General features: G+C 64.7%; 55 protein-coding genes (2 of these 55 only partly in view). 19 read left to right on the forward strand and 36 right to left on the reverse strand.

Going from position 1 to position 55,976, the window contains the following annotated elements:
* From EVC45_RS16335 to EVC45_RS16345, 3 genes are all read right to left on the reverse strand, one after another.
* On the reverse strand, window positions 1–392 hold the 5' portion of the coding sequence (locus EVC45_RS16335; RefSeq protein WP_129958978.1) for an SDR family oxidoreductase. 379 nt of this gene lie to the left of the window's left edge; only the first 392 of its 771 coding nucleotides appear in the window; the start codon lies at window positions 390–392; the stop codon falls past the left edge of the window.
* 68 nt (window positions 393–460) lie between these two features.
* Window positions 461–1,315 carry an alpha/beta fold hydrolase gene (locus EVC45_RS16340; RefSeq protein ID WP_129958979.1) on the reverse strand — a complete coding sequence of 285 codons (855 nt, stop codon included), beginning with the start codon at window positions 1,313–1,315 and terminating at the stop codon, window positions 461–463.
* A gap of 98 nt (window positions 1,316–1,413) precedes the next feature.
* Entirely contained in the window at window positions 1,414–2,109 is a 696-nt protein-coding gene (locus EVC45_RS16345; RefSeq protein ID WP_129958980.1) for an alpha/beta fold hydrolase, read from the reverse strand.
* A 178-nt stretch (window positions 2,110–2,287) separates the two neighbouring features.
* Between EVC45_RS16345 and EVC45_RS16350 the strand changes: the two genes are divergently transcribed.
* Together EVC45_RS16350 and EVC45_RS16355 are read left to right on the forward strand one after the other, a co-directional pair.
* Window positions 2,288–2,911, forward strand: coding sequence for an ABATE domain-containing protein (locus tag EVC45_RS16350; RefSeq protein WP_129958981.1), 624 nt, complete (start codon window positions 2,288–2,290; stop codon window positions 2,909–2,911).
* Window positions 2,912–3,393: 482 nt separating this feature from the next.
* On the forward strand, window positions 3,394–5,553 hold the full coding sequence (locus EVC45_RS16355; protein ID WP_129958982.1) for a glycoside hydrolase family 28 protein: 2,160 nt from the start codon (window positions 3,394–3,396) through the stop codon (window positions 5,551–5,553).
* A gap of 400 nt (window positions 5,554–5,953) precedes the next feature.
* On the opposite strand, the gene EVC45_RS16360 is transcribed toward EVC45_RS16355, so the two are convergent.
* Window positions 5,954–6,169 carry a hypothetical protein gene (locus tag EVC45_RS16360; protein ID WP_129958983.1) on the reverse strand — a complete coding sequence of 72 codons (216 nt, stop codon included), beginning with the start codon at window positions 6,167–6,169 and terminating at the stop codon, window positions 5,954–5,956.
* Window positions 6,170–6,388: 219 nt separating this feature from the next.
* On the opposite strand from EVC45_RS16360, the gene EVC45_RS16365 reads away from it, so the two are divergent.
* Window positions 6,389–7,513: a class I SAM-dependent methyltransferase gene (locus tag EVC45_RS16365; protein WP_129958984.1), complete on the forward strand. Its 1,125-nt coding sequence runs from the start codon at window positions 6,389–6,391 to the stop codon at window positions 7,511–7,513.
* A gap of 15 nt (window positions 7,514–7,528) precedes the next feature.
* Here the strand turns inward: EVC45_RS16365 and EVC45_RS16370 are convergent, their stop codons facing one another.
* Window positions 7,529–8,800, reverse strand: coding sequence for a TIGR03862 family flavoprotein (locus tag EVC45_RS16370; protein ID WP_129958985.1), 1,272 nt, complete (start codon window positions 8,798–8,800; stop codon window positions 7,529–7,531).
* A 462-nt stretch (window positions 8,801–9,262) separates the two neighbouring features.
* Between EVC45_RS16370 and EVC45_RS16375 the strand changes: the two genes are divergently transcribed.
* Window positions 9,263–9,472, forward strand: a complete 210-nt coding sequence (locus EVC45_RS16375; RefSeq protein ID WP_129958986.1) for a DUF1059 domain-containing protein — start codon at window positions 9,263–9,265, stop codon at window positions 9,470–9,472.
* Window positions 9,473–9,607: 135 nt separating this feature from the next.
* Here EVC45_RS16375 and EVC45_RS16380 read toward each other — a convergent pair whose 3' ends face one another.
* Window positions 9,608–9,928 carry a DNA-binding protein gene (locus EVC45_RS16380; protein WP_129958987.1) on the reverse strand — a complete coding sequence of 107 codons (321 nt, stop codon included), beginning with the start codon at window positions 9,926–9,928 and terminating at the stop codon, window positions 9,608–9,610.
* A gap of 392 nt (window positions 9,929–10,320) precedes the next feature.
* On the opposite strand from EVC45_RS16380, the gene EVC45_RS16385 reads away from it, so the two are divergent.
* Window positions 10,321–11,163 carry an SAM-dependent methyltransferase gene (locus EVC45_RS16385; RefSeq protein ID WP_129959035.1) on the forward strand — a complete coding sequence of 281 codons (843 nt, stop codon included), beginning with the start codon at window positions 10,321–10,323 and terminating at the stop codon, window positions 11,161–11,163.
* Between the two features lie 20 nt (window positions 11,164–11,183).
* On the opposite strand, the gene EVC45_RS16390 is transcribed toward EVC45_RS16385, so the two are convergent.
* Both EVC45_RS16390 and EVC45_RS16395 read right to left on the reverse strand, forming a co-directional pair.
* Window positions 11,184–11,738, reverse strand: coding sequence for a DUF1415 domain-containing protein (locus tag EVC45_RS16390; protein ID WP_129958988.1), 555 nt, complete (start codon window positions 11,736–11,738; stop codon window positions 11,184–11,186).
* A gap of 60 nt (window positions 11,739–11,798) precedes the next feature.
* Entirely contained in the window at window positions 11,799–12,446 is a 648-nt protein-coding gene (locus tag EVC45_RS16395; RefSeq protein WP_129958989.1) for a TetR/AcrR family transcriptional regulator, read from the reverse strand.
* 153 nt (window positions 12,447–12,599) lie between these two features.
* Here EVC45_RS16395 and EVC45_RS16400 point away from each other — a divergent pair, with 153 nt between their 5' ends.
* Window positions 12,600–13,883, forward strand: coding sequence for an MFS transporter (locus tag EVC45_RS16400; protein WP_129958990.1), 1,284 nt, complete (start codon window positions 12,600–12,602; stop codon window positions 13,881–13,883).
* A 194-nt stretch (window positions 13,884–14,077) separates the two neighbouring features.
* The gene (locus tag EVC45_RS16405) at window positions 14,078–14,671 is read left to right on the forward strand and encodes a nitroreductase family protein (protein WP_211193426.1); all 594 of its coding nucleotides are present in this window, start codon (window positions 14,078–14,080) and stop codon (window positions 14,669–14,671) included.
* Window positions 14,672–14,773: 102 nt separating this feature from the next.
* Here the strand turns inward: EVC45_RS16405 and EVC45_RS16410 are convergent, their stop codons facing one another.
* On the reverse strand, window positions 14,774–16,267 hold the full coding sequence (locus tag EVC45_RS16410; protein ID WP_129958992.1) for an MFS transporter: 1,494 nt from the start codon (window positions 16,265–16,267) through the stop codon (window positions 14,774–14,776).
* Between the two features lie 189 nt (window positions 16,268–16,456).
* On the opposite strand from EVC45_RS16410, the gene EVC45_RS16415 reads away from it, so the two are divergent.
* A complete protein-coding gene (locus EVC45_RS16415; RefSeq protein WP_129958993.1) occupies window positions 16,457–17,707 on the forward strand; it encodes an Hsp70 family protein in 1,251 nt (416 codons plus the stop codon).
* 135 nt (window positions 17,708–17,842) lie between these two features.
* On the opposite strand, the gene EVC45_RS16420 is transcribed toward EVC45_RS16415, so the two are convergent.
* Window positions 17,843–18,046, reverse strand: coding sequence for a cold-shock protein (locus EVC45_RS16420; protein WP_013090665.1), 204 nt, complete (start codon window positions 18,044–18,046; stop codon window positions 17,843–17,845).
* 428 nt (window positions 18,047–18,474) lie between these two features.
* Here EVC45_RS16420 and EVC45_RS16425 point away from each other — a divergent pair, with 428 nt between their 5' ends.
* Window positions 18,475–20,070, forward strand: coding sequence for an APC family permease (locus tag EVC45_RS16425; RefSeq protein WP_129958994.1), 1,596 nt, complete (start codon window positions 18,475–18,477; stop codon window positions 20,068–20,070).
* A gap of 122 nt (window positions 20,071–20,192) precedes the next feature.
* On the opposite strand, the gene EVC45_RS16430 is transcribed toward EVC45_RS16425, so the two are convergent.
* The 7 genes from EVC45_RS16430 to EVC45_RS16460 all read right to left on the reverse strand — a co-directional run bounded on the left by EVC45_RS16430 (window position 20,193) and on the right by EVC45_RS16460 (window position 26,355).
* Complete coding sequence (locus EVC45_RS16430) at window positions 20,193–20,978, reverse strand: class III extradiol ring-cleavage dioxygenase (RefSeq protein WP_129958995.1); 786 nt, start codon at window positions 20,976–20,978, stop codon at window positions 20,193–20,195.
* A 133-nt stretch (window positions 20,979–21,111) separates the two neighbouring features.
* Complete coding sequence (locus tag EVC45_RS16435) at window positions 21,112–21,714, reverse strand: UbiX family flavin prenyltransferase (RefSeq protein ID WP_129958996.1); 603 nt, start codon at window positions 21,712–21,714, stop codon at window positions 21,112–21,114.
* A gap of 40 nt (window positions 21,715–21,754) precedes the next feature.
* The gene (gene grxD / locus EVC45_RS16440) at window positions 21,755–22,066 is read right to left on the reverse strand and encodes a Grx4 family monothiol glutaredoxin (protein ID WP_129958997.1); all 312 of its coding nucleotides are present in this window, start codon (window positions 22,064–22,066) and stop codon (window positions 21,755–21,757) included.
* 112 nt (window positions 22,067–22,178) lie between these two features.
* Window positions 22,179–23,066, reverse strand: coding sequence for a peptide chain release factor N(5)-glutamine methyltransferase (prmC, locus tag EVC45_RS16445; RefSeq protein ID WP_129958998.1), 888 nt, complete (start codon window positions 23,064–23,066; stop codon window positions 22,179–22,181).
* A 9-nt stretch (window positions 23,067–23,075) separates the two neighbouring features.
* The gene (gene prfA / locus EVC45_RS16450) at window positions 23,076–24,158 is read right to left on the reverse strand and encodes a peptide chain release factor 1 (RefSeq protein WP_129958999.1); all 1,083 of its coding nucleotides are present in this window, start codon (window positions 24,156–24,158) and stop codon (window positions 23,076–23,078) included.
* Between the two features lie 120 nt (window positions 24,159–24,278).
* Window positions 24,279–25,565: a glutamyl-tRNA reductase gene (gene hemA / locus EVC45_RS16455; RefSeq protein ID WP_129959000.1), complete on the reverse strand. Its 1,287-nt coding sequence runs from the start codon at window positions 25,563–25,565 to the stop codon at window positions 24,279–24,281.
* 79 nt (window positions 25,566–25,644) lie between these two features.
* Window positions 25,645–26,355, reverse strand: coding sequence for a response regulator transcription factor (locus EVC45_RS16460; RefSeq protein WP_129959001.1), 711 nt, complete (start codon window positions 26,353–26,355; stop codon window positions 25,645–25,647).
* A 229-nt stretch (window positions 26,356–26,584) separates the two neighbouring features.
* Here EVC45_RS16460 and EVC45_RS16465 point away from each other — a divergent pair, with 229 nt between their 5' ends.
* Genes EVC45_RS16465 through EVC45_RS16475 form a run of 3 tightly spaced genes read left to right on the forward strand, consistent with a single transcriptional unit; the run spans window position 26,585 to window position 29,362 of the window.
* The gene (locus EVC45_RS16465) at window positions 26,585–26,839 is read left to right on the forward strand and encodes a hypothetical protein (RefSeq protein ID WP_129959002.1); all 255 of its coding nucleotides are present in this window, start codon (window positions 26,585–26,587) and stop codon (window positions 26,837–26,839) included.
* Window positions 26,840–26,892: 53 nt separating this feature from the next.
* Window positions 26,893–28,707, forward strand: coding sequence for an aminopeptidase P family protein (locus EVC45_RS16470; RefSeq protein WP_129959003.1), 1,815 nt, complete (start codon window positions 26,893–26,895; stop codon window positions 28,705–28,707).
* Window positions 28,708–28,738: 31 nt separating this feature from the next.
* A complete protein-coding gene (locus tag EVC45_RS16475) occupies window positions 28,739–29,362 on the forward strand; it encodes an HAD family hydrolase (protein WP_129959004.1) in 624 nt (207 codons plus the stop codon).
* A 14-nt stretch (window positions 29,363–29,376) separates the two neighbouring features.
* Here the strand turns inward: EVC45_RS16475 and EVC45_RS16480 are convergent, their stop codons facing one another.
* From EVC45_RS16480 to ychF, 8 genes are all read right to left on the reverse strand, one after another.
* Entirely contained in the window at window positions 29,377–30,501 is a 1,125-nt protein-coding gene (locus EVC45_RS16480; RefSeq protein WP_129959005.1) for a DUF748 domain-containing protein, read from the reverse strand.
* Between the two features lie 120 nt (window positions 30,502–30,621).
* Entirely contained in the window at window positions 30,622–32,286 is a 1,665-nt protein-coding gene (gene ettA, locus EVC45_RS16485) for an energy-dependent translational throttle protein EttA (RefSeq protein WP_129959006.1), read from the reverse strand.
* A gap of 245 nt (window positions 32,287–32,531) precedes the next feature.
* Window positions 32,532–32,831 carry a DUF3761 domain-containing protein gene (locus tag EVC45_RS16490; protein ID WP_129959007.1) on the reverse strand — a complete coding sequence of 100 codons (300 nt, stop codon included), beginning with the start codon at window positions 32,829–32,831 and terminating at the stop codon, window positions 32,532–32,534.
* Between the two features lie 74 nt (window positions 32,832–32,905).
* Window positions 32,906–33,994 carry a sn-glycerol-3-phosphate import ATP-binding protein UgpC gene (locus tag EVC45_RS16495; RefSeq protein ID WP_129959008.1) on the reverse strand — a complete coding sequence of 363 codons (1,089 nt, stop codon included), beginning with the start codon at window positions 33,992–33,994 and terminating at the stop codon, window positions 32,906–32,908.
* A gap of 51 nt (window positions 33,995–34,045) precedes the next feature.
* Window positions 34,046–34,891, reverse strand: coding sequence for a sn-glycerol-3-phosphate ABC transporter permease UgpE (gene ugpE, locus EVC45_RS16500; RefSeq protein ID WP_129959009.1), 846 nt, complete (start codon window positions 34,889–34,891; stop codon window positions 34,046–34,048).
* Complete coding sequence (ugpA, locus tag EVC45_RS16505; RefSeq protein WP_129959010.1) at window positions 34,888–35,772, reverse strand: sn-glycerol-3-phosphate ABC transporter permease UgpA; 885 nt, start codon at window positions 35,770–35,772, stop codon at window positions 34,888–34,890. The genes ugpE and ugpA overlap by 4 nt, the downstream gene beginning before the upstream one ends.
* Before the next feature lie 72 nt (window positions 35,773–35,844).
* Complete coding sequence (ugpB, locus tag EVC45_RS16510; protein ID WP_129959011.1) at window positions 35,845–37,170, reverse strand: sn-glycerol-3-phosphate ABC transporter substrate-binding protein UgpB; 1,326 nt, start codon at window positions 37,168–37,170, stop codon at window positions 35,845–35,847.
* 339 nt (window positions 37,171–37,509) lie between these two features.
* Complete coding sequence (gene ychF / locus EVC45_RS16515) at window positions 37,510–38,604, reverse strand: redox-regulated ATPase YchF (RefSeq protein ID WP_129959012.1); 1,095 nt, start codon at window positions 38,602–38,604, stop codon at window positions 37,510–37,512.
* A 268-nt stretch (window positions 38,605–38,872) separates the two neighbouring features.
* Between ychF and EVC45_RS16520 the strand changes: the two genes are divergently transcribed.
* From EVC45_RS16520 to EVC45_RS16540, 5 genes are all read left to right on the forward strand, one after another.
* Entirely contained in the window at window positions 38,873–39,241 is a 369-nt protein-coding gene (locus EVC45_RS16520; protein ID WP_248295152.1) for a hypothetical protein, read from the forward strand.
* A gap of 234 nt (window positions 39,242–39,475) precedes the next feature.
* Window positions 39,476–40,648: a UbiH/UbiF family hydroxylase gene (locus EVC45_RS16525; RefSeq protein WP_129959013.1), complete on the forward strand. Its 1,173-nt coding sequence runs from the start codon at window positions 39,476–39,478 to the stop codon at window positions 40,646–40,648.
* Between the two features lie 206 nt (window positions 40,649–40,854).
* A complete protein-coding gene (locus EVC45_RS16530) occupies window positions 40,855–41,580 on the forward strand; it encodes a DsbC family protein (RefSeq protein ID WP_129959014.1) in 726 nt (241 codons plus the stop codon).
* Window positions 41,581–41,725: 145 nt separating this feature from the next.
* Window positions 41,726–43,516 carry a M61 family metallopeptidase gene (locus EVC45_RS16535; protein ID WP_129959015.1) on the forward strand — a complete coding sequence of 597 codons (1,791 nt, stop codon included), beginning with the start codon at window positions 41,726–41,728 and terminating at the stop codon, window positions 43,514–43,516.
* A gap of 192 nt (window positions 43,517–43,708) precedes the next feature.
* The gene (locus tag EVC45_RS16540; protein ID WP_129959016.1) at window positions 43,709–44,305 is read left to right on the forward strand and encodes an FMN-dependent NADH-azoreductase; all 597 of its coding nucleotides are present in this window, start codon (window positions 43,709–43,711) and stop codon (window positions 44,303–44,305) included.
* 128 nt (window positions 44,306–44,433) lie between these two features.
* On the opposite strand, the gene EVC45_RS16545 is transcribed toward EVC45_RS16540, so the two are convergent.
* The 8 genes from EVC45_RS16545 to rpe form a co-directional block, all read right to left on the reverse strand.
* Window positions 44,434–45,267, reverse strand: coding sequence for a uracil-DNA glycosylase (locus EVC45_RS16545; RefSeq protein WP_129959017.1), 834 nt, complete (start codon window positions 45,265–45,267; stop codon window positions 44,434–44,436).
* A gap of 110 nt (window positions 45,268–45,377) precedes the next feature.
* A complete protein-coding gene (locus EVC45_RS16550) occupies window positions 45,378–46,004 on the reverse strand; it encodes a CYTH domain-containing protein (protein WP_129959018.1) in 627 nt (208 codons plus the stop codon).
* A 34-nt stretch (window positions 46,005–46,038) separates the two neighbouring features.
* Entirely contained in the window at window positions 46,039–46,824 is a 786-nt protein-coding gene (gene trpC / locus EVC45_RS16555) for an indole-3-glycerol phosphate synthase TrpC (protein WP_129959019.1), read from the reverse strand.
* A gap of 18 nt (window positions 46,825–46,842) precedes the next feature.
* Entirely contained in the window at window positions 46,843–47,874 is a 1,032-nt protein-coding gene (gene trpD / locus EVC45_RS16560; protein ID WP_129959020.1) for an anthranilate phosphoribosyltransferase, read from the reverse strand.
* Between the two features lie 19 nt (window positions 47,875–47,893).
* Window positions 47,894–48,511, reverse strand: a complete 618-nt coding sequence (locus tag EVC45_RS16565) for an aminodeoxychorismate/anthranilate synthase component II (RefSeq protein ID WP_129959021.1) — start codon at window positions 48,509–48,511, stop codon at window positions 47,894–47,896.
* A 13-nt stretch (window positions 48,512–48,524) separates the two neighbouring features.
* The gene (gene trpE, locus EVC45_RS16570; protein WP_129959022.1) at window positions 48,525–50,018 is read right to left on the reverse strand and encodes an anthranilate synthase component I; all 1,494 of its coding nucleotides are present in this window, start codon (window positions 50,016–50,018) and stop codon (window positions 48,525–48,527) included.
* 376 nt (window positions 50,019–50,394) lie between these two features.
* Window positions 50,395–51,111 (reverse strand): phosphoglycolate phosphatase, encoded by a 717-nt coding sequence (locus tag EVC45_RS16575; protein WP_129959023.1) that lies wholly within the window; start codon window positions 51,109–51,111, stop codon window positions 50,395–50,397.
* 7 nt (window positions 51,112–51,118) lie between these two features.
* Window positions 51,119–51,802 (reverse strand): ribulose-phosphate 3-epimerase, encoded by a 684-nt coding sequence (gene rpe / locus EVC45_RS16580; protein ID WP_129959024.1) that lies wholly within the window; start codon window positions 51,800–51,802, stop codon window positions 51,119–51,121.
* 327 nt (window positions 51,803–52,129) lie between these two features.
* Between rpe and apaG the strand changes: the two genes are divergently transcribed.
* Window positions 52,130–52,504, forward strand: coding sequence for a Co2+/Mg2+ efflux protein ApaG (apaG, locus tag EVC45_RS16585; protein WP_129959025.1), 375 nt, complete (start codon window positions 52,130–52,132; stop codon window positions 52,502–52,504).
* A gap of 145 nt (window positions 52,505–52,649) precedes the next feature.
* Here the strand turns inward: apaG and EVC45_RS45645 are convergent, their stop codons facing one another.
* A complete protein-coding gene (locus EVC45_RS45645; RefSeq protein WP_168991488.1) occupies window positions 52,650–52,811 on the reverse strand; it encodes a hypothetical protein in 162 nt (53 codons plus the stop codon).
* Between the two features lie 28 nt (window positions 52,812–52,839).
* Between EVC45_RS45645 and EVC45_RS16590 the strand changes: the two genes are divergently transcribed.
* Window positions 52,840–53,958, forward strand: a complete 1,119-nt coding sequence (locus EVC45_RS16590) for a murein transglycosylase A (protein WP_129959026.1) — start codon at window positions 52,840–52,842, stop codon at window positions 53,956–53,958.
* A gap of 197 nt (window positions 53,959–54,155) precedes the next feature.
* On the opposite strand, the gene paaK is transcribed toward EVC45_RS16590, so the two are convergent.
* Window positions 54,156–55,460, reverse strand: coding sequence for a phenylacetate--CoA ligase PaaK (gene paaK / locus EVC45_RS16595; protein ID WP_129959027.1), 1,305 nt, complete (start codon window positions 55,458–55,460; stop codon window positions 54,156–54,158).
* A gap of 112 nt (window positions 55,461–55,572) precedes the next feature.
* Window positions 55,573–55,976, reverse strand: partial view of a hydroxyphenylacetyl-CoA thioesterase PaaI gene (gene paaI, locus EVC45_RS16600; protein WP_168991489.1) — the 3' portion only. It continues 58 nt past the right edge of the window; 404 of the gene's 462 nt are visible here — the last part of the coding sequence; the start codon falls outside the window, past its right edge; it ends in the stop codon at window positions 55,573–55,575.

Genomic DNA, 55,976 nt, shown 5'->3' on the forward strand with positions numbered 1-55,976 from the left:
CCCGCGCTTGCCTTCAACGCGGGCCACGCCGCCACCGTTAGCCGGCGCGCGCCGTGCAGCTTCAGCGCCAGTCCTTGATCCCATTGCTGATCGGTCATTTCGAGGATGTCGATCTGCGGCACCGCGCCGGCGATGTTGAGCAACGCGTCGATTTTCCCGAACGCCGCCAGAGTGCGCACGACGACTTGCCCAGCAGCATCGGGCTCCGACAGATCGACATCGACGACGAGCGCTTTCGCGCCGGCCTGCTCGACGTGAGACGCCGTCTCGTCGAGATTGGGCCGATTGCGCGCGACCAGCACGATCGAATCAAAATCCCGCGCCAATCTGATGGCGGTGGCGCGTCCGATGCCTTGGCTCGCGCCGGTCACGATAGCAACTCTGCTCGACATTTCGCTTCTCCTGAAGGATAGGGGGCTGGGCTGGCAACGGCCGTGGGTATCACCAGGCGTTCCCGGAATCAACGGCCAAGAAACTCGCGGATCGCCGCGGCGATCTCGTCCGCATGCGTTTCAAGCGCGAAGTGGCCCGTATCGAGAAACTGCACCTGCGCATCAGGCAGATCACGCCTGAACGCCTCGGCGCCAGCCGGCAGAAAGAACGGATCGTTCTTCCCCCACACGGCCAGCAGCGGCGGTCGATGGGTGCGGAAATACTCCTGAAACGCCGGGTAGAGCTCGACGTTGTGGCGATAGTCGCGGAACAGATCGAGCTGGACCTCGTCGGCGCCAGGGCGGCGCAGGTAGAAGTCGTCGAGCGAGTAGCCGTCCGGCGATACCGATGCCGTATCCGGCACGCCATGCGTGTACTGCCACACGGTTGTCTGATAGGCGAGCAGTGCGCGCAACGCTTCGCGATTGGCCGGCGACGCGTCCCGCCAGTAGGCGCGAATCGGGTTCCAGCCGTCGCTGAGCCCTTCTTCGTAGGCGTTGCCGTTCTGCGAGACGATCGCTGTGATCCGCTCGGGATGCTCGAGCGCCAGCCGGAAGCCAGTCGGCGCGCCGTAGTCGAAAACATAGACGGCAAAGTGCTCAAACCCGATCACCTCCGTAAATCGGCCGATCACTGCCGCCAGGTTGGCGAACGTGTAGGCAAAGCTCTCGCGCGCGGGCATGTCGGACTGTCCGAAGCCGGGCAGATCCGGCGCGACGATGTGAAAACGGTCGGCGAGCCGCGGGATCAGCTCGCGAAACATATGGCTGGAACTTGGAAAACCGTGCAGCAGCAGGAGCTTCGGGGCGTCCTCGCGGCCGGCGTGACGATAGAACACCTTGAAACCGTCGACGTCGGCATGGCGATAGATGATGGGGTGCATGATGACTCTCCGTGCGAAAAATGGCGTGGATGGTGGATGTGCATACGAACGCGTGATGTGGCCGCTGACATCACGCAGGTCTCACGCGATGACGAGGCTCAGCCGGCCGAGACCGCCTGCGCCGCCTCGACGATGACCTCGACGACGGCGTCGGGCGCGGTAACGCTCGGCGTGTGATCGACGTCGAAGGTGTGGATGCGTGCGCCCATGCGCTGGGCGGTCGAACGCTGGGTGTCGGGGGCGATCATCCGATCCTGCGCGGCGACCAGGAACCAGCTCGGCAGGTCTTTCCACAGTGGCCGTCCGACGGGTTCGCCGATGCACGCGGCCGCGATCGGACGCTGTATCGCAGCGAGCACGCTCGCTTCGCGCGCAGTCGCTTGATGCGCAAACGCACTGGCGAACGCGTCGCGTGGAAGCCATACCAGGCCGTCGCGATCGGGCGCGAGGGTCGGCGCTTGCGGATGCGCTTCACCGCGGTAGAACACGTCGGCCACGGTTTCGCCTTCGTCGGGCGCCAACGCCGCGACGTACACCAACGCCTTCACGTTTGCGGCACGCACGGATCCGATCACCGCGCCCGCGTACGCATGCCCGACCAGCACGACGGGTCCCTCGATTCGCGCGAGCGAGCGCTCGAGCGCGGCCGTGTCGTCGCCGAGCGACGTCAGCGGCAAGGGCGCCGCGACCGCATCGATAGGCCGGTCGGCGAGCCGCTCGATGACCCGGCTCCAACTCGACCCGTCTGCCCATGCGCCATGCACGAGTACGACGTTCACGTTGCGAAGAGACATGTTGTTGCTCCTTTGAGCGAAGAAAAGGCTCGGCTGAGGCGCCGAAATGGAATGCGGCTGTTGTTTTTTGTAACCTGATAAATGTGTTTTTACAGGTTACTAATGGCGTGTGTAACTTGTCAAGGATGATTTTGATGGTTACGATGAAGCCATGATCATCAGTTCCGTCACTTGAAAAATGGACTACCGCCAGATTCCCGCGCTGTTCGTGGCCGACGCACCGGGCCTCGATTTCCTGAACTCGGTGGCCACTCCCGTGGATGAGCAAATCGACTGGATCGTCGACGGTGCGGGCTTGCTGGACTGGCTGGAGCAGGCCGGCATGGTGCCGGCCGACGCGCTCGCTGAAATGCGAGAGCGGTTTGCATCGGCTGAGCTCGACGTCATGGCGGCTCAGGCGCGCGAGCTGCGCGAGTGGTTCAGGCGTTTCGTCAACGCGAGCAAAGGGCGGCCGCTCACGGCCGGAGACTTGGGCGAACTCGAACCATTGAACCGATTGCTCGAGCGGGACGAACGATACGGCGCACTCGTTCCAGGGGAGGACGCAGCATTCGAATTGCGCGAGCGACGCAGGTGGAAGTCGCCCGAATCGTTGCTGATGCCGATCGCGGAAGCCTTGGCGAGGCTGGTTTGCGACGAGGACTTCACGCAGGTGAAAGCGTGCGAAGGTCCGCGGTGCACGCTGCTGTTTGCCGACCACACGCGTGGACACGCGCGGCGCTGGTGCAGCATGGCGGTCTGCGGCAATCGCGCGAAAGTCGCGGCGCACCGCAAGCGGCGCAAGGACCTGCAGGACGCTTGATGCCTGTTGCCAGACCCGCCTGAGATTGCGGCGGTGTCGTGCGCGGACCGGCACGACATCAGGCTTCGGCTCACCGACGAGGTGCGTGTCTCGTTGCCGCCCATCCCACCGAAACCAGACGCCGGCATTTGGCGAGAACCCCAAACCCCGTGAAGCCAATGGCTTCGCGGGGTTTTCTTTATCGTGCGGAGCGAGTCCCTCGGTACGCCGCGCGATAGCGGCGGCACGCCATTCATTACGAAAACTTTTCGCGAAAGTTATCGTATGTCTTACATCACGTACGAGGCAAGGGAAAACACGTATACCCCGTATTTGTGGGGTGAAACGAAAATTCCGGCTACAAAATGCGACTGTTCGGCGACTTTCCTACTAACGCAAACGCCGACTATTTGTACGTCGTCTTACAAGATGACATTAAGGATATCCGCACGCGCAATTCGCGGCGTGCGTGCAACCACAAAGCAACGGGAGACGATGGTTTTATGACCAGGAACGTGGAAGATTCACAGAACGACGCGCAGCAGCAGCGTCCGCAATCGCCGGCTCGCCGCAGCTTTCTCGCGTTCGCGGGCGTCACGGCTGGCGCAGGGCTAATCGCCGGTCTGCCCGGCTGCGGCGGCTCGACCAACGCGCCTGCCGCGAGCGGCGGCACCACGGGGGCCAGCACGACGCCGCCCACCACCGCGGCGGCCGATCCGATCTGGGGCCCGAGCGGTGAAGCCACCACGATCATCAACAAGCTCGCCGGCATCACGACGTCGATGTTCCCGTCGGTCGATTTCCAGGTGACCACCTATGGCGCGAAACCGCTGCCCGCAGCGGCGCTGATCCAGTCGACCGCGTGGCCGGGCGGCCTGATTCCCTGGGTCACTGGCGGCACCGAGCAGACCGCCTATCCGAGCAACGACCTGCAGAGCACCGGTTCGAACATCATGGTGCCGTGCGACTACACGGACACCGCCTACGACGCGTGCGCCGCATTCAACGCCGCGATCCGCGCCGCGAATCAGGCGGGCGGCGGCCGCGTGGTCGTACCGGCCGGCAACTGGTATTGCGGCGGCCCGATCGTGCTGCTCAGCAACGTGAATTTCCACCTGACTTCGGGCTGCACGATCTATTTCAGCCCGAACCCCGCCGACTACGCGAAGAACGGTCCGTACCCGACGGCGAACGGCAACCTCTACTGGACGCGCTGGCAGGCCAACGACTGCCTGAACTTCGGCTCGCCGATCTACGCGTATCAGCAGAAGAACATCGCCTTGACCGCCGACGACAACACCTGCGTGCTGAACGGTCAGGCCATGACGCCGATGCAGCTGAGCACCCAGACGCCGACCTCGTGCTGGTGGACCTACAAGGGTTCGAGCAACACCTACGGCTCGACCAGTTCGACGACGACCACGCAGGCCTACGCGAACGCGAACAACGTCGCGCTGACGAGCTTGCCGGCTTCGCAGATCACGAATCCGAAGGCGAACGTGTCGTTCACGAACCAGGACGGCGTGACGACGACGCTGATGACGCTGCTGACGGCAACGGGCTGGAATCAGGACCAGAACTACCTGCCGGCGCTGTCCGAACTCGGCGTGCCGATTCTGAACCGCGTGTTCGGCAATGGCCACTACCTGCGTCCGTGCATGGTCGAGTTCATCGGCTGCACCAACGTGCTGCTGCAGAACTACCACACGCAGAACACGCCGTTCTGGCAGCACCACCCGACCGGCAGCTCGAACGTCGTGATCGACGGTGTGTTCGCCGATAGTATCGGCCCGAACAACGACGGCTTCGACCCGGATGCGTGCAACACGGTGCTCGTGCAGAACGTCCAGTTCAACACCGGCGACGACTGTATCGCGATCAAGTCGGGCAAGTGCCTCGACACCGAATACGGCCCGATGCAGAACATCGTCGTGCAGAACTGCACGATGCAAAGCGGCCACGGCGGTCTGACGATCGGCAGCGAAATGAGCGCGGGCGTGCAAAACGTCTACGCTCGCAACCTGACGATGCAGAACGAGAACTGGGCGAGCAACCCGCTCAACATCGCGCTGCGCTTCAAGACCAACATGAACCGCGGCGGCTTCATCAATAACGTGTGGATCAACGGCGTGACCCTGCCGAACGGTGTGAACCTCGCCGGCAAGTTCGGCGGCGGCGCGCTGGGCGCGGCCTATCCGGGCTCGGTCCCCGGCACGGGCACGGTCGGCACGGTCACCAATCCGTCGACGGGTCAGGGCGGCCTGATCACGTTCGACTGCGATTACAGCGCGTCGGGCGATGCGGTGCGCTGGAATCCGGCGACGATCAACAACGTCAACATCTCGAACGTGAACGCGACCGACGTGTCGGGCAGCGTCAAGTACGCGATGACGTCGGGCTACACCGCCGGCACGAACTCGTGCTTCCAGGCAATCGTGGCGCAGGGCCCGATGGCGGCCGACTACAACGGTCCGCTGCCGGTACCGACGGTCTCGCCGATCACCGGCGTGACGATCTCGAACTGCAACCTGGGTCACCCGGTTTGCGTCGGCCCGGCTGCGTCGAGCGTGGCGGGACCGATGTTCGTCGTCAACACCAACGGCATCACGCTGAACAACGTGGTGGTCGCGGGTACCACGTACAACTCGGTGCTGACCGGCTGATCGGGAGTCGGCGCCGGCGGAACCTGGTTCCGTTGGCTCTGATGTCTGAACGTTTTACCGCAGCAAGCATGCCTCGTTACGAGCGCCGTCCGATTCGACGGCGCTTTTTTTTTGTGCCTTTGGCCGCCGCCGAAAAGGGGCTCCCGATGGTGTGAGGTGAGCCACCCTCTGGTTCAAAAATCACGATATCTCTTTCACCTTATCTATCGTGGACGTTGTGGTCCACATTTGGCGTGCGTAAACTCGGCTCATCGTCATCAGCGGGTCGTGTGCGCCACGAAGGTTCGCTTTGGTATGAGGTGAGTCGTCCAATGGCTCAAAAATCACGATATCTCTTTCACCTTGTCGATCATGGACGTTTTAGTCCATGTTTGGCGTGAGTAAACTCAGCTCATCATCATCACCGATCCACGTAGCGGCGACGAATGCGCGTGATGCCAGAAGGTGAGCCGCTTGATGGCTCAAAAATCACGATATCTCTTTCACCTTGTCTATGGTGGACGTTTAGGTCTATATCTGGCGCACGTAAACTCAGCTCATTATCAACACCGAGCAATGTCACGCCGCAAATGCTCGCGATGGCATGAGGTGAGTCGTCCAATGGCTCAAAGTTCACGATATCTCTTTCACCTTGTCTATCGTGGACTTCTGGGTCTAAGACGGTCGCGCGTAAACTCAGCTCGGCACCCTCATCGAAGCGTGGCGCGCCGTGAATCCGCAGGGCGCCGGTACGGTACTATTCGGGCGTCGCCCGGGATGGCGGGCAGCCACCGGATATGCCGGTCCGCTGCCGCGGTCCACGTCGCCGGCGACGTCACATCGATTCCATTGCACCATGACCAGCCCCGCAACTCTCACCTGGCCCGAAGCCGACGGCCCGCGCACCGCGCGCTGGCGTTCCGAAGCGGCCGTGCCGCCGCCGAAGCGCGTCGTCGTCGCCGACGATCGCACCACCGCCGATTCGGCCTACCGCCTCGCTTGTGAAGGCACCGCGCTGCTGTGGCACGGCGACTTCCAGAACGCACGCCAACTGCTGCAGGCGGTCACACGCCGGCTCGAACGCAAGCCGCGCAAGCACGGAGCAACACCGCTCGACGCATTCAACCTGCATCGGCAAGCTCAGTCGCAGCGTGCGCGCACGCTCGGCATGATCCTGATTCCGCTGGATGCCGATTACGCCATTGCGCTGCGCCGCGCCCCCGACGTGCGGCAGGCCTGCATCGAAGCGTATGGACCGGCGAGCGGCGACGCGTCGGTCGTGTCGTTGCGCGAGTTGCTCGGGTTGATCGGCGCGCACGAATGGCGCAAGAAGGGTGTCGAGATTGCGGCGCTCGGCGAGCGCATCCATCCGCACTATGGCGTGTTCTCGCCGGTGCGCGGCGAGTATGTCGATCTGGTCGCGCGCACGGCGCTGCCGTCGCTGGAGCTTGCGTTCGATATCGGCACCGGCACGGGCGTGCTGGCAGCGCTGCTGGCCAAGCGGGGCGTGCGCAAGATCGTCGCGACGGATCAGGATCAGCGCGCGCTTGCGTGTGCTCGTGAAAATCTCGCGCGTCTGGGCTACGCCGGGCAGGTCGAGATCGTGCAGACCGATCTGTTTCCCGATGGCCGGGCGCCGCTCGTCGTCTGCAATCCGCCGTGGGTGCCGGCGCGGCCCGCGTCGCCGCTCGAATACGCGGTCTACGATCCGGACAGCCGCATGCTGCTCGGCTTCCTGAACGGCCTCGCGGATCATCTGACGCCAGGCGGCGAAGGCTGGCTGATCATTTCGGATTTCGCCGAGCACCTCGGGCTGCGCACGCGCGAGTGGCTGCTGGCGGCGATCGAGCACGCGGGGCTCACCGTCGTGGGACGCGAGGACATTCGTCCGCGGCATCCGAAGGCCAGCGATCAGAACGATCCGCTGCATGCCGCGCGAGCGGCCGAACTCACGTCGTTGTGGCGACTCAAGGTGCGGTGAGCGCGACTGCGCGCGTCACGCCGACGTGCCGCGCGCTTCCAGATACGCGCATACGCCCCGGCCAGCCACCAGCCCGCTGGCAAAACAGGCGGTCAGCAGATAGCCGCCGGTCGGGGCTTCCCAATCGAGCATTTCGCCCGCGCAGAATGCGCCGGGCATCCGGTCGATCATCAACTGCGCGTCCAGCGCCTCGAACGGGATGCCGCCCGCCGTGCTGATCGCTTCGTCGATCGGTCGCGCGCGCAGCAGTCGCACCGGGAGTGCCTTGATCGCGTGGGCGAGGCCGCACGCGTCGGCGAATGCTTCTTTCGACAGAATCTCGTGCAATAACGCCAGCTTGACCCCGCCGATCCCGATCCGCCCATGCAGATGACTCGCGATCGAGCGCGAACCGCGCGGCCGCGTCACTTCTTCGACGACCCGCTCGAGTGGCAAGCCCGGCGTGAGATCCAGCGCGATCGTGAGCTCGCCGTCGGCGAGAATCCGCTCGCGGATCGGCGCCGACAACGCGTAAATCAGGCTCCCTTCGAGGCCCGTTTCGGTCAAAAGTATTTCACCTTGTCGATTGTGGACTTTTCCGTCTACATCGTTGAGCGAGATCGCGACCGGCTTGATCGGCTGACCGGCGAAACGCTCGCGCAGATACGGGCTCCAGTCGGCGTCGAAGCCGCAGTTGGCCGGACGCAGAGGCGTTACCGGCACGTCGCGCGACGTCATCAGGGGCACCCACGCGGCATCGGAGCCGAGCCGCGGCCAACTGGCGCCGCCGAGCGCGAACACGACCGCGTCGCAGCTAACCGTCTGCTCACCGTCGGGCGTGTCGAAGCGCAGCGCGTACGCGGCGCCGGCTTCGGACGTCGGCGCCCAGCCGCTCCACTTGTGACGCATATGGAACTGCACGCCCGCTTCGCGCAGCCGATGCAGCCACGCGCGCAGCATCGGCGCGGCCTTCATGTCCGACGGGAACACGCGCCCCGAACTGCCGACGAACGTCTCGACGCCCAATTCGGTGAGCCACGCGCGCAGTGCGTCGGGCCCGAACGCGTCGAGCAATGGCGCGATGCGCTCGCGACGCGCGCCGTAGCGGTCGAGAAACGGCTCGAGGGCTTCCGAATGGGTGATGTTCATGCCGCCTTTGCCCGCCATCAGGAATTTGCGGCCGACCGACGGCATCGCGTCGTACACGTGGACTTGCACGCCGCGCCGGGCAAGCGTCTCGGCGGCCATCAGGCCGGCGGGGCCGCCGCCGATCACGGCGACGCGGGCGGAATCGAGCGAGGATGGCATGCGGTTCAGCGGATCAGGGGGAGAACAGGCGGTGCAACGCGGCGACCGGGGGGACGGGCGCCGCGAAGGGCGCTATTGTCACACCGCGGGCGGTGGCCGGCAAACGACGTCGAACGCTGTCGAACACTGCTGAACACTGCTGAACACTGCGCGGTGCAGGCCAGCAGGGGGATCTCCAGTTCAGCTGGCCGATGCGATCGCCGCAGACCGGAAAATACTCGATTCAGTCTTTCTCCCGGCGGTGGCGCATTGCGTTCACCGCTTGGCTCGCGCCGCACGCGACCTATACTTTCAATCATCTTCCATCGGACGCCGTTCGCGTCCTTCCGCGCGTCAATCCCCAATCACGTCACTTTCGACACAGCCGCTGCGACGCGCTTCACTGCCGCGCAGCAGCAGCCGACGCGCGCATTGCGTGTTGAATCGATGGAGGGGTCGATCGTCTGAATAAAGGAGGTTGCCATGGGCCGCAAATATATCGACTGTCGCGAGTTTCCGAGCGAAACGAACTGCACTGTCGCGCTATCCGCCGACAGCGACGGTGAACTGCTCGAAGCCGCGGTCCAGCATGCCGTCAGCGTTCACAAGCACGCGGATTCGCCAGAGCTGCGCGCGCAACTGAAGACGCTATTTCACGACGGCACGCCACCCGTGGAGGCGCCGCGCGCTTGAGACAACCGTGGAGGGGGAGTGCGGAAGGCAGCATCGCGAGCGGCATCGAGCCACCCGCGCGCGGTCGTGTTGCAGCTGTATTGTCGTGACACGAGAAACGCGATACCAGGCCATCCTGATCAACATGCCGGAGCGCTAACCCGGATAGGCTTCGTCGACCTTCAGCCCGGCGAGCTTGAAGATCACCCGTAGCGTTTGCGGCTTGATGTCGCGTCTCGACGCGAGCGTCGTCATCACGAAGTCGAGCACCTTCGCGTACTTGAGCATCGTCAGGCAGGTCTCGAGGTCGACGCTGCCGTCGCGCATGACTTCGGCGAGCCGCAGCATTTCCGTGGAGATGTCGCGTGCCATCTCCAGCTCGAGTTGCTGTTTCTCCGACCATGCCGGCGCGGCGGTAAGCTTCGCCAGCATTTCCTGGAACTTCTGGTCGACATTTCCGTTGGGTACCGTATCCATTGCCGCCTCATCTGTGATCATCCGAGCGCGCGACCGCCTGCAAAGCCGGCCGCTGCTGGTTACGTAACGTTCGGCCCGTGTGTGTTCCGGGGCCGCTCTCCCCACCTGCATCCGGTTCGCGTGTCCGGTCGCACGGCCGGACAGCCTCCTGTTTTCGGCGACATGGCTTGCACTCGCGGGATCAGCCGGCGCGCAAGCTGTTTTCAGCCATTATCGAGACACTTCCGCGCACCGCGTTTCGGCCGCGAAGTGTTCCCAGTGGATCGCCTGTCTTGCGTGATCCGTGCGGCGCGCTCGCTGGGAATGCCGCACTTTGGGTAAACTGGCAGCAACTTTTCCCTTTTTCCGTCATCTGTCGCACGTTCGCGCTGCAATTGATGGCGGCCCACATGATGTCCGGCAAAACCCACGAAATCCGTCCCAACCAGTCCGTCGAACTGCTCAAAGAGCTCCACATCCTCACGCGTGACGGAAAGATGAATCAGGACAGCCGTCGCAAGCTCAAGCAGGTCTACCACCTGTTCCAGTTCATCGAGCCGCTGCTCAAGGACCTGAAGGACCAGCAGGGGTCGCTGACGCTCGTCGACCACGGCGCGGGCAAGTCATACCTCGGTTTTATCCTGTACGACCTGTTTTTCAAGGAGTTTCAGGATGCCGCAGGTGGGGCTTCGCACATTTACGGCATCGAAACGCGCGAAGAACTGGTGACGAAGTCCGAAGAGCTGGCGGCGCGGCTCGGCTTCAAGGGGATGTCGTTCGTCAATCTGTCGGTGGCGGAGTCGATCACATCGACGCGTCTGCCCGGCGAAATCGACATCGTAACCGCGCTGCACGCGTGCAATACCGCCACCGACGACGCGATCCGTTTCGCGCTCAAAAAGCACGCGAAGTACATCGTCGTCGTGCCGTGCTGCCAGGCCGAGGTGGCCGGCGTGCTGCGGCAGAACAAGGGCCGAGACCTGAAGAACGCGTTGACGGAAATCTGGCGGCATCCTCTGCACACGCGCGAATTCGGCAGCCAGATCACGAACGTGCTGCGCTGCCTGCAGCTCGAAGCGCATGGCTATCAGGTCAGTGTCACCGAGCTGGTCGGCTGGGAACACTCGATGAAAAACGAGCTGATCATCGCGCAGTACAAGGATCTGCCGCGGCGCCGGCCGGCCGAGCGGCTCGGCGAGGTGCTCGACACGCTCGGGCTCGACGCGCTGAAGGAACGGTTTTTCGTGCCAGCCTGAGGCGCGGCACAGCGCTTTATTTAACGCTTCATCAACGCATCCCAGCCCGCGAGGCCAATGCGCCGCAGCGTTTCCTGATTGCGCTCGTAAATCTGTTCCGCGTCGGGAAAGGCCTGCACGGCCCGCTCGATGCTGTCTTCACGCAGCAGATGCAGGATCGGATAGGGCGCCCGGTTCGTGTAGTTTTCGATATCGTCGGGCTCGCTGCCCTCGAACTGGTAATGCGGATGAAAGCTCGCGATCTGGATCACGCCTTCCAGGCGCAACTGCCGGATCAACCGGTCGGCGAAGAACAGGCAGTCGTTGAAGTCGAGAAAGTCGCCGAACGCGCGCGGCAGGATCAGCAGCGTCGTGTCGATCGCGGCGGGGTCGGCCGCGACGAGCGTCTGCAGTTCGGCTTCCAGATCGGTCAGCACCGCTTCGAGCGTGTCCGCTTCGCTAATCGCGTAGCGGATCTGCCCCTTCACATGGACGGCCTTCGCGAACGGACACAGGTTCAGGCCGATCACGGCTTCCGTCAGCCAGTGACGGGTCGCGTCGATAACGGCATCGTGGGATTCGGCGGGCAACGGCATGGCGGACGGACGCGTAACGGGGAAATCCGCAATTCTAAAGGACCCAGCTGACGGACCGGCTCAGCGAGCTCGCGTCTGCCCGCAAGCGGCTGCGATCAACTGCGCGGCGACTTTCGGCGCGGCGAGAATCGGCCCGCATCCCGGCCCATAAGTCTGGCTCGCCGCATACACGCCTTCGATCAGCAGACCTAGCCCATCGGCGAGCGCTTGCGGATCGCCGGCGCTAGCCGCCGTCGACAGCTCGACGAGGCGCGCCATCAGGCGCTGCTTGTTGCGGAACACGAACTGCCGCGCCGGATGCGCGGGATCCGCAAACTCCACCGCCACGTTCACGAACGGGCAGCCGCGGTAGTGGTCGACCGAGGCGCGCACCACGAGGTCGTCGAAGTACTGCTGAAGCTGCTTCGCCGGCTCGCCCGGATGCTTCGCGAAACTCTTTTCGACGTAGCTGAAGAACTGCTCGTCCTTCTGTTCCAGATACGCCATCACCAACTCGTCCTTCGACGAAAACTGCCGGTACAGGCTCATCTTGTTCACGCCCGCGCGCTCGACCACCGCATCGACGCCGACGGTGCGCACGCCCTCGCGATAGAACAACTCGCTGGCCGCGCGCAGCAGATGCTGCTGCGCCTGCGGCCCGGCGGTCTGCGCGCTGCGCGCGCGCCGCGCGCGAGCAGCGGCGGGCTTGGGAGTTTCGCTGGCGGACATGGAAAGTCACCCGAATGAAATTGACGCCTTGACATGTTACCGACCAGTAACTAAGATCGCAACACCATTGTGACTGATCTGTCACAAGTCATTTACCGAAGTCGTAATAATGCGAACGATGCCGCCACCCGGGCAGCGTCGATGGGAGAACCGATGAACTGGGCTGCGCGACTGATAGGCGGACGTTTCCACTATGGCTGGTTGACCGTCGCCGTGGTGTTCCTGGTGTTGCTCGCGGCGGCGGGGACGCGCGCGACGCCGAGCGTGATGATGGTGCCGCTCGAGCACCAGTTCGGCTGGAGCCGCGCGACGATTTCGCTCGCGATCTCCGTGAACATCGCGCTGTACGGCTTGATGGGACCGTTCGCGGCGGCCGCGATGCAGCGCTTCGGTGTGCGTCCGACGCTGCTCGCCGCGCTCGGCACGTTGGCCGCGGGCGTGGCGCTGTCGTCGCTGATGACGCATCCGTGGCAGATGGTGCTGATCTGGGGCGTGATGGTCGGCGGATCGACGGGCGTTGCGGCGCTGTCGCTGTCGGCGACCGTGGTCACGCGCTGGTTCACGACGCGCCGCGGTCTCGTGATGGGTATCCTGACCGCCAGCTCGGCGACCGGCCAGCTGGTGTTCCTGCCGCTGCTCGCGGCGATCGCCGAGCATTACGGCTGGCGCCAGGTCGTGTGGGTCGTCGCGCTCGCGGCGGCCGTCGTGATACCGCTCGTCGCGTTTCTGCTGCCCGAGCATCCGGCCAGCATGCAGCTGCGCCCATACGGCGAACCGCACGACGCGCCGATCGCCACCACCGCCACGAAACAGAACCCGCTCGCGATCGCGTTCGGCGCGCTCGCGTCGGCGAGCAAAACGCGCGACTTCTGGCTGCTGTTCTTCAGCTTCTTTATCTGCGGGGCGAGCACCAACGGTTATGTCGGCACCCATCTGATTGCAATGTGCGGCGACTACGGGATGACCGAAGTGCAGGGCGCGTCGCTGCTCGCGGCGATGGGCGTGTTCGACCTGTTCGGCACCACGCTGTCGGGCTGGCTGTCGGACCGCTTCAATAGCCGCGTGCTGTTGTTCTGGTACTACGGGCTGCGCGGCCTGTCGCTGATGTATCTGCCGCATGCGTTCGGCATCGACTTTTTCGGACTGCCGCTGTTCGCGGTGTTCTACGGCCTCGACTGGATCGCCACCGTGCCGCCGACCGTGCGTCTCGCCACCGACGTCTACGGCAAGGAACAGGCGCCGATCGTGTTCGGCTGGGTGGTAGCAGGCCACCAGCTCGGTGCGGCGTTCGCGGCGCTCGGCGCGGGCATGCTGCGCGCGAGCCTCGGCACCTACACGGTCGCGTCGATGATTTCCGGCGGCTTGTGCCTGATCGCCGCGGTGATCGTGCTGCGCATCAACCGCCCGGCCAAGGTGCCGACGCCGCAGGCAATCTGAGGCGCCTTCGCGAACCGCGCAGATTCACGCTCCACCGATGCAACGACGCACGGCCCCGCATCGGGGCCGTGCGCGTTTTGGCAACCAGCGCGCATAGCGCCGCGCCGCAAGTTGGAGCGCGCACCGAAAGCCCGTTATGCTATGTGGCCCCGGGCAGCCGCCCGACGATCATGAATTTCCACCGAGAGAAGCGCATGGCCAACAAACCCGCCTCAACCGAAGTTGCCATTCACGAACTGATTGCAGGCCGCTGGAGCCCGCGCGCGTATTCGAGCGAGCCGGTGAGCCGCGACCAGTTGCGCGCCGTACTCGAAGCGGCGCGCTGGGCGCCGTCTTCGTATAACGCGCAGCCCTGGCGTTTCGTCGTATTCGATCGCAGCGTCGACGAAGTCGCGTTCAAGAAGGCTTTCGCCACGCTGGTGCCGTTCAATCAGGGCTGGAATGCGCCCGCGCCGGTGTTGATCGCGGTGACCGCGCATACGCTCACCAACAAGGGCGACGTGAACCGCCTCGCGTCCTACGACGCGGGCGCGGCGGCGATGTCGCTGGTGTTGCAGGCGCACGCGCTCGGCCTCGCCGCGCACCAGATGAGCGGCTTCGACGTGAACGCGTTCCGCACCACCTTCGAATTGCCGAAGGACGTCGAGCCGCTCGCGATGATCTCGCTCGGGCATTACGGCGACATCGACAAACTGGACCCGGTCCTGCGCGAACGCGAGAAGGCCCCGCGTCAGCGCGCGGCGCTCGCGGATATCGCGTACGGCGGCGGCTGGAAGAAAGCGTTCTGAGCGACGGATTCCCGGCGCTCGCCGCGTGAGTTCGCGCAAGCGAAGCTTCAGGTTGGATAGCACCAAAGCAGTCGAACACGCGCGGCATGGGCCGCGCGTTTTTTATTTGAAGCGTTCGACGTCGTCCTCACCGTCCGCCACGCTCGACAGTGGCGCCGCCACATGTTCGAGCGACTTGCGCTCCGCATCGACACCCCAGATCGCCGCGACCAGCGCCGCTGCCAGCATCAACGCGGAGCCGACCAGGTAGCCCGAAAACACCTCGCTGCGCTGATGCGTATCGATCAGCCGGCCGAAGAACGCCGGCCCGATGATGCCGCCGAGCGCGGTGCCGAACGCGTAGAAAACCGCGATCGCTAGTGCGCGGATTTCGAGCGGAAACGATTCGCTGACGGTCAGGTACGCTGAACTGGCGGCCGCCGACGCGAAGAAGAAAATCACCATCCACGCGACCGTCTGCGTGACGACGGTGAGCAGTTGCTGCTCGAACAGATAGCCGGACAGCGTCAGCAGGAGCGCCGACATCGCGTACGTCGCGGCGATCATCTTGCGTCGGCCGATCACGTCGAATAGCCGTCCGAGCACCAGCGGTCCAAGGAAATTGCCGAGCGCGAAAGGCAGCAGATACCAGCCGATATCGCCGCCCGGCACGTGATAGAAGTCGGTGAGGACCAGCGCGTAGGTGAAAAAGATCGCGTTGTAGAAGAATGCCTGCGCGGTCATCAGCGTGAGGCCGACCAGCGCGCGGCGCCGGTGCACGTTGAACAGCACATGGAACACCTCGCGCAACGGCGTATGGTCGCGCGCGCGCAGGCGCAATCGCGAGAGGGTATCGTCGGCGAGCGTGTGGCCGTCGTCGCGAAAACGCGTCTCGATCCCCTCGACGATCCTGCGCGCGTCGCGCTCTTCGCCGTGCGTAAGCAGCCAGCGCGGGCTTTCGGGCACCCACATGCGCATCGGCAGAATTGCGAGCGCGAGCACCGCGCCGATGAAGAAACACGCGCGCCAGCCCCAGTCGGAAGGCAGCAGCTGCGGATCGAGCAGCACCAGCGAGCCGGCTGCGCCGATCCCCGCGCCGACCCAGAACGTGCCGTTGATGCCGAGGTCGGTCCAGCCGCGCACGCGTGCCGGCGTGAATTCCTGGATTGTCGAGTTGATCGCCGTATATTCGCCGCCGATACCCGCGCCGGTGAGGAAGCGGAACAACATGAAGCTCATCAGGTTCCACGACAGCGCGGTCGCCGCGGTCGCGGCCAGATAGAGCGTCAGCGTGATGAAAAACAGCTTGCGGCGGCCGAGCCGGTCGGTCAGCCAGCCGAAACCGAGCGCGCCGAGCACCGCGCCCGCAATGTAGGCGCTGCCCGCGAGGCCGACGTCGGCATTCGAAAAGCGCAGCGCCGGGCTCGTTTTCAGCGCGCTCGCGACCGCGCCGGCGAGCGTCACTTCGAGCCCGTCGAGCAGCCACGTCACGCCGAGCGCGACGACGATCAGCGTATGAAAGCGGCCCCAGGGCAGGCGGTCCAGCCGCGACGGCAGATCGGTTTCGATCAGCGTGGCGCGATGGTCATCGACGGCGGTGGTGGTCGGCACGCTCATGACGCGAAGTCTCCTCGATGGCGAAAATGGGGCGGCACATCCGGTCGAGCGCAGCAAGGTCCGTTCCGCGGTACGATTTCAAACGATGTTGCGGCCGTCCGACCAGCTTCAGTTGATGCTGCCGGAGTTTTCGTGATACAAAGCCGCTCCCCTTTCTGTGCGCGCCAGCCGTGAGCGGCCATTCCTGCCATGAACTATTGCGCGATTGACTTCGGTACTTCCAATTCGGCCGTCGCGATTCCGACGGGCTCGCAGCTGAAGCTGGCGCCGGTCGAAGGCGCGTACACGACGCTGCCCACCGCGGTCTTCTTCAATACCGACGAAAACACCAGCGAATTCGGGCGCGCGGCGCTCGCGGCCTACATCGACGGTTTCGACGGCCGGCTGATGCGCTCGATGAAAAGTATTCTCGGCTCGCCGCTCGCCGAGACTACGACCGATCTCGGCGACGGCAGTGCGATCAAGTACACCGACGTGATCGCGACGTTCCTGACCCACCTGAAGCGCTCGGCCGAGGCGAGTGCCGGCGGCGCGATCGACCGGGCGGTGCTGGGCCGCCCGGTGTTCTTCGTCGATGACGACCCGCGCGCCGACCAGATGGCGCAGCAACAGCTCGAAGCCGCCGCGCGCACGGTCGGCTTGCGCGACATCCACTTTCAGTATGAACCGATCGCGGCGGCGTTCGATTACGAATCGCATCTGAGCTTCGAGGGGCTCGTGCTCGTGGCGGACATCGGCGGCGGTACGTCGGACTTTTCGCTGGTGCGAGTGGGGCCCGAACGGATGAAGCGCGTCGAACGCAAGGACGACGTGCTCGCGCACCACGGCGTGCACGTCGCGGGCACGGACTTCGATCGCCGCGTCGAACTCGTGACGATCCTGCGCGAGCTTGGCTACCAGTCGCTCGATCCGCAAGGGCGCGAAATCCCGAACCGGATTTATTTCGATCTCGCGACCTGGCATCTGATCAACACCGTCTACACGCCGAAGCGTGTCAGCGAACTCGCGCTGATGCGGCACCTGTTCACGGAGACGAAGCTCCACGACCGGCTGATGCGGGTAGTCGAGCAGCGGTTCGGCCACGCGCTCGCCGCGCACGCGGAAGAGGCGAAGATCGGCGTGGCGGCGGGGGGCGAGACCGTGATCGATCTCGAGCAGGTGGAAGAGGATTTGCGTCTCGCTTTCGACGAAGCGCAGCTCGTCAAAGCGGGCGAGGAAGAAACGCGACGCATCGTGCAGGCGGCGCGCGACACGGTGCAGGCGGCGGGTGTCGCACCGCGCGACGTCGACGCGGTCTATTTCACCGGCGGCTCGACCGGCCTCGCGTTTTTGTCGGGCGCGCTGGCCGCGGCGTTTCCGGACGCGAAAGCGGTGTTCGGCGATCGTCTCGCGAGCGTGGCGACCGGGCTTGGTATTCACGCTCGACGGGTGTTCGGATAATCGCGAATAATCGGTAGATAATCCGCCGCGAATTGCGAAGCCACAAGAATTTAATCCGCGTATTCAGATTAGCCGCCAATAATAAAAAACCCCGCCGAGGCGGGGTTTTTTTGCGTCCAGAAGGAAGCGGAGCGCTTACACCGGCTTGATGTTAGCTGCTTGCTTGCCCTTCGGGCCCGTCTTCACTTCAAACGTGACCTTCTGGTTTTCTTGCAGCGTCTTGAAGCCGTCGACGCGAATTTCCGAGAAATGCGCGAACAGATCTTCACCGCCGCCGTCCGGAGTGATGAAGCCAAAGCCCTTAGCGTCGTTGAACCACTTGACGGTACCGGTTTCCATATTACTTTTTCCTAAAGATGGTGAATAAGGCCGAAGCCCGGGGGTGCATGAAAATCAAGGAAGGGGTAATGGGACCAACCGGAGTACCGTTGATGGGCGAACTACGAAAGAACCACCTCACTCGCCACTTGAAATCCTGCCCGAACGTTATACGGCGAATTCGGACGGAGGTCAACAGTCTGGACGAAACTTTGCCGCACCGATGCAAAGATTTCTTACAAAGCTTGCGCACCTAGCTAACTTTTTGCTAGGGAGAACCCTTAGTTGAGCCGCGGTTTCCCTGCAGCAAAGTGGTGCAACCGTTAAACTACGCGCCGCGCGTCGGTTGCACCTTTTTCGCATCCGCACGCGCTTGCATGCACGTCACCCGTCCCACCGCCACGAGCGATGTCACGCGGTGCCGACATGGTTCTGATTTAGGAGAAGACGTGAAAAGTTCTATACAACGGAACATCGGGCCTTTTGCGCTGATGCTGACCGGTCTGGGCTCGATCATCGGATCGGGTTGGCTGTTCGGCGCGTGGAAGGCTGCAAAGATTGCCGGTCCGGCTGCAATTTGCGCATGGATCATCGGCGCGGTCGTGATTCTGGCGATTGCGCTGACCTACGCGGAGCTCGGCGCGATGTTTCCGGAATCTGGCGGGATGGTGCGCTATGCGCGCTACTCGCACGGCGCGCTGGTCGGTTTCATCAGCGCGTGGGCCAACTGGATCGCGATCGTGTCGGTCATCCCTATCGAGGCCGAAGCATCGATCCAATACATGAGCACCTGGCCCTATCCGTGGGCGCATGCGCTTTTCGTCGACGGGTCATTGACCACCAACGGCCTGCTGTTGTCCGCCGGGCTCGTGATCATCTACTTCCTGCTCAACTACTGGGGCGTCAAGCTGTTCGCGCGCGCCAATTCGGCGATCACGATCTTCAAGTTCCTGATCCCGGGCGCCACGATCGCCGGCCTGATGATGACCGGCGTCCACACCGAGAACTTCGGCCAGACGACCACGTTCGCGCCGTACGGCTGGTCGGCGGTGCTGACCGCTGTCTCGACGAGCGGCATCGTGTTCGCGTTCAACGGTTTCCAGAGCCCGATCAACCTGGCCGGTGAAGCGCGCAATCCAGCCAGGAGCGTGCCGTTCGCGGTGATCGGCTCGATCCTGCTCGCGCTCGTGATCTACGTGCTGCTGCAGATTGCGTACATCGGCGCCGTGAACCCGGCGGACGTGATGAAGGGCTGGAGCCATCTCAGCTTCGCTTCGCCGTTCGCGGAACTGGCGATCGCGCTGAACCTGAACTGGCTGGCGATCCTGCTGTACGTCGACGCATTCGTGAGCCCGAGCGGCACCGGTACGACCTATATGGCGACCACGACGCGGATGATCTACGCGATGGAGCGCAACAACACGATGCCGAAGATTTTTGGCCAGGTGCATCCGTTCTACGGCGTGCCGCGTCCGGCGATGTGGTTCAACCTGTTCGTGTCGTTCATCTTCCTGTTCTTCTTCCGCGGTTGGAGCTCGCTCGCGGCCGTGATCTCGGTCGCCACCGTGATCTCGTACCTGACCGGTCCGATCAGCCTGATGGCACTGCGCCGCGCGGCAACCGATCTCGAGCGCCCGCTGCACATCGTCGGCATGAAGGTGATCGCGCCGTTCGCGTTCGTCTGCGCGTCGCTGATCCTGTACTGGGCGAAGTGGCCGCTGACCGGCGAAATCATTCTGCTGATGGTCGTCGCGCTGCCGGTGTACTTCTACTTCCAGGCCAAGCAGGGCTTCGAGGGTTGGAACCGCGATCTGAAGGCCGCCTGGTGGCTGGTCGCGTATCTGCCGATCATGGCGATCCTGTCGCTGATCGGCAGCAAGGAGTTCGGCGGCTTCGGCATCCTGCCGTACGGCTGGGACATGCTCGTCGTGATCGTCTTCTCGCTGGTGTTCTACTTCTGGGGCGTGAACAGCGGCTATCGGTCGGAGTATCTGGACGAGCGGCAAGTGCACGACGAAGTGCTCGAAGGTATCGGCGCGCACTGAGCGTCGGTCGAAAGCCGATGGATCCGCTCGACGCGGGTCCTTCGCAATAGAAAAAGCCCGCCTGATCGACGATCAGGCGGGCTTTTTTCGTTGGACGTCGCTGCGTGGCGGTTTCCCCGCGGTCAGGCGGTACCAAACACGTAGTTCGTCATCGCGAGCGAGCGCTGATAGGTGCCGAGCGACTGGATCGCGAGCGAATAATCGTCGTCGGCGGCGCCAAGCGCGGCGAACACCGGCAACAGATGCTCGTCGGTCGGATGCATCAGCACCGCGTGCGGCGCCTGGCGGCGATAGTCGAGCAGCGCGTCGATATCCCGCGCGACGAGCTTGTCCTCGAACCAGTCGGTAAATTCGGTCACCCGCGGGTCGGCGTCTTCCGGTCGAGCCGAGAAATCGGCGGCGCGCAGGTTATGGGTGATCTGGCCGGAGCCGATCACCATCACGCCTTCGTCTTTCAGCGCGCGCAGCGCGCGGCCGACGCGGAAATGATGCGCGGCATCCTGATGGGGCTGGATCGACAACTGGGCGATCGGCACGTCCGCTTGCGGGAACATCAGCAACATCGGCACCCACGCGCCGTGGTCGAGTCCGTGCGGCTGCACATCCGCGGCGATGCCGCTCGCGCCGAGCAGCGCCGCGGCGCTGCGCGCGACGTCGGGCGCACCGGGCGCCGGGTACTGGATTTCGTAGAGCTGGCGCGGAAAGCCGTAGAAATCGTGGATGGTTTCAGGCGCCGTCGCGATGCTCGCGAGCGGCTGCGCGGTGCCCCAGTGGGCCGACAGCATCAGGATGGCCTCGGGACGCGGCAATTGCGTGCCGAGCGCGCCGAACTCGGCGGACGGCATCGACGGATCGATCGGCAGCGTAGGTGCGCCGTGGGACAGGAAAAGCGAAGGTAGGCGGTTCATGACAGCAACGCGGCCGTTAGGTACGGCACGAAGAAATTGGGTTGCTACCAATATAGGTCCGCACGCCAGCTTGATAAATGGGTTCGGAGGGAATTGATTGTGTCGCGGGCGTTGTTAATCCGCGTTGCCGCGACTAATCCTGCGCGCCCCGCAGTCCTTCCCACGCCGGCGACAACGCCGGCCCCAGCGCAAACAGATCGAGCACACGTGCGACCGTGTGATCGACCATCTCGTCGATCGACGCAGGCTGGTTATAAAACGCGGGTAACGGCGGAAAGATCACCCCGCCCATTTCGGTGACGGCCGTCATATTGCGCAGATGCGCAAGGTTGAACGGCGTTTCGCGCACCAGCAGCACGAGTCGGCGGCGCTCTTTCAGTGTGACGTCGGCGGCGCGGGTGATCAGGTTGTCGGCGAAACCGTGTGCGATGCTCGCGAGCGTTTTCATCGAGCAGGGCGCGACGATCATGCCGTCGGTCGCGAACGAGCCTGACGCGATGCTCGCGCCGACGTCGCGCACCGAATGGACGACATCCGCGAGCGGATGCACGTCTTCCTTACCCAACTGGAGTTCATGCTGGATGTTGAGCCAACCCGCGCTCGAAATCAGCAGGTGGGTCTCGACGCCGCCCAGGCGGCGCAGCGTCTCGAGCAGCCGGACGCCGTAGATGGCGCCGGTGGCACCGGTGATCGCGACGATCAGCCGGCGTGGCGCCGCGGTGCGTGCTTGCTGCATGGCTTGCGGCGCCTGATGAAGCGAACGAAGCGTAGAGCGCTCAGGCCGCGGCGAACAGCTGCTGCAGTTCGCCCGATTCGTACATCTCCATCATGATGTCCGAGCCGCCGATGAATTCGCCCTTCACGTACAGCTGCGGAATGGTCGGCCAGTTCGAGAACACCTTGATGCCCTGACGGACTTCGTCGTCTTCGAGCACGTTGACGGTCTTGATTTCACCGACGCCGCACGCCTTCAGGATCTGGATGGCGCGGCCGGAAAAACCGCACATCGGGAACTGGGCCGTGCCCTTCATGAAGAGAACGACGTTGTTGTCGTCGACGATTTGCTTGATGCGTTGTTGCGTATCCATGACTGACCTTGCGGTTCCGATAGATGAAGGGAATAGGCTGAAATGATAGCGGATTTCGCTACGAGCGGTCGCAGCCGCGTCGCGCCTGGGGTTTTAGCCGAGGCGACCGTGCTTAGGCCTCGGCGGCGCGCAACACGCCTCCGCTGATCCGCTCGATGCCGGCGAGATCGCACTCCGAGCGGACCTCGGCAAAGCCTTGCGCGCTCAGCAACGCGCGCACGGCTTCGGCCTGGTCGTAGCCATGCTCGATCCACAGCGCACCCTCGGTGGCGAGATGCTGGGGCGCGCCGGCGACGATCGCGCGGATCGCGCTGAGGCCGTCGGCTTCGTCAGTGAGCGCGCCGCGCGGCTCGAAACGCAGATCGCCCTCGCTCAGATGCGGGTCGCCGCTCGCGATATACGGCGGATTGCTGACGATCGCGTCGAACCGCAGCGCGGCGTCGAGCGAGCCGTACCAGTCGCTGTGCAGGAACGTCACTGCGCCGCCCGGACGCTTCGGGTCGAGCAGGCGTGCGCCGTTGCGCGTGGCGACCGAGAGGGCGTCGGCCGAGCGGTCGAGCGCCCAGACCTGCGCGTCGGGCCGCATCGACGCGATCGCCACCGCGATTGCGCCGGTTCCGGTGCCGAGATCGAGCACGCGCGGACGCGGCCGTGGTTCGATCGCCGTGAGCGCGGTTTCGACCAGCAGTTCGGTTTCGGGACGCGGAATCAGCACGTGCGGCGTCACTTCGAATTCGAGCCCAAAGAATTCGCGCGCACCGACGAGTTGCGCGACCGGCTCACCGGCCATGCGCCGCGCCTCGAGCGCGCGATAACGCTCGACGTTCGCGCGCTCGAGCGGCTCATCGCCGCGCGTGATCAGCTGCGTGCGCCGCCAGCCGAGCACGTGTGTCAGCAGAATCCGCGCTTCGAGCGGCGGCAGCGGAGACGCGCGCAACAGCGCGTCGGCCGTCGCCGGCGGAGCCGTGGGGTCGAGTGGAGCCGGGGACGCGTCGGTCATTGTCGGGCGTCAGTCCGCGTCGCCGAGCGAGGCCAGCAGTTCGGCCTGATGCTCGCTGACGAGTGCCGCGATCAGTTCTTCGAGATCGCCGTCCATGATCGCGTCGAGGCGATACAGCGTCAGGTTGATGCGGTGATCGGTGAGGCGCCCCTGCGGGAAGTTGTACGTGCGGATGCGCTCCGAGCGGTCGCCCGAGCCGATCAGGTTCTTGCGGGTCGCAGCTTCCTTCGTCTGCTGCTCATGCGTTTGCTTGTCCTTGATGCGCGCGGCGAGCACCTTCAGCGCGCGGTCCTTGTTCTTGTGCTGCGAGCGGTCGTCCTGACATTCGACGACGATGCCCGTCGGCAAGTGCGTGACGCGCACCGCCGAGTCGGTCTTGTTGATGTGCTGGCCGCCCGCGCCGGACGCGCGGAACGTATCGATACGCAGATCGGCCGGATTGATCTCGACTTCGCCGATCTCGTCGGCTTCGGGCATGACCGCGACCGTGCACGCCGAGGTATGGATGCGGCCCTGCGTTTCCGTGGCCGGCACGCGCTGCACGCGATGCCCGCCCGACTCGAACTTCAGCTTCGAATACGCGGCATCGCCGGCAATCCGCACGATGACTTCGCGATAGCCGCCAAGATCCGATTCGCTCGCCGACATCATCTCGACTTGCCAGCGATTGCGCTCGGCATAGCGCAGATACATGCGCAGCAGATCGCCCGCGAACAGCGCGGATTCGTCGCCGCCGGTGCCCGCACGGATTTCGAGGAAGATGTTGCGCTCGTCGTTCGGGTCTTTCGGCAGCAGCATTTTCTGCAGTTCGACGCCGAGCGTCTCCATACGATCGCGCGCCGCGCGGATTTCCTCTTCGGCGAAATCGCGCATCGACGCGTCGGCGAGCAGTTCCTGCGCGGTGGTCGCGTCGTTCTGCGCCTGGCGCCACAGCCCGTAATGCTCGACGACGGGACCGAGCTCCGCGTGTTCACGCGTGAGCTTGCGGTATTGGTCGAGGTTGGCTGTGATGTCCTCGCGGCTCAACAGATCGTTCAGTTCGGCCAGCCGGATTGTCAGCTGGTCGAGCTTGCGTTGCATGCTCGTTTTCATCGGGCGGGTAGCGGAGCGGACTCCGGAAAGGATGCGGCGAGAGGAAAGGGCGAATGCCCGGGGTGGAAGCACTTCGCGGGCCACGGTGGTGGCGCGCGGGGTGCGGCGAGCACTGCGCCGCTAACGCTCGGAGGAGCCGGGGTGTTTGTAGAAGCCGCTCATCAGCTCGATCAGCTTGTCGCGGTTGTCGCTGCCCGCGCGATTCAGCGCGTGCGTAGGACCGTGGATCAGCTTGTTGGTGAGCGATTGCGACAGCGCTTCGAGCACCGCGGCAGGGTCGTCGCCGCGCGCGAGCATTTTCTGCGCGCGTTCGACTTCGGCGCGGCGCAGCGCGTCGGCCTGCGTGTGCATGTGACGGATCACCGGCACGATGCTGCGCGCGTCGAGCCACTGCATAAAAGTCTGCACGCGCGTTTCGATGATCGCTTCGGCCTGCGCGACCGCCGCCTGACGCGACGCATTGCCTTCGCGGACGATCGCGCCGAGGTCGTCGACGGTGTAAAGGAACACGTCTTCGAGCTGGCCGGCTTCGGGTTCGATGTCGCGCGGCACCGCGAGGTCGACCATGAAGATCGGCCGGTGACGGCGCGCCTTGACCGCGCGCTCGACCGCGCCCAGACCGATGATCGGCAACGTGGACGCTGTGCACGACACGATGATGTCGAATTCGTGCATGCGCGCGGGCAGTTCGGAGAGCGGAATGGCGCGACCGTTGAAGCGCTCGGCGAGCCGCATGCCGCGCTCTGCCGTGCGGTTCGCGACGACGAGCTCACGCGGATGCTGCGCGGCGAAATGCGTCGCGCAAAGCTCGATCATTTCGCCAGCACCGATGAACAGCACCCGCTGGTTCGCGATCTTGTCGAAAATGCGTTGGGCGAGGCGTACCGCGGCGGCGGCCATCGACACCGACTGCGCGCCGATTTCGGTGGTGCTGCGCACTTCCTTCGCGACGGCGAAGGTGCGCTGGAACAGCTGGTTCAGATAGGTGCCGAGTGCGCCAGCTTCGGACGCGGTGCGCACCGCGTCCTTCATTTGTCCGACGATCTGCGTCTCGCCCAGCACCATCGAATCGAGCCCGGACGCGACGCGGAACGCATGCCGCACCGCTTCCGACTGCGGCAGTGCGTAGACGTGCGGTGCGAGTTCGTCGATGGGGAGGTTGTGGTACTTCGACAGCCACTGGACCGAGGCTTCGCGCGCGGCGAGGTCGTCGGTCGCGCAGTAAAGTTCGGTGCGGTTGCAGGTGGACAGAATTGCCGCTTCGGGTGCGTTGGGGGCCATGCGGCCCACCCAGAGGCCTTTGAAGGTATCCAGAGCAGGCTTGATCTGTTCGAGCGGAAACGCCACGCGTTCGCGCAAGGCGACAGGCGCAGTGTGATGGTTGATTCCGATCGTTAGAAGCTGCATTTGGGGGAGCTATCGTTCAGCCTCATATTATAGCCTTTCCACGATTCTCACATCCTGCAGGCCGTATACCCCGCATGTGTCAGCTCGCGTCCGGCAGGGTCTCCGGCGGAATCGCGTCGAGCTGGTAACCGTAACCATAGACCGGCGTCAGCGTGTAGCCAAGCTCCGGGCGCAGTTGCAGCTTGCTGCGCACGCGCGACACGTGAGTGTCGATGGTGCGCGACTTTACGTCGCGGCGGCGCGCCCACACGGTTTCGAGAATATGCGCGCGCGACACCGGTCGCGCCAGATTGTTGAACAGCAGCAGAGCGAGGCGGAATTCCTTCGGCGTCAGGATGACGGTCTGGTCGCCGAAGGCCACGGCGAAATGCGCCGCGTCGAACGTATAGGCTCCGATCACGTCGCGCCGTCGTTTGGGCGGCCGCCGCAGACCCGCACGGCGCTGCAGCGCCTCGACCCGCGCGAGCATTTCGGGGCCGCGCACCGGCTTGCTCAGGCAGTCGTCGGCGCCGGCGTGCAGCGCGGCGACGATCTGGCCTTCGCGCGGTGCCGTAATCAGCATCATGATGGGTAGGCCCGGCAAAATGGAGCGGGCGCGCGGGATCACATCTTCAGCGCAATGGTCGCCGGCCCAGCTTTCGGTGATCAGCAGGTCGAAAAATTCGTCGCTGGCACGCTGCAGGAAGGTGGCGCTGGTGGTGAAGTGCTGGCACACATGGCCACCGGCGAAAATGAGCCGGTCGACCAGTTTGGCGTGTTGCACGTCGGGTTCGATAAGGGCGATGCGCATGGCACGGCGTCAGCGTGGCGACGGGCGGAGCGTCAGGCGTTTTCGTCAGACTTACAACTTGCCTAAGCACACCCCGGCCCCTAAACTCAACCGCTATGCGGAAAGCGCCGTGCTGAACTTCTATAGTTAAGGAGGCGAAAATGCTAGCCTTGGCTGCTTCTTCCGCCTATGAGACGAATCCGAAATTGATTTTGCCGTGTTTCAGCGCCCTGTCTGGAGCCCACACCTGATGGGTTGGCCAGGCATTCTCGTGCTCGGCGTCGTGGTCGGCCTCGCGGGCTGGTGGTTGCACCCGCAGCGCCGGGCGAGCCGCGCCCGCTGGTGGGCCGCACTGGTGGCCGGCCTGCTCGGCGCGAGCGTCGCGCGCATGGCCGGCAACGTAACAGGTCTTTTCCATGATGGCGACATGCTCGAATGGCAGGTAAGCACTGCCGTCGCGCTCATCGCCGTCGCCGTGACGGTCGGCCTTTTTTCGCGTCGATGAAGAGTCGATGAACGCGCCGGTCGATCCGTCGATGAATCTTTGCAGGTAATTCCATGAACGCCCGACTTCCCGAAACCTCCTCCATTCCCGAGCGCCTCGCGAGCCTGCGCGCCGCGATGGCGCGCGAAAGCATCGCCGCTTACCTCGTGCCGTCGGCGGATCCGCACCTGTCCGAGTATCTTCCCGGGCGCTGGCAAGGCCGCCAGTGGCTGTCCGGCTTCACCGGTTCGGCCGGCACGCTGATCGTCACCGCCGATTTCGCCGGCGTCTGGACCGACAGCCGTTACTGGGAACAGGCCAGCGCGCAACTCGCCGGCACCGGTGTCGAGCTGATGAAGATGACCGGCGGCCAGCTGACCACGCCGCATTTCGAATGGCTCGCGCAGAACGTCGCGAGCGGCGGCGCCGTCGGTGTGGACGGCGCGGTGCTCGGCGTGGCGTCGGCACGCGCGTTGAGCGCGGCGCTGTCCGCGCACGGCGTGCAGCTGCGCACCGACGTCGACCTGTTCGACGCGATCTGGGCGCAGCGCCCGGCGCTCCCCGCCGACGCCGTCTTCGAGCACGCCGCGCCGCAAGCGGGCGTCGCGCGCGCTGAGAAGCTCGCGCAGGTGCGTCGCGCGATGGCCGAGAAAGGCGCGCAGTGGCACTTCGTCTCGACGCTCGACGACCTCGCCTGGCTGCTGAACCTGCGCGGCGCCGACGTCAGCTACAACCCGGTGTTCGTCGCGCATGCGCTGATCGGCATGGATCGCGTGTCGCTCTTTATCGCCGACGGCAAAGTGTCGCCGGCGCTCGCCGAAGTGCTCGGGCGCGACGGCATCAGCGTCGAGCCGTACGCGAAAGCCGCGGACGCGCTTGCCGCGCTGCCGGCCGGCAGCACGCTGCTGATCGATCCGCGTCGCATTACATACGGCTCGCTGCAGGCGGTGCCGTCGTCGGTCAAGGTGGTCGAGGCGGTCAATCCGTCCACGTTCCTGAAATCGTGCAAGTCCGCCGCCGACGCCGCGCACGTGCGCGCGACGATGGAGCAGGACGGCGCGGCGCTCGCCGAATTCTTCGCGTGGTTCGAAGGCGCGCTGGGCCGCGAGCGCATCACCGAGCTGACGATCGACGAGCGTCTGACGGCAGCCCGCGCACGCCGTCCCGGCTTTGTTTCGCTGAGCTTCGCGACGATCGCGGGCTTCAATGCGAACGGCGCGATGCCGCACTATCGCGCGACCGAAGAGTCGCATTCTGTGATCGAAGGCAACGGCTTGCTGCTGATCGATTCGGGCGGCCAGTATCTGAGCGGCACGACCGACATCACGCGCGTCGTCCCGATCGGCACGCCGAGCAGCGAGCAGCGCCGCGATTTCACCGTCGTGCTGAAGGGCATGATCGCGCTGTCACGCGCGCAATTCCCGCGCGGCGTTCGCTCGCCGATGCTCGACGCGATCGCGCGCGCGCCGATCTGGCAGGCGGGCGCCGACTATGGCCACGGCACCGGTCACGGGGTCGGCTACTTCCTGAACGTGCACGAAGGTCCGCAGGTGATTTCGCACTACGCGCCGGCCGAACCGTGGACCGCGATGGAGGAGGGCATGATCACGTCGAACGAGCCGGGTCTGTATCGGCCGGGCAAGTGGGGCGTGCGCATCGAAAACCTCGTGCTGAACGTGGCCGCCGAAAAGACCGAATTCGGCGATTTCCTGAAGTTCGAAACGCTGACGCTGTGCCCGATCGACACCCGCTGCATCGAGCTGTCGCTGCTGCGCGATGACGAGCGCGCGTGGCTCAACGCGTATCACGAGACGGTGCGCGCGCGCCTCGCGCCGCATGTCACGGGCGACGCGAAGGCGTGGCTCGAACTGCGCACGCAACCGATCTGAGCGCGGCGAAAACCTTCCCCACGGAGCGTGCATGACGATCAAGGCAGTGGTGTTCGATTTCGGCGGTGTGTTGATCGACTGGAGTCCCGAGTATCTATACAGGGAGCTGATTCCCGACGAAGCCGAGCGCCGCTGGTTCCTCACGCACGTCTGCTCGATGGACTGGGTGATCCGCCAGGACGGCGGGCAGCCGATCGTCGAAGCCACCGACGAGCTGATCGCGCAGTTTCCCGATCACGAGCCGCTGATCCGCGCGTTCTACGAGCGCTGGCACCAGATGGTGGCAGGCGTGCTGGATGACGGCATCGCGCTGATGGAAAAGCTCGAAGCGGCCGAGGTGCCGCTTTTCGGACTCACCAACTGGTCGGCCGAGACCTTTCCATATGCGTGGGAGCACTATCCGGTGCTGCGGCGCTTTCGCGACATCGTCGTGTCGGGGCGCGTGAAGCTCGTGAAGCCCGACCCGGCGATCTTCGCGGAAATGCGCCGGCGCATCGAGTTGCAGATGCCCGGCGTCGAGCCGGCCGAACTCGTCTTCATCGACGACAACGCAAAGAACGCCGAAGCCGCAACGGCGCTCGGCTGGCACGGCGTGCATCACACGAGCGCCGCGCAAACCGAGACCAAGTTGCGCGAGTTGGGTTTGCCGGTTTGAGCTGAGCGCTACCGCTACTGTCCCAACAGATTCTTCAACGCATTGCCGAGACCCTTGACGGTCTCGCCCGCGCCCTTCGCGACACCTTCGACGCTGACCCCGAGCGCCTGTGCAAACCCCGCGCCGATGCGCGTGAGGATCCCTTCGCGCACCGAGAACTTCGGATCGCGCAGATCGCCGTCGAGTACGAAGTGCAGCGTGATGTCGCCGTTATGCGTCTTCAGCGCGGCGACGGCGGCGCGGGTCGGAATCGACATGAACGTTTCGAGCGGATTGTCGGATTCGGCGAGCTGCAGATTGTGGACCGTCACTGTGCCCGGCGCGTGCAGATGATAGTTGCGTACCGTCGATTCGATCGACAGATCGACGGTGCCGCCCGTCACCTGCGCGCGCGCGCCGGCCTTCTTCAGCAGATACGGATCGAGCATCGCGATATCGACACCGTGCAGCGTGCTCGTCGTCTGCGAATCGCGGCTGGCGATCTTGATCCAGCCGTCGAATGTCACGCTGCCGGTATGCGCCGGCCCCTTCAGCGTGCCCCGAACGCTGACGTTGGTCGGCTCGGCGAGCGACGGCAGGTGCAGATCGTCGACGCTCGCGTTGGCGTTGCTGACCGTGACCTTGAACGCCGGCGGCCCGACGGTCATGTCGTAGAAATGGAAATTGCCTTGCTCGAAGCGGATATGGTCGACCTGCTTTTCGCGCGGGATCGACGGCGCCGTGCCGGCGCCGCTCGGCTGATCGTCGCGGTTCAGCGTCTCGCGCAGGTTCGGCAGCAGATTCAGCGAGCCGTCCTTCGTGCGCAGCACGGCCATGTCGAAGCCGCGCACGATGACCTCGCGGATATGCATGCGCCGCGCGATCAGATCGCGCACGTCGGGGGTGATGGTGATTTCGTCGGCGCGTAGCGGTTCGCCCGCCGGCCAGCCGGGCGGCGCTTTCAGCACGACGTGAGTGAGGTGTACCGAGGTGAGGCCGACGTCGATGCTGTCGGCGCTGCCGAGCGGCCCGAGCGCCGCGCTGACGCGATTCTTGACTTCCCGTTGCGCGGATTGCATCGCGCCGATCGCGATCACGATCAACGCCACAAGCGTTGCTGCCACGACGACGATCCAGCGCCTGCCCTTCGACATCGCCATGCCTGTCTCCTGTCGCGTGCGCGGGACTTTCCCTCGCGCCTCCGCCATGTAGCAGGTAGCAACGCGCGTGCCCCGCGGCCCGTCCGGCATGGCGCCGGACGGGTCGCCACATCGAGCCTCTTAACGCGAGATCGGCTTGTAGCGCAGACGCTTCGGCCGCGCGCCTTCCTCGCCGAGACGCGCGCGCTTGTCCGCTTCGTATTCCTGGTAGTTGCCGTCGAAGAACGTGACTTGCGAGTCGCCTTCGAACGCGAGGATATGCGTCGCGATACGGTCGAGGAACCAGCGATCGTGCGAGATCACGAGCACCGAGCCGGCGAATTCGAGCAGCGCGTCTTCGAGCGCGCGCAGCGTTTCGACGTCGAGGTCGTTCGACGGTTCGTCGAGCAGCAGCACGTTGCCGCCCGCGATCAGCGTCTTCGCCAGATGCAGGCGACCGCGCTCGCCGCCGGACAGATTGCCGACGATCTTCTGCTGGTCGCCACCCTTGAAGTTGAAGCGGCCGATATACGCGCGCGACGGCGTTTCATATTTGCCGACCGTCAGCACGTCGGCGCCGCCCGAGATTTCCTCGAACACGGTCTTGTTGGCCGCGAGCGCTTCGCGGCTCTGGTCCACGTAGGCGAGCTTGACGGTCGGGCCCTGCACGATTTCGCCCGAATCGGGCTGCTCGCGGCCGGTCAGCATGCGGAACAGCGTCGACTTGCCGGCGCCGTTCGGACCGATGATGCCGACGATCGCGCCGGCCGGAATCTTGAAGCTGACGTTATCGAGCAGCAGACGATCGCCGTACGACTTGCTCACGTTCTTGAACTCGATCACTTCATTGCCGAGGCGGTCGCCGACCGGAATGAAGATTTCCTGGGTTTCGTTGCGCTTCTGGTAGTCCTGGCTGTTCAGTTCCTCGAAGCGGGCGATACGCGCCTTCGACTTGGCCTGGCGGCCCTTCGGGTTCTGGCGCACCCACTCGAGTTCCTTCTTGATCGCCTTCTGGCGCGCGGACTCCGAGGCTTCTTCCTGCTTCAGGCGCTCTTCCTTCTGATCGAGCCAGCTGCTGTAGTTGCCCTTCCATGGAATGCCGTGGCCGCGGTCGAGTTCGAGAATCCACTCGGCGGCGTTATCGAGGAAGTAGCGATCGTGGGTGACGGCGACCACGGTGCCCGGGAAGCGCGTCAGGAACTGCTCGAGCCATTCGACCGATTCCGCGTCGAGGTGGTTGGTCGGCTCGTCGAGCAGCAGCATGTCGGGTTTTTGCAGCAGCAGGTTGCACAGCGCCACGCGGCGCTTTTCGCCGCCCGACAGATGCTCGATCTTCGCGTCCCACGCCGGCAGGCGCAGCGCGTCGGCGGCGATTTCGATCTGCTGCTCGGCGCTGCCGTCCGAGGTCGCGAGGATCGCTTCGTACTTCGCCTGCTCGGCGGCGAGCGCGTCGAAGTCGGCGTCCGGCTCGGCGTAGGCCGCGTAGATTTCGTCGAGCTTCTTCTGTGCGTTGAAGACGTCGCCGAGGCCTTCCTCGACCGCTTCACGTACGGTTTTCTGCGGATCGAGCTGCGGCTCCTGCGGCAGATAGCCGATGTTCAGGTTCGGCATCGGCGTCGCTTCGCCTTCGATCTCCGTGTCCACACCGGCCATGATGCGGATCAGCGTCGACTTGCCCGAGCCGTTCAGGCCGAGCAGGCCGATCTTCGCGCCGGGGAAGAACGATAGCGAAATGTCTTTGAGGATCTGGCGCTTGGGCGGCACGATTTTGCCGACCCGGTTCATGGTGAAAACGTATTGGGCCATTTGCTTGCAGTAGACGTTGACGACGCCGGCCGCATCCGGGCGGGCAGTCGGGGGTGAATGGGTAATCGGTGTGAGGGCCGGGCGGAACACCCGGCGCCGGCCGGCGCGGCGTCGGATTCGACGACGCTGCCGCGCGCGGCATGTGGTTCAGGTGGCATTGTACTTCGCGGCGGCGGCCGGGCGGCAGGGGAGGCCCCGGCGGCGAGCCCGGTCGCGCGCCATGTCGCGCACCTTCTCGCCGCTCCTCAGAGCCATCGCGCGACGCCGCCGCGTCGCGAGCAGGTGCCGCTGTGATGCCGGCTGAAGCTGTAGCTGCCATCGCGGCAGAGCGCGCTCGCGCCTTCGGGGACCTTGCCCGATAACGAATGGGCCGGCGCATGCACGGTGTTGCCGTCGCGGTTCGTGTACGTGTTGTGGTTACTGAGGTTCGATTCGTCGGGGTTGGTGCCCGGCGCGACGTAGGCGAATGCCTGCGCAGCGCCCAACAGCAGCGCCGCGGCGATGACCGCGGCTGGGCGCAAGGTCTTGAGGGCTAGGCTCGTCAAGGGCTCCCCGAAGCGTCGTGCTGCGTTGTGGTTCGTTGTTGTTCTCGCCAGGTCGCGAGCCGCTGGAAGCCGCCTCAGTTCGCGCGCCGTCCCGTCGCCGGGTCGAAGAAGTGCAGATGCTGCGCGGGCAGCACGACCCGCAGCGCTTCGCCGGCCGCCGGACGATGCGCGTGCGGCAGCCGCGCGGTTACGTCGTGCTGGCCCCAGCGGCCGTGCGCGAGATTGTCCGCGCCGAGAATTTCGCAGGAATCGACGCTCAGCGTCGCCTGCGGTGCGTCGGCCGTACCCGGGCTCAGATGCTCGGGGCGAATGCCGAGCGTCCATTCGCGGCCCTTGGCGACTTCGCGGCCGATCGTCGGCACGCCCGTGAGCGGCAGCTTCGGACCGTTGCCGGCGACGTCGAACGTCGAGCCGTCGTCGGATATGCGACCGTCGAGCAGGTTCATCCCCGGCGAGCCGATGAAGCTCGCGACGAACACCGTGGCCGGCCGCTCGTAGACTTCGGTCGGCGCGCCGATCTGCTCGGCGTGGCCCTTGTTCATCACGATCACGCGCTGCGCCAGCGTCATCGCTTCGATCTGATCGTGCGTGACGTACAGGCTCGTGGTCTTCAGGCGCGCATGCAGGCGCTGGATTTCGAGGCGCATCTGCACGCGCAGACGCGCGTCGAGATTCGACAGCGGCTCGTCGAACAGAAACACCGCCGGCTCGCGCACGATCGCGCGGCCCATCGCAACGCGCTGGCGCTGCCCGCCCGACAGCTCGCGCGGCTTGCGCTGCAACAGCGCGCCGAGTTCGAGAATCTGCGCGGCCGCTTCGACGCGCTGCGCGATCTGAGCACGATCGACGCCCGCGATCTTCAGCGCGTAGCCCATGTTCTCGGCCACGCTCATATGCGGATACAGCGCGTAGTTCTGGAACACCATCGCGATGTTGCGATCCTTCGGCTCCAGCTCGTTGACGACCTTGCCGGCGATCGAAATGCTGCCGTCGGAGATGCGCTCGAGCCCCGCCACCATCCGCAGTAACGTCGATTTGCCGCAGCCTGACGGCCCGACCATCACGACGAATTCGCCGTCGGCCACGTCGACGTCGATGCCGTGCAACACGAACTGTTTGCCGTCGTAGGTTTTCTTAACGCTTTGCAGAGTCAGTGCAGCCATGCCGTTCTAGCCTTTGATTATTGAGTGCTTGTCGCGGTCCGCCATACCGGATCACTTTTCCGAATCGACGAGGCCGCGCACGAACCAGCGCTGCATCGTCAGCACGACGACGAGCGGCGGCAGCATCGCGAGCAACGTGGCCGTCATCACCAGATGCCATTCGGTCGCGGTATCGCCCGAGGCGATCATCCCCTTGATGCCGATCACCGCGGTGGTCAGCGACTGCTGGCTCGTGATCAGGATCGGCCACAGATACTGGTTCCAGCCGTAGATGAAGGTGATCACGAAGAGCGCCGCCATCGTGGTGCGCGACAGCGGCAGCACGACGTCCCAGAAGAAGCGCAGCGCGCCCGCGCCGTCGATGCGCGCGGCTTCCATCAGTTCGTCAGGCAACGTCTTGAAGAACTGGCGGAACAGGAACGTCGCGGTCGCCGACGCGATCAGCGGCAGCGTCAAACCGGTGTACGTATTGCTCAGATGCATCGACGACACGACCTGCACGGTCGGGAAGATCCGCACTTCGACCGGCAGCATCAGCGTGATGAAAATCAGCCAGAACGCGGCAGTGCGAAACGGAAAGCGGAAGTAGACGATCGCGTACGCGGAGATCATCGACACGGCGATCTTGCCGATCGCGATCACGAGCGCCATCACGAGGCTGTTGAACAGCATGCGATTGAACGGCGCCGCCGCATTGCCGGTGCCGTGCGTCCAGATCGCCGCGATGTTCTCGAACAGATGCGTGCTCGGCACGAGCGACAGCGGCACCGTGAACACCTCGTGCTCGCTCATCGTCGCCGCGCAGAATGCGACGTACACCGGAAACACCACCAGCGCGACGCCCACGATCAGCACCGCGTGACAGAACAGGTCGAACCCGCGTCGGTTCTCGATCATGAGTATTGAACCCTGCGTTCGATGAAGCGGAATTGCACGACGGTCAGCGCCACGACGATGATCATCAGCACGACCGACTGCGCGCCCGAGCTGCCGATGTCGAGTCCCTGGAAGCCTTCGGCGAAGATCTTGTAGATCAGCGTGCGGGTGGCCTGGCCGGGGCCGCCGCCGGTCGCCGCGTCGATCACCGGGAAGGTGTCGAAGAACGCGTAGGTAATGTTGATCACCAGCAGGAAGAACGTGGTCGGCGACAGCAGCGGCAGCGCGATGCCGAAGAAGCGGCGCACCGGGCCGGCGCCGTCGATCGCGGCGGCTTCGATCAGCGAGCGCGGAATCGCCTGCAGGCCCGCGTAGAAGAACAGGAAGTTATAGCTGATCTGCTGCCAGACCGACGCGAGCACCACGAGGAACATCGCCTGACCGGGGTTCAGCGCGTGATTCCACACGACGCCGTATTTCGCGAGCGCATACGTGACGAGGCCGATGCTCGGGTTGAACAGGAACGACCACAGCACCGCGGCGATCGCGGGCGCGACCGCGTATGGCCAGATCAGCAGCGTTTGATAGGCCTTCGCGCCGCGCGTCACGCGATCCGCGCAGACCGCGAGCAGCAGCGAGATCAGGAGACCCGACACGGTGACGAGCGTGCAGAACACGATCGTCGTGTTGAACGACGCCAGATACAGCGGATCGGCGAACAGCTGCTTGAAGTTTGCGAGTCCGACGAACTCGCTCGACGTACCGAACGCGTCCTGAGTTTGCGTCGATTGCCAGAGCGCGACGCCTGCCGGCCACAGGAAGAACACCAGCGTGATCAGCAGCTGCGGCGCGACGAGCAGGTAGGGCAGCGCGCTGGTGCCGAAGTAGGAGCGCTTTTCCATCGGGATGTCCAGAGTGAGCTGCGACGAAGGGTTCCGGCGCGGGAGCGCCGGAACCCTGCCAGCAGGCGATGCTTAGTTACCGGCCTTTTCGAAGCGACGGAGCAGGTCGTCGCCGCGCGCGACGGACGAGTCGAGCGCCTGTTGCGGCGTCTTCTTGTCCGCCCACACCTGCTCGAGTTCTTCGTCGATCACGGTGCGGATCTGCGGCATGTTGCCCAGACGCAGGCCCTTCGTGTACGGCAGCGGCGGCTTGTTCAGCATCTGGCGGATCGCGGTGTCGGTGCCCGGGTTCTTCTCGTAGAAACCTTGCTGGCGCGTCAGATCGTACGCGGCGGTCGTGATCGGCAGATAGCCGGTGTCCTGATGCCACTTCGCGGCGACCGGCGCCGTGGCCAGATACGCGAGGAACTTCGCGACGCCCTTGTAGACGGCCGGGTCCTTGCCCGACAGCACCCATAGGCTCGCCCCGCCGATGATCGCGTTCTGCGGCGCGCCCTTCACACTGTCGTCATACGGCATCATGCCGGTGCCGAAGCTGAACTTCGCGTATTTCTTGATCGTCGCGAGCGAGCCCGACGAGTTCGTGATGATGCCGCAGTCGCCGCTATAGAACTTCGACATTGCCTCGTCTTTGCGGCCGACATAGGTGAAGGTGCCGTCCTTCGCCATGTTCTGCAGGAACTGGATGTGCGCGACTTGCAACGGCTTGTTGAATTCGAGCTGTGCATCCATGCCGTCGAAGCCGTTGTTACGCGACGCGAACGGCGCCGCATGCCATGCGCTGTAGTTCTCGAGCTGAATCCAGCTCTGCCAGCCCGACGAGTAGCCGCACGACATGCCCGATGCCTTCAGCTTCTGCGCGTCGGCGTGCAACTCGGCCCAGGTCTTCGGCGGCTGGTTCGGATCGAGACCGGCCTTCTTGAACGCATCCTTGTTGTAGTACAGCACCGGCGTCGAGCTGTTGAACGGCATCGAGATCAGTTCTCCGGTCTTCGAGTCGCTGTAATAGCTGGCGATGGTCGGCACGAAGGCTTTCTGATCGAGCGGCACGCCCGCGTCCTTGAATACCTCAGTGACCGGAACGATGGCTTTCTTCGCCTGCATCATCGTCGCGGTGCCGACCTCGTAGACCTGCAGGATCGCCGGCGCGTTGCCGCTGCGATAGGCGGCGATGCCGGCGGCGAGGGTCTGGTCGTAGGTGCCCTTGAACACGGGCACGATCTTGTAGTCGCTCTGCGATTTGTTGAAGTCGTTCGCGATGTCGTTCAGACGTTCGCCCAGTGCGGCTTCCATCGCATGCCAGAACTGGATCTCGGTCGCGGCGTGGGCCGCCTGGCTGACGCCGATGCTCAATACGGCGGCGACGGATAGTGATCGGAACAGCGGCTTGTAATTCATCGATTTATCTCCTGTTCGGAAGGGCGCGGACGCGAATCGCGCGATTCTATTTGTGTTCGATGACATTCCGGCGTCGGATGCCGGGCGGCGCGCATCATGAGTGGCGGCGCGCCGGAAGCCGAAATTTAGCATTGGCTGTCACGGAAAGGAAATACATGGGCGGCCGCAGGAGATGGGCGCAGCGATGGTCGATGGGGCATTGGGGACTATGTCGCACCTGGTGCTTCTGTCGATCGCCAATAGAAAAAGCCCGCAAAAAGCGGGCTTTCCTGAAAGCGCGTGCGGTGGACAACAACGCGCATCCCTGGCGCGCCGACGTCGTCGCGATGCGGTTCGCGCTTACACGTTGAACAGGAAGTTCATCACGTCGCCATCGTGTACGACGTACTCCTTGCCTTCCGCGCGCATCTTGCCGGCTTCCTTCGCGCCTTGCTCGCCCTTGTAGGTAATGTAGTCGTCGAAGCTGATCGTCTGCGCGCGGATGAAGCCGCGCTCGAAGTCGGTGTGGATTGCGCCGGCCGCCTTCGGCGCCGTATCGCCGATGTGGATCGTCCATGCGCGCACTTCTTTCACGCCGGCGGTGAAGTAGGTATGCAGGCCGAGCAGCTTGAAGCCCGCGCGGATCACGCGGTTCAGCCCCGGCTCGTGCATGCCCATGTCGGCGAGGAACACTTCCATGTCGGCTTCGTCGAGGTCGGCGATTTCCGCTTCGATCGCCGCGCACACGGCGACGACCGGCGCACCTTCAGCGGCAGCGAACTTCGTGACCGCGTCGAGGTGCGGATTGTTCTCGAAGCCGTCTTCCTTCACGTTGGCGACGTACATGGTCGGTTTGGCGGTGATCAGGCAGAACGGCTTGAGCGTGGCCTTTTCTTCATCGGTCAGGTCGAGCGCGCGGACCGGCTTCGCCTGGTCGAGCTGTGCGCGGACCTTCTCCAGCACGGCGACGTTCTTCGCGGCTTCCTTGTCGTTGCCCGACTTGGCCGCCTTGGAATAGCGAGCGAGCGCCTTTTCGACGGTGCCGAGGTCGGCAAGCGCGAGTTCGGTGTTGATCACCTCGATGTCCGACAGCGGATCGATCTTGTTGGCGACGTGAATCACGTTCTCGTCTTCGAAGCAGCGCACGACGTGCGTGATCGCGTCGGTTTCGCGGATGTTCGCGAGGAACTGGTTGCCGAGGCCTTCGCCCTTGCTCGCGCCAGCCACCAGACCCGCGATGTCGACGAACTCGACCACGGCCGGCAGGATGCGCTCCGGCTTGACGATTTCGGCGAGCGCCTTCAGACGCGCGTCCGGCACCTCGACGATGCCGACGTTCGGCTCGATCGTGCAGAACGGGTAGTTTTCGGCCGCGATGCCCGCCTTGGTCAGCGCGTTGAAGAGGGTGGACTTGCCGACGTTAGGCAAGCCGACGATGCCGCATTGGAGGCTCATGGAAATCCTTCAGTGAATCAGTAGGTTGCGTGATGCGCTCGACGCTGCGCGCGGATTCGGCAAGCCTTCGCGAAGGGTGGGGCGCGGCAGGCTCAGCGGAGCGGACACGTCACCGAATCGGGGCGTTGGCTCGACGATTGGGTGCGAGTTTTCACGGAAAGCGCAATTGTAACCCGTTCGCCCGCGCGCACCGGCCGGCGCATTTGCGCAAAGCCACTGTAGAATCGTCAGTTCAGAGCCGGCAGAGCTCAATTTCCGGGGGAACAGCGTGCGAATCATCAAATGGGTCGGAGTTGGCGTCGTCGCCGCGATCGTGGTGGGCGTGGTCGCGACATGGGTCGCGCCGAATTTCGACGAAGCACAGGCCACCACGGACCGTCAGACGATCGATTGCCTGACTGTCCATCTGTCGCGCTCAGATCGCGCCGACATCGCGCGGTTCGCTGACAAGAACGATTACGACTCGCTGTGGCACGTGTTCGACCGCGTGTTCCCCGACTGCGCGGTGCGCGGCGATCAGCGCGATCGCAAGGCCGAGCTCGAAGCGGCCGCGTGGCGCATCCTTTCTTCCGATCGCGATTTCACGCGCATGCGCGAGGCGAACGCGGCGCTCGCGGCGAGCGCCGCGGCGCATTAGCACGACGCATCGGGGCCGCGCGACCACGCGCACGGCACGCAAATGCGCGTGACCGGCAACGCCTGAAGCGCGGGTTGCGCCAGCGGCCGGCGTCAGACCCGCGCAGTCCCGCCAACAACCTCGCGCTGCGCCCCAACACGATGTCCGGCGCAGGCCCGCGAGGCCCCGCGCACAGAGCCCAAATGCCGCGCCCGTCGATCCGTCCCCCGCACCCCCCGCGGCTATAATGCGCGCATGAACGCACACCACCAGACCTTTGATGCCGCCGTGATCGGCGGCGGGCTCGTCGGCAAGACCGCGGCGCTCGCGCTCACGCAAGGCGGACTGCGCGTCGCACTGCTCGCGCAGCCTTGCGCGGCGCTGCCCGCCGGTGCTGTCTTCGACTCGCGCGTCTATGCGTTGTCGTCGAGTTCGCAGGCGTTGCTCGAACGGCTGCGAGTCTGGCAGGCGCTCGATCACACAAGGCTCGGTCCCGTCTACGACATGCGCGTCTATGGCGACGCACACGCCGAGCTGCATTTCTCCGCGTTTCAGGCATCGGTGCCGCAGCTTGCGTGGATCGTCGAATCGTCGGTGATCGAACGCGCGCTCGATGCCGCGCTGCGCTTCCAGCCGAACCTCACGTGGATCGACACGCGCGCGCAGGCGCTCGATTTTTCCGTCGACAGCGCGAGCGTCGGCCTCGCGAACGGCAGCGTGCTCGAAGCGGACCTGGTGGTCGGCGCGGACGGCGCGCACTCGTGGGTGCGCGCGCAGATCGGCTCGAAGATGGTGCGCCGCGACTACCGGCAGACCGGCGTGGTCGCCAATTTCAAGGCCGCGAAGCCGCACGGCGAAACCGCGTATCAGTGGTTCCGCGACGGCGAGATCATCGCGTTGCTGCCGATGCCGGACGGCCACGTGTCGCTGGTCTGGTCGGCCCGCACCGAACACGCCGAGCAGTTGCTCGCGCTCGATCCCGAGCGGCTTGCCGCCGAAGTCGAGCACGTGAGCGGTGAACAGTTCGGCGCGCTCGACTGCGTGACGCCCGCGCAGGGCTTCCCGCTTGCCTTGCAGACCGTGGACCGGCTCGTCGCGCCGCGCGTCGCGCTGGTCGGCGATGCCGCGCATCTGATCCACCCACTGGCCGGGCAGGGCATGAACCTCGGCTTGCGCGACGTCGCCGCGCTCGCGAGCACGATCGGCGACAAGGAGTCGTTCCGCGATCTTGGCGACATGGTGCTGCTGCGTCGCTATGAACGCTCGCGCCGCGAAGACATCCGCGCGCTGATGATCGCCACCGACGGCCTGCAGAAACTGTTCTCGGTGCCGGGTCCGCTCGCGCGCGCCGTGCGCAACACCGGCATGGCGTTCGTCGGTGCGCAGCCATTCATCAAGCGCTGGCTGGTGTCGGCCGCGCTGGGGTAAACCTCGAGGAGGCGCTGCGCGGATAGCCGATGGCCGGTCACGGGCGCCCGGGACAGGTATCATGACCGGATCGACGCGCTGCGATCCGCCCGTAATCCGATCCCGATCAAACCTGATCGAGCCTGATTGAACCGACAGGCGGGCCGAAACGCGCGGCCGGAACGTAATAAACGCGCACGATGCGCGACTGACCCCAGGATCCCAGCATGAAAAAGACCTTCCGCATCGCCGCCGCCGCGCTCGCGATTGCCGCCGCCACGCTCGGCTGCTCGGCGCAGGCCGACCAGACCACCGACAAGCTCAAAGCCACGCTGCAATCCCGTCTGTCCGACGTGACGATCAAGAGCGTGTCGAAGTCGCCGATCGCGGGCCTGTACGAAGTGAACCTCGGCACGCAGATCGTCTACAGCGATGCGAGCGGCGACTACCTGATGCTCGGCGACATGGTGGACTCGAAGACGCGCAAGAATCTGACCGAGGCACGCCTGTCGGAAACCAACCGCATCGACTTCGCAAGCCTGCCGTTCGGCAACGCGGTGAAGGTCGTGCGCGGTAACGGCGCGCGCAAGATCGCGGTGTTCTCCGATCCGAACTGTCCGTACTGCAAGCAGCTCGAAAAAACGCTGCTGTCGATCGACAACGTGACGGTCTACACGTTCCTCTACCCGGTGCTGTCGCCGGATTCGACGGCCAAGTCGAAGTCGATCTGGTGCTCGGCCGATCGCGCGAAGGCCTGGGAATCGTGGATGCAGGACCGTCAGGCGCCGACCGCCGCCGCCACCTGCGACACCGCCGCGATCGACAAGAACCTCGCGCTCGGCCGTTCGATGAACGTCGAGGGTACGCCGACGGTGTTCCTCGCCGACGGCCGCCGCCTGCCCGGCGCCGTGCCGGCCGACCGGCTCGACAAGGAACTGTCGGCCGTGCACTGAACAGTGCGCTGCACGCAGCGCCACGCACGCCCCGGGCGCGCAACAGATGCAATGTTCAAACGAAAGGAGGCGCACACAGCGCCTCCTTTCGCATCGAGCCCCGAACTTCTTCGCCTCACCCTCCTGACACTCCCAAGCGCCGCCGATGAAGCCGATCCGCTACACCATCGTTCCGAGTAATCCTGCCGCCCACCTGTTCGAAGTCACCGTGACCGTCGCCGATCCCGATCCGGCCGGCCAGCGTTTCATGCTGCCGGTGTGGATTCCGGGCAGCTACATGGTGCGCGAGTTCGCGCGCAACATCGTCACGCTGCGCGCGGTCAACGACGCGGGCCGCAAGGTGCGCGTCGAGAAGATCGACAAGCACACGTGGCAAGCAGCGCCGGTCAAGGGCGCCTTGACGCTTCGCTACGAGGTGTACGCATGGGACATGTCGGTGCGCGCCGCGCATCTGGACGACACCAGCGGCTTTTTCAACGGCACGAGCGTGTTCCTGTCGCCGCTCGGCCACGAAGACGCGCAATGCGTGGTCGATATCCAGAAGCCGCAGGGCGGCGAGTATCGCGACTGGCGCGTCGCGACCGCGCTGCCGGAAGCGCGCGGCACGAAGCGCTACGGCTTCGGCGAGTACGGCGCGCAGAACTACGACGAGCTGGTCGACCATCCTGTGACGCTCGGCGAATTCGCGCTCGCGACGTTCAAGGCGCACGGCGTGCCGCACGACGTCGTGATTGCCGGTCGCGTGATCGGGCTCGACATGGAGCGATTGTGCCGCGACCTCAAGCGCATCTGCGAGGCGCAGATCGCGTTGTTCGAACCGAAGTCGAAGCAGGCGCCAGTCGAGCGCTACGTGTTCATGACGCAGGCCGTCACCGACGGTTACGGCGGCCTCGAGCATCGCGCGTCGACCGCGCTGATCTGCAATCGCACCGATCTGCCGGTGCAGGGCCGCGACGCGATGAGCGAGGGCTACCGGACCTATCTCGGTCTGTGCAGCCACGAGTATTTCCACACGTGGAACGTGAAGCGGATCAAGCCGGCCGTGTTCGCGCCATACGACCTCAGCGTCGAGAACTACACGTCGCTGCTGTGGCTGTTCGAGGGCTTCACGTCGTATTACGACGACCTGATCCTCGTGCGCAGCGGCGTGATCTCGCAGGACGACTATTTCGGCCTGCTCGGCAAGGTGATCGGCGGCGTGCAGCGCGCCAGCGGGCGCTTGAAGCAGAGCGTCGCCGAAAGCTCGTTCGACGCGTGGGTCAAGTACTACCGGCAGGACGAGAACGCGCCGAACGCGATCGTCAGCTATTACACGAAGGGCTCGCTGATCGCGCTTGCTTTCGATCTGACGATCCGCGCGCAGACCGGCAACCAGAAATCGCTCGACGACGTGATGCGTCTGCTGTGGAAGCGCTTTGGCCGTGACTTTTATCGCGGCAAGCCGGTCGGCGTCGACGAAAGCGAGATCGAGGCGATTTTCGCGGAAGCGAGCGGCGCGCAACTGGCCGAACTGTTCGCCGATGGCGTGCGCGGCACGCGCGATCTGCCGCTCGACGCGTTGCTCGCGCCGTTCGGCGTGACGCTCGCGCCGGACCTCGACAAGAACGGCAAGCCGTCGCTCGGCGTGCGGCTGCGCGGCGGCGCGGATTGCGCGCTCGCGACCGTGCACGAAGGCAGCGCCGCGCAGAAGGCGGGCCTCTCCGCCGGCGACGTGCTGATCGCGCTCGATGGCCTGCGCGTGACCGGCGGGAATATCGATGCTCTGCTGGCGCGCTACCAGCCGGGCGCGAAGGTCGAGGTGCACGCGTTCCGCCGCGACGAGTTGCGCGTCACGCAGGTGAAGCTCGACGGTCCCGAAGTGGCGCGCTACAAGCTCGCGGTCAGCGATCAACGTCCCGCCGAGCGCAAAGCCCGCGAGCGCTGGCTGGCGAAGTGATCGGCGCGGCGGTGGGCCGCATCGGGCGGGCGACCGATCGTCGCCCGCCCCGCCATCAATCGACGGAGGGGGGCGGCGGATTGTTCTACCCATGCAACAATCCGTCGCCGCCGGATGGCTTTTTCGCCGGCCGGGAAAAAAACACAATGGCTCCACTCGCGCAACACAGCGCGCCCCCTACTGGAGTCAACCATGACCACGATCCTGCAAATCAACTCGGCAGCCCGTTCGCAAGGCGCGAACTCGACGCTTCTCGTCAACGAGCTGACCGAAAAGCTGCAACAGTCGAACCCGGGCGCGCAAGTCGTCGTCCGTAACCTGCAAGCCGAACCGCTGCCGCACCTCGACGATGACGTGCTCGGCGCGTTCTTCACGCCGGCCGAGCAGCGCACGCCGGAACAAGCCGCGATCGCCGCGCGCAGTGAAGCGCTGATCGCCGAACTGCAAGCCGCCGACGTCATCGTGATCGGCGCGCCGATGTACAACTTCGGCATCTCGTCGCAACTGAAGACGTACTTCGACTTCATCGCGCGTGCGGGCATCACGTTCCGCTACACCGCGAACGGTCCGGAAGGCCTTGTGACGGGCAAGAAGGTCCACGTCGTGTCGGCACGCGGCGGCAAGTACCTCGGCACGCCGAACGATAGCCAGACGCCGTATCTGAAGAGCTTCCTCGGCTTCCTCGGCATGACCGACGTGAACTTCATCTACGCCGAAGGCCTGGCCATGGGGCCGGACGCCGCGAACGCCGCGCTCAGTTCGGCGCGCGAAGCGATCGCCGCGGTTTAAGCGGGTTCGTCGCGCCGCATTGCGCCGCTTCGAGGCGGCGCAAGGGTGTGAAACGAAGAAACGCCACGAATGGGTTCATCCATCGTGGCGTTTTTGTTTTGTTTCGCGGTTTTCCGACAGCGACGCTGTCACGCAAGCATTTGCGCGTCATCCGGCAGACGCCAGTCGATCGGCTTGCGGCCGTGCTCCAGCAGATATTCGTTCGCCTTCGCGAAATGCCCGCAACCGAGAAAGCCGCGATGCGCGGACAGCGGCGACGGATGCGGTGCCTCCAGCACGTAATGCGACGTGCCGCCGAGCAGCGCGCGCTTCGCCTGCGCATGCGCGCCCCACAGCATGAACACGAGGTTCTGATGCCGCGTCGCGAGTTCGTGGATCAGCGTGTCCGTGCACTTTTCCCAGCCGCGTTTCGCGTGGCTCGCGGCGCTGTCGCGCTCGACGGTCAGCACCGTGTTCAGCAGCAGCACGCCCTGTTTGGCCCAACTGTCGAGGCAACCGTGCTGCGGCGTCTCGTGACCGAGACTCGCGGCAATTTCCTTGAAGATGTTGCGCAGCGACGGCGGCGGCCGCACGTGCGGTGCGACCGAAAACGCGAGGCCGTGCGCCTGCGGTGTACCACGGTCTTCGCCGTGGTAGGGGTCCTGGCCGAGGATCACGACTTTGACTTCGTCGGGGCTCGTCAGGCGCAACGCACGGAACACGTCGGCCGGGTAGACGGTTTTGCCGGCGGCACGCTCGCCGTCGACGAAGCGGCATAGCGGCGCGTAGGTGTCGCTGTCGATGAAGGGTTTCAAATGCGCGCGCCACGCCGAGGGTAGCGCCGCGAATTGCGCTTCGAGCGTGGGCGGGGCGGTGGTCGTATCGGCCGGGGCTGCGGCGGGCGCAGCGGCGGGGGCTGGCGCGGCGTCGTCGAACAACGATGCCTGCGGCGAACTGGAGCGGGTACGGGAAGCGGAGGTCATGGCGGGGAAGTGTCGCAGCAAACGCGGGCTAGCTCAAGCTGCGCGGAGCGGGCGCATGCGGCGCCGCAGGTTTCGGCCAACGAGCGCGCAACCCACGGCCCACTACGTGCTCACCCCGCGCGCAACCGGTATCCGCGCTGCGCCTTGCTGATGTCATCGGGCGCGAGGCCGGCAATCCGTTTGCCGAGTTCGGCGGCGAGCGTGTGAAGCGCCGCTTCGTCGCCCGACTTCAGTTCGAGCTCGATCTCCGAGATCGGTGCACGGCGCGTTTCACCGTCGACGTCAGCAAGCACGTCGCCCTGATCGACCGCCGCCTCGATTTGCGCGCCGTCGGTGTCGAGCAGCCATAGCGTGCGTGTGAAATTCGTGCTGAACAGGCCGATCAGCGCAGGCGCGGCCTGTTTCAAAGCGTCCGCGGCGGCGGGTTCGTCGCAAGCGCTCAGCATCGCGTCGATTTCGAGCTTTGCTCCCGCGACGGGCATTTCCCATTCGTGCCGGCTATGCAAACCGTTCGTCGCGGTACCGACCGTCTTGAACGTCTGCAGCCAGCCGTCCGGCGTCTGCCGCAAACGCAATGCGCTCTTCGACGACGCCAGCGTCAACTGCGGCGTATCGAAGTAAATGTTCACGAGCCTGATCGCGCGTCCGTCCTTGCCGGCGCGCGCGGCGAACCATTGCCTCGCCGCCTGCACCTGCGAAGCCGGCAGCGCCAGCTTGATTTCGCGTTCCATGCTCATACTGCGTGTCCTTGCCTACGCGAGCGCCCCATGCTCAGAAAAACATCCGCGCAAGTTCCACGCCCGGCTCGTCCGCACGCATGAACGCTTCGCCGACGAGGAACGTATGCACGTTGCGCGCACGCATGCGCTCGACGTCGTCGCGCGACAGGATGCCCGACTCGGTTACGACGATGCGATCGTCGGGGATCGCGTCGAGCATGCCGAGGGTCGTGTCGAGCGAAGTCTCGAACGTGCGCAGATTGCGGTTGTTGATGCCGATCAGCGGCGTCTTCAGCGTCAGCGCTTCTTTGAGTTCATCGCTGTCGTGCACTTCGACGAGCACCGCGAGACCGAGCGAATGCGCGAGTGCTTCCAGGTCTTGCATCTCGGCGGTTTCGAGCGCGGCGGCGATCAGCAGGATCGCGTCGGCGCCCATCGCGCGCGCTTCGACGACCTGATACGGATCGACGATGAAGTCCTTGCGAATCACCGGCAACTGGCACGCGGCGCGCGCTTGCTGCAGATAGGCGACGCTGCCCTGGAAGAACTGCACGTCGGTCAGCACGGACAGGCACGCCGCACCGTGCTTCTCGTACGAACGCGCGATGTCGGCCGGCACGAAGTGCTCGCGCAGCACGCCCTTGGACGGGCTCGCCTTCTTCACTTCGGAGATCACCGCGGCGAGACCCGCCGCGTGCTTGGCGCGGATTGCGCCCACGAAATCGCGCAGATCGCGCGACGACGCTTCGAGCCGCAGTTCTTCGAGCGGCACGCTTTGTTCGGCCGCCCGGACTTCTTCGCGTTTGACCGCGATGATGCGGTCGAGGATGTCGCTCATATATTTCTCGCTACGTGATTACTGCTTGAATTGCTGGGTGAAGCGCACCAGTTCGTCGACCTTCGCGCGCGCCTCGCCGCTCGCGATCGCTTCGCGCGCGAGCACGATGCCGTCCGCGATCGTGGGCGCGACGTTCGCCGAATAGAGCGCCGTGCCGGCATTCAGCGTGACGATTTCGCGCGCGACGCCGGGCTTGTTGTCGAGCGCGTCGAGCAGCATGACCTTCGACTCGTTCGCGTCGGCGACTTTCAGCGTGCGGTTCGACACCATCTGCATGCCGAAATCTTCCGGATGGATCTCGTACTCGCGGATCTCGCCGTCGCGCAACTCGCCGACCAGCGTGGCGCCGCCGAGCGACACTTCGTCCATGCCGTCCATCCCGTACACGACGAGCACGTGCTTGGCGCCGAGGCGCTGCATCACGCGCACCTGAATGCCGACGAGGTCGGGGTGAAACACGCCCATCAGCTGATTCGGCGCGCCGGCCGGATTGGTGAGCGGCCCGAGGATGTTGAAGATCGTGCGCACGCCGAGTTCACGGCGTACCGGCGCGACGTTTTTCATCGCCGGATGATGGTTCGGCGCGAACATGAAGCCCATGCCCGTTTCCGCGATCGATGCCGCGACCTGTTCCGGTTGCAGATCGATGTTGACGCCGAGCGCTTCGAGCACGTCCGCGCTGCCGGACTTGCTCGACACGCCGCGATTGCCGTGCTTCGCGACTTTCGCGCCCGCCGCGGCCGACACGAACATCGTCGCGGTGGAAATGTTGAACGTGTGCGCACCGTCGCCGCCGGTGCCGACGATATCGACGAAGTTCGAGTTGTCCTGCACCTCGACGTGCCGGGCAAATTCACGCATCACCGTGGCGGCCGCGGTGATTTCGCCGATGGTCTCTTTCTTGACGCGCAGGCCGGTGAGGATCGCCGCCGACATCACGGGCGAGAGTTCGCCGCGCATGATGAGGCGCATCAGGTGCAGCATTTCGTCGTGGAAAATCTCGCGGTGCTCGATGGTCCGCTGCAACGCGTCCTGGGGCGTAATGGACATGATCTCGTCTCTCTTTGGGTCAGGCATTGCGGGACGCCGCGTGATTCGGGGCCTTGCCGGCGACGGCGAGCTTCGACTGCTTGATGAAGTTTTCGAGCAGCGCGTGGCCGTGTTCGGACAGGATCGATTCCGGGTGGAACTGCACGCCTTCAACGGCCAGTTCCTTGTGGCGCACGCCCATGATTTCGCCGTCTTCGGTCCATGCCGAGACTTCGAGGCAGTCGGGCAGCGATTCGCGTTCGATCGCGAGCGAGTGGTAGCGCGTCACCGTGAAATGCTTCGGCAGGTCCGCGAACACGCCCTTGCAGTCGGTTTCGATCGTGCTGACCTTGCCGTGCATGATGGTCTGCGCGCGCACGACGCGGCCGCCGAACGCCTCGCCGATCGCCTGATGGCCGAGGCACACGCCGAGGATCGGCGTCTTGCCGGAGAATTCGCGCAGCACGTCGAGCGTGATCCCCGCGTGCTGCGGATTGCTCGGGCCGGGCGACAGGCAGATGCGCTCGGGGTTCAGCTTCGCGATTTCATCGAGCGTGATTTCGTCGTTGCGGTAGGTGCGCACGTCTTCGCCGAGTTCGCCGAAGTACTGCACCAGGTTGTAGGTGAACGAGTCGTAGTTGTCGATCATGAGCAGCATGGTGTGTCTCCGGTCAGAAGTCGCTATCGAGGCCGTCCTGGACCTGCTCGGCCGCGCGCATCACCGCGCGCGCCTTGTTTTCGGTCTCTTGCCATTCGGATTCCGGCACCGAGTCGGCGACCACGCCCGCGGCCGCCTGCACATACAGATTGCCGTTCGCGATCACGCCGGTGCGGATCGTGATGGCCAGATCCATCTCGCCGGTGAACGACAGATAGCCGACCGCCCCGCCGTAAAGCCCGCGCTTGACGGGTTCGAGCTCGTCAATCAGCTCCATCGCGCGCACCTTGGGCGCGCCCGACAGCGTGCCGGCCGGGAAGGTGGCGCGCAGCACGTCGAAATTGGTCATGTCCTTCTCGAGCTTGCCTTCGACCGAGCTGACGATGTGCTGCACGTGCGAGTATTTCTCGATCACCATCTTGTCGGTCACGACGACCGAGCCGATCTGCGCGATGCGGCCGACGTCGTTGCGCGCGAGGTCGATCAGCATCACGTGTTCGGCGATTTCCTTCGGGTCGTTCAGCAGCTCGGTCGCGAGCGCGGCGTCGCGCTCGGGCGTGTTGCCGCGCGGACGCGTGCCGGCGAGCGGGCGAATCGTGACGAGGCGATCCTCGCCGCGCTTTTCCTGGCGCACCAGAATTTCCGGCGACGCGCCGACCACGTGGAAGTCGCCGAAGTTGTAGTAGTACATGTACGGCGACGGATTCAGCGAGCGCAGCGCGCGATACAGCGACAGCGGATTGTCGCGATACGGCTTGGTCAGGCGCTGGCCGACCTGCACCTGCATCAGTTCGCCGGCGGCGATGTATTCCTTGGCTTTGCGCACGGCGGCCAGGTAGTCGTCTTTCGCGAATTCGCGGTAGATCTCGGTGCGCACGCTGGACGACACGACCGGCGGCTCGACCGTGACGCGCAGCCGCTGGCGCAGTTCGCGCAGACGCTGCTTCGCTTTCGTATAGGCCTCGGCCTGGGTCGGATCCGCGTAGACCACCAGATAGAGCTTGCCCGCGAGGTTGTCGATGACGGCGACTTCCTCGGTCAGCAGCAGCTGGATGTCGGGCAGGTTGAGGTCGTCTTTCGGCGCGCTGTGCGCGAGCTTCTTCTCGATGTAGCGCACCGCGTCATAGCCGAAGTAGCCGGCGAGACCGCCGGTGAAGCGCGGCAGCCCCGGGCGTTGCGCGACCTTGAAGCGCGCCTGGAACTGCTGGATGAACGCGAGCGGATCGCCGTCGTGCGTTTCGACGACCTTGCCGTCGCGCACCACTTCCGACACGCCGTTGCGGGTGCGCACGAGAGTCCTCGCCGGCAGGCCAATGAACGAATAACGCCCGAAGCGTTCGCCGCCCACCACCGACTCCAGCAGGAACGAGTTCGCGCCGTTGCGCTCGGTCTGCGCGAGCTTCAGGTACAGCGACAACGGCGTTTCGAGGTCGGCGAGCGCTTCCGCGATCAGCGGGATGCGGTTGAAACCCTCGTTAGCGAGGGACTGGAATTCGAGTTCGGTCATGTTCCGATCCTGTACGGTGGTCCGGCGGCAGCAAGCGTCGGGCGAAGCGGGGCTAAGCGCCTCCGGTCAGGGCGTGGGTCGACGTTCTCGACACGATAATACCGACCGGCGCGGGTCTTCCATCGGCGCGTGCGAGCGGTGCGGATGAGCAACGGTACCTTGCGGGTACACGCAGACCCAATCAGCCGATGCAGCAGCGCAAATATAAGACGATGGAAGAAGCGCGTAAGCGCAGCGAAGTAAAAAACGGTTGCCGAAGACGAGCTTCAGCGTACCTCAGGCGAGGTTAGCGCGACCAGCGACGCCAGGGCCAGGCTCCCCGGTCGATGCTAATCAGACTCCGTTTTTTATTCAGAAACATGAGGATGAAGGACTGTTAAGTCGTGGATTGGTGCGCTGCGATCGCCCTGGCGGCGTCGAGCAGCGAGGCAACTATACCATCGGATTTTATCGTTTGTATAGCTTGGCCGTGGTTGTAGCCGTAGGGCACGGTCAGCGTCGCCATGCCGGCCGCGCGGCCCGCCAGCGCGTCGTTTTCCGAGTCGCCGATCGCGACCGTGGCGCTCGGCTCGACGCCGAGTTGCGCGGCGGCGGTGAGCATCGGCAGCGGATCCGGCTTCTTCTTCGCGAGACTGTCGCCGCCGAGCACGACGCTGAAATACTGCGCGAGTCCGTACTGCTGCAGCAGCTCGAGCGCGAAGCGGTGCGGCTTGTTGGTCACGCAGGCCAACTTCAGGCCCGCGTCGCGCAGTGCGCGCAGACCCGCTTCGACGTCCGGATAGAGCCGCGTGTGCACGCCATTGATTTTTGCGTACTCGGCCTGATAGATCGCGAGCGCTTCGTCGAAGCGCTCTTGCGCGTGCTCGCCTGCGAAGCGCGGTGCGAGCACGCTGCGGATCAGATGCTCCGAACCCTTGCCGACATAGCCGACCACTTCCTCGCGCGTCGTTTCTTCCGCGTCGAGTTGCGCGAGCATGCCGTTCAGGCCGGCGGTGAAGTCGTCGGCGGTGTCGATCATCGTGCCGTCGAGGTCGATGATTGCGGCTTCGATGCGCTGGCCGGTAAAGGCCGGGGTGGGGTAGGGAGCAGTCATGGTCGGATCAGCGCTGGACGGTGGCGAGGGCGGCGCGCATCTTGTCGATCACGACCTTGTGATCGGGCTGGCCGAAGATTGCCGAGCCGGCCACGAACGTGTCGGCGCCGGCTGCCGCGATCTCCGCGATGTTGTCGACCTTCACGCCGCCGTCCACTTCGAGGTGGATGTCGCGGCCGGTGCGCTCGTTGTACGCATCGATGCGCTTGCGCGCTTCGCGCAGCTTGTTGAGCGCTTCGGGAATGAACGACTGGCCGCCGAAGCCCGGGTTCACCGACATGATCAGCACGAGGTCGACCTTGTCCATCACGTGATCGAGATAGTTCAGCGACGTCGCCGGGTTGAACACGAGACCGGCCTTGCAGCCGTGGTCGCGGATCAGCGACAGCGTGCGGTCGATGTGATCCGAGCCCTCCGGGTGGAAGCTGATCAGGTTCGCGCCGGCTTTCGCGAAGTCCGGCACGATGCGGTCGACCGGACGCACCATCAGGTGCACGTCGATCGGCACGTCGACGTGCGGTCGGATCGCTTCGCAAACGAGCGGGCCGATGGTCAGGTTCGGCACGTAGTGGTTGTCCATCACGTCGAAGTGGATCCAGTCGGCGCCGGCGGCGACGACGTTGCGGACCTCTTCGCCCAGACGGGCGAAATCGGCGGAGAGAATGCTGGGGGCGATGCGAAATTGCGTCATGACGGGGGCGGATGCAAGCGGGAAAGCGCCATTTTACCGTTTTTGCGCGTGCGGACCCGGGCGCGGACGGCAGTTGGCGTGGCGGAATCGCCCGATGAAACGTCGCGAAGTGTCGGCAAAAAATCAGTATGTAGAAGCGGCGTGGCCAGGCACCTGTGTCCGAACGTCTTAGACGCTCCTGGCCGAAAGGCGTGTCCGGTTGCGGCCATGCCGCGCATCAAGCAGAATGCCACTCCATGAGCGCCGCATCGCCGCTGCACCCGCAGACCATTGGCGTTAGGGCCTTCCACGATTTTTCACAGCACGTTTGATCAGACCGGAATCAGGATGAGCCAGTACGAATTCAGCGTCTCGGCGCAGGTGCAATACCTGCCCGAAGAATCGGACCCGGAGCGTCGCCAGTACGCCTTTGCCTACACGCTGACCATCCGTAACACCGGCCAGGTGCCCGCACAGTTGATCGCACGCCACTGGGTCATCACCGACAGCGACAACACCGTGCAGGAAGTCAAAGGCCTGGGCGTGGTCGGTCATCAGCCGTTGCTCAAACCTGGCGAGCATTTCGAATACACGAGTTGGGCCGTGATCGCGACGCCGGTCGGCACGATGCGCGGCGATTACTTCTGCGTGGCGGAGGATGGCGAACGCTTCGAGGCGCCGGTGCCGGAGTTCGTGTTGCGCATGCCGCGAACCTTGCATTGAACCGACGCAATGCTGCGCGGTCTTTAATGAGTTCGTATGGGCGCGCGGCGCGGCAGGCGGTTGAGTGGGTGGTTGAACGAGCGCTCGGGCGAGCGCTTGATGCCCGCGGGGGTGCGCGGTTCTGCTTGCGGCCCGCAGGCCGGGGTCACTGCGGCTTTTGCTGTTGGGACCGTTCCGCAGACTTGGCACGCGTCGCTTTTTTCTTGCCGGACGACGTCCATACAACGATAAAGACGAGCAGGAACAGCGCGAGCAGCGATTCCAGCGCGAAGATGAGCATCGGGTATTCGTCGAACAGATCAGACATGGCGGTTTCCATCAAGAACGAACATTGTATGCGTTTTGTCCGCCGGGCCGGCGCCTGGCTCGGTGCCTTGTCGGTTGCGGTGTTGCTCGCGTCCTGCGGTGGCAGCGGCGCGATCCGGCCTTCACCGCCGAGCGGCGCGGCGATCATCCCCGGCCAGATTGCCTCAGCGCGCTTGACCGCGGTTGCGTGGCAGCAGGTACCGGGCTGGCAGGACGACTCGCTGATCGGCGCGACGGCCGCGTTGCGGCAAAATTGCACGAGGCTCGCGCGTCAGCCGAACTGGTCGCGTGCATGCGCGGCGGCCGCGCAAATCGACGATCTCGATGTGACCAGCGCGCGCGCCTTCTTCGAAGCCTACTTCACGCCGTTCCAGCTCGCGAATAGCGATGGCACGCTCGAGGGTCTGGTCACCGGTTACTACGAGCCGCTGCTGCGGGGCTCGCGCACGCGGCACGGCGTGTATCAGACCGCGCTGTACCGCTGGCCCGCCGGCTATCGCGCGGGGGCGCCGCTGCCGGCGCGTGCGCAGCTCGAACGCTCGGGCGCGCTCAGCGGCAATGAACTCGTGTGGGTCGACGATCCGATCGAAGCGTTCTTTCTGCAGGTGCAGGGCTCCGGGCGCATCGTGATGGAAGACGGCAGTGTGATGCGCGTCGGCTTTGGCGGGACCAACAATCAGCCGTACAAGTCGATCGGGCGCTGGCTGCTCGATCATGGCGAGATCACACCCGCGCAGGCGACGATGCAAGGCATCAAGGCATGGGCACGCGCGAATCCGACGCGCGTCGATGGTCTGCTCGACACCAATCCGCGCTTCGTATTTTTCCGCGAGATGCCGTCGGCCGAAAGTGTGCTGAGCGGCGGCGCGGACGGCCCGATCGGCGCGCTCGGTGTGCCGCTGACGCCGGAGCGCTCGATCGCCGTCGACCCGAGCGCGATTCCCCTCGGCACACCGGTGTTCCTGCAAACCACGCGACCGCTGACGAATTCGCCGATGAACCGCCTCGTGTTCGCGCAGGACACAGGCACGGCGATCAAAGGTGGCGTGCGCGCCGACTACTTCTGGGGCCTCGGCGACGATGCCGGTGATCTGGCCGGCAAAATGAAGCAGGGTGGCCGGATGTGGTTGCTGCTGCCGAATTCGTGAAGCGGTGGGGAAGGGGCTCAGGCGTGGCTGCGGTTTGAGTGGCAGCGGGTTTGGCGAGGCGGGTTCGAGGCTGGCGCGTAGCCATCAATAGGTGTCGTTGAAATCGGCGTCACGTTTGGATCAGGATCCGTGCGTGACGCCGATTTTTTTGTTGGGCTCTTACGCAGCGCGTCGTTGCCCGTTACCCACTATCCGACTTAGAGCCCCGATTTGCGCTTGTCCACCACGCGCCGGGCCTTGCCCACCGAGCGCTCGATTCCATTCACGGCCAGCACGTTTACCACCGCGCTCACGCCGATCAGCGCCTTGATGTCGTAAGCCAGCGCGTTTTTCGCGGCGGTTAGCGCGGACGTATCCGGCGCGCTTTCGGGGCAAGGTTCGACGTTCAGCGTCAACACGTCGAGCGGGCCTTCCTTCGTCAGCACGATCTGGTAGTGCGGCGCGAGTGCGCGCTGCTTGAGCAGCAACTCTTCGATCTGCGTCGGGAACACATTGACGCCGCGTACGATCATCATGTCGTCCGAACGGCCCGTGATCTTTTCCATCCGCCGCATCGTGCGGGCGCTGCCCGGCAGCAGGCGCGTGAGATCGCGCGTGCGGTAGCGGATGATCGGCAGCGCTTCTTTCGTCAGCGACGTGAACACGAGCTCGCCGAGTTCGCCATCGGGCAGCACCTCGCCCGTTTCGGGGTCGATGATCTCGGGATAAAAATGGTCTTCCCAGATCGTCGGGCCGTCTTTGGTTTCGACGCACTCCGAGGCGACGCCCGGGCCCATCACTTCGGAGAGACCGTAGATGTCGACCGCATCGATGCCCATGCGCTTTTCGATCGCCTCGCGCATATCGTTGGTCCACGGCTCGGCGCCGAAGATGCCGATGCGCAATGAGCAACTGGCCGGGTCGATACCCTGGCGTTCGAATTCGTCGGCGATCGACAGCATGTAGCTCGGCGTCACCATGATGATGTCCGGCCGGAAGTCCTGGATCAGTTGCACCTGCTTTTCGGTCTGGCCACCGCCGAACGGAATCACGGTGAGCCCCGCGCGCTCGGCGCCGTAATGCGCGCCGAGCCCGCCCGTGAAGAGGCCGTAGCCGTAGCTCACGTGCACCTTGTCGCCGGGCTTCGCGCCAGCGGCGCGCACCGAACGGGCAACGAGATTTGCCCACGTGTCGATGTCGCGCGCGGTATAGCCGACGACGGTCGGCTTGCCGGTCGTCCCGGAAGATGCGTGGATTCGCGAAATCTGATCTTGCGGCACGGCGAACATTCCGAACGGATAGTTGTCGCGCAAATCCTTCTTCGTCGTGAACGGAAAGCGCGCGAGGTCCGCGAGCGACTTGACATCGTCTGGATGAACGCCGGCTTCGTCGAACTTGCGCCGATACACCGGCGAATTTTCATACGCATGGGTGAGCGACCATTTGAGCCGTTCGAGTTGGAGCGCGGCGAGCGCGTCGCGGCTGGCGGTCTCGATCGGATCGAGCGGAAGAGCGGTGCTCATCGAATGTCTCCTTGCTGCCTCAGTATCTGAGTCTGATATGTAACGCGTTGGCGCCAGAGAGTCACGCGGGTCGTTGTTTGCGTGGGCGGCTCTGGCTTGCCGCCGCCAATTGTTAGTCGCCGGTGGGAATCAGGGTGCCCTTGATTTGCGCCGACTTGCCGCGAAACATTGCGACGGTCTCGCCGACGCGATTCGTCACGCGAATATCGTAAATGCCAGTGCGCCCGCTCAATGTCTGCTCGACCGCTTCAGCGCTCAGCACGTCGCCGCCGTGAACCGGCCGCAGATACTCGATCGAGCAGCCGGCCGCGACCGTATTGATGTTGTAGGTGTTACAGGCGAACGCGAAGGTCGAATCGGCGAGCGTGAAGATCAGGCCGCCGTGGCAGATCTGATGGCCGTTCAGGAAGTCGTCGCGCACCGCCATGCGCAGCCGCGCATAGCCGGGGCGCACTTCGAGAATCTCGAGTCCGAGCGCGCGGCTGCAGGCGTCGTTTTCGTACATCGCGGCGGCCG

This window comes from Paraburkholderia sp. UYCP14C, assembly GCF_004197395.1.
Lineage (GTDB): Bacteria > Pseudomonadota > Gammaproteobacteria > Burkholderiales > Burkholderiaceae > Paraburkholderia.

Coding starts and splice junctions, on each gene's coding strand:
- EVC45_RS16415 (WP_129958993.1), top strand. CDS start 16,457: ATGAACTATTGCGCGATTGACTTCGGTACTTCCAATTCGGCCGTCGCG.
- EVC45_RS16480 (WP_129959005.1), bottom strand. CDS start 30,501: ATGGCGATGTCGAAGGGCAGGCGCTGGATCGTCGTCGTGGCAGCAACG.
- EVC45_RS16395 (WP_129958989.1), bottom strand. CDS start 12,446: ATGTCCGCCAGCGAAACTCCCAAGCCCGCCGCTGCTCGCGCGCGGCGC.
- EVC45_RS16540 (WP_129959016.1), top strand. CDS start 43,709: ATGACCACGATCCTGCAAATCAACTCGGCAGCCCGTTCGCAAGGCGCG.
- ugpB (WP_129959011.1), bottom strand. CDS start 37,170: ATGAATTACAAGCCGCTGTTCCGATCACTATCCGTCGCCGCCGTATTG.
- apaG (WP_129959025.1), top strand. CDS start 52,130: ATGAGCCAGTACGAATTCAGCGTCTCGGCGCAGGTGCAATACCTGCCC.
- EVC45_RS16350 (WP_129958981.1), top strand. CDS start 2,288: ATGGACTACCGCCAGATTCCCGCGCTGTTCGTGGCCGACGCACCGGGC.
- rpe (WP_129959024.1), bottom strand. CDS start 51,802: ATGACGCAATTTCGCATCGCCCCCAGCATTCTCTCCGCCGATTTCGCC.
- EVC45_RS16470 (WP_129959003.1), top strand. CDS start 26,893: ATGAACGCCCGACTTCCCGAAACCTCCTCCATTCCCGAGCGCCTCGCG.
- EVC45_RS16340 (WP_129958979.1), bottom strand. CDS start 1,315: ATGCACCCCATCATCTATCGCCATGCCGACGTCGACGGTTTCAAGGTG.
- EVC45_RS16405 (WP_211193426.1), top strand. CDS start 14,078: ATGGCCAACAAACCCGCCTCAACCGAAGTTGCCATTCACGAACTGATT.
- ychF (WP_129959012.1), bottom strand. CDS start 38,604: ATGAGCCTCCAATGCGGCATCGTCGGCTTGCCTAACGTCGGCAAGTCC.
- EVC45_RS16550 (WP_129959018.1), bottom strand. CDS start 46,004: ATGAGCATGGAACGCGAAATCAAGCTGGCGCTGCCGGCTTCGCAGGTG.
- EVC45_RS16545 (WP_129959017.1), bottom strand. CDS start 45,267: ATGACCTCCGCTTCCCGTACCCGCTCCAGTTCGCCGCAGGCATCGTTG.
- hemA (WP_129959000.1), bottom strand. CDS start 25,565: ATGCAGCTTCTAACGATCGGAATCAACCATCACACTGCGCCTGTCGCC.
- EVC45_RS16465 (WP_129959002.1), top strand. CDS start 26,585: ATGGGTTGGCCAGGCATTCTCGTGCTCGGCGTCGTGGTCGGCCTCGCG.
- EVC45_RS16435 (WP_129958996.1), bottom strand. CDS start 21,714: ATGCAGCAAGCACGCACCGCGGCGCCACGCCGGCTGATCGTCGCGATC.
- EVC45_RS16400 (WP_129958990.1), top strand. CDS start 12,600: ATGAACTGGGCTGCGCGACTGATAGGCGGACGTTTCCACTATGGCTGG.
- EVC45_RS16370 (WP_129958985.1), bottom strand. CDS start 8,800: ATGCCATCCTCGCTCGATTCCGCCCGCGTCGCCGTGATCGGCGGCGGC.
- EVC45_RS16495 (WP_129959008.1), bottom strand. CDS start 33,994: ATGGCTGCACTGACTCTGCAAAGCGTTAAGAAAACCTACGACGGCAAA.
- EVC45_RS16565 (WP_129959021.1), bottom strand. CDS start 48,511: ATGCTGCTCATGATCGACAACTACGACTCGTTCACCTACAACCTGGTG.
- trpC (WP_129959019.1), bottom strand. CDS start 46,824: ATGAGCGACATCCTCGACCGCATCATCGCGGTCAAACGCGAAGAAGTC.
- EVC45_RS16460 (WP_129959001.1), bottom strand. CDS start 26,355: ATGCGCATCGCCCTTATCGAACCCGACGTGCAACACGCCAAACTGGTC.
- EVC45_RS16575 (WP_129959023.1), bottom strand. CDS start 51,111: ATGACTGCTCCCTACCCCACCCCGGCCTTTACCGGCCAGCGCATCGAA.
- EVC45_RS16475 (WP_129959004.1), top strand. CDS start 28,739: ATGACGATCAAGGCAGTGGTGTTCGATTTCGGCGGTGTGTTGATCGAC.
- EVC45_RS16430 (WP_129958995.1), bottom strand. CDS start 20,978: ATGAACCGCCTACCTTCGCTTTTCCTGTCCCACGGCGCACCTACGCTG.
- grxD (WP_129958997.1), bottom strand. CDS start 22,066: ATGGATACGCAACAACGCATCAAGCAAATCGTCGACGACAACAACGTC.
- EVC45_RS16385 (WP_129959035.1), top strand. CDS start 10,321: ATGTCCGGCAAAACCCACGAAATCCGTCCCAACCAGTCCGTCGAACTG.
- EVC45_RS45645 (WP_168991488.1), bottom strand. CDS start 52,811: ATGTCTGATCTGTTCGACGAATACCCGATGCTCATCTTCGCGCTGGAA.
- prmC (WP_129958998.1), bottom strand. CDS start 23,066: ATGACCGACGCGTCCCCGGCTCCACTCGACCCCACGGCTCCGCCGGCG.
- trpE (WP_129959022.1), bottom strand. CDS start 50,018: ATGACCGAACTCGAATTCCAGTCCCTCGCTAACGAGGGTTTCAACCGC.
- EVC45_RS16525 (WP_129959013.1), top strand. CDS start 39,476: ATGAACGCACACCACCAGACCTTTGATGCCGCCGTGATCGGCGGCGGG.
- EVC45_RS16355 (WP_129958982.1), top strand. CDS start 3,394: ATGACCAGGAACGTGGAAGATTCACAGAACGACGCGCAGCAGCAGCGT.
- ettA (WP_129959006.1), bottom strand. CDS start 32,286: ATGGCCCAATACGTTTTCACCATGAACCGGGTCGGCAAAATCGTGCCG.
- paaK (WP_129959027.1), bottom strand. CDS start 55,460: ATGAGCACCGCTCTTCCGCTCGATCCGATCGAGACCGCCAGCCGCGAC.
- EVC45_RS16410 (WP_129958992.1), bottom strand. CDS start 16,267: ATGAGCGTGCCGACCACCACCGCCGTCGATGACCATCGCGCCACGCTG.
- ugpA (WP_129959010.1), bottom strand. CDS start 35,772: ATGGAAAAGCGCTCCTACTTCGGCACCAGCGCGCTGCCCTACCTGCTC.
- EVC45_RS16530 (WP_129959014.1), top strand. CDS start 40,855: ATGAAAAAGACCTTCCGCATCGCCGCCGCCGCGCTCGCGATTGCCGCC.
- EVC45_RS16590 (WP_129959026.1), top strand. CDS start 52,840: ATGCGTTTTGTCCGCCGGGCCGGCGCCTGGCTCGGTGCCTTGTCGGTT.
- EVC45_RS16345 (WP_129958980.1), bottom strand. CDS start 2,109: ATGTCTCTTCGCAACGTGAACGTCGTACTCGTGCATGGCGCATGGGCA.
- prfA (WP_129958999.1), bottom strand. CDS start 24,158: ATGAAAACGAGCATGCAACGCAAGCTCGACCAGCTGACAATCCGGCTG.
- EVC45_RS16535 (WP_129959015.1), top strand. CDS start 41,726: ATGAAGCCGATCCGCTACACCATCGTTCCGAGTAATCCTGCCGCCCAC.
- EVC45_RS16375 (WP_129958986.1), top strand. CDS start 9,263: ATGGGCCGCAAATATATCGACTGTCGCGAGTTTCCGAGCGAAACGAAC.
- EVC45_RS16390 (WP_129958988.1), bottom strand. CDS start 11,738: ATGCCGTTGCCCGCCGAATCCCACGATGCCGTTATCGACGCGACCCGT.
- EVC45_RS16420 (WP_013090665.1), bottom strand. CDS start 18,046: ATGGAAACCGGTACCGTCAAGTGGTTCAACGACGCTAAGGGCTTTGGC.
- EVC45_RS16380 (WP_129958987.1), bottom strand. CDS start 9,928: ATGGATACGGTACCCAACGGAAATGTCGACCAGAAGTTCCAGGAAATG.
- trpD (WP_129959020.1), bottom strand. CDS start 47,874: ATGTCCATTACGCCCCAGGACGCGTTGCAGCGGACCATCGAGCACCGC.
- EVC45_RS16365 (WP_129958984.1), top strand. CDS start 6,389: ATGACCAGCCCCGCAACTCTCACCTGGCCCGAAGCCGACGGCCCGCGC.
- ugpE (WP_129959009.1), bottom strand. CDS start 34,891: ATGATCGAGAACCGACGCGGGTTCGACCTGTTCTGTCACGCGGTGCTG.